This window comes from Capnocytophaga sp. G1920, assembly GCF_051417515.1.
This window is the reverse complement of the sequence record NZ_JBPRKH010000002.1, coordinates 1-56,984: the sequence shown is the minus strand read 5'-3', so window position 1 is coordinate 56,984 and position 56,984 is coordinate 1. Positions and strand designations below refer to the sequence as shown.

The window sequence follows — 56,984 nt, the reverse complement described above, 5'->3', positions numbered from 1 at the left end:
AATGTGAGGTCGTAATTGCGCTCCACTGGGGCTCAGGTCGCCCACTTTGATGTCGTCAGTACAGTCGTAGAGCGTATAGGGGTCATCTACTCCTCTCATTTTTAGCAGTTCGCCGTGTAAGTGAATAATGTGATGGCTACCCGCACGTTCGTGCAAGTCATCTACATTTTGAGTGATAATTACCACGTCGTACTCTTTTTCCAACTCGGCTAATAATAAGTGAGCGGGGTTAGGTTGCACATTTTTCACCTGTTTGCGCAAGCCGTTGTAGAAGTTCAATACAAGTTCAGGGTCTTTCTCAAAACCATAAGGTGTTGCCACTTGTTCTATATCGTGACCTTCCCACAAGCCATTGGCATCTCGGAAAGTTTTTACACCACTTTCAGCACTAATCCCTGCCCCTGTGAGGACTACTATTTTCTTCTTTTTCATATTGGTAATGTTAGTTATGGTCTTGTCAGAGAATTAATTTGCGCTTTCGTGCGCTTTGCACCTTGCCAAAGTTTCTAATTGCCTATCGTGCTACGACTTGCCTGTTGGGCTACGACTTTTAGCAAAGTAGAAGTCTACCAATTCCCTTCTTCTTATCTCTACTTTAGCATCAACTTAACTTCACTTTTCCTTCGTTCATTGTTCGTCTTTTGTTCGTCTTTTGTTCGTCTTTTGTTCGTCTTTCCTATAAGCTTTCTATAAGCTTCTCCCAAATTAACCATTAATCGTTAACCATTAATCATTAAATAAGGTTTCTATGCTAATTAACTCATCTACTAATAAATAAAAAAAGTCCCTTTCAACTGAAAGGGACTTTTTTACTGCAATTACTTTTTGTTTACTGCTTCAGATAATTCAGCCCCTGCTTTGAATTTTACAACTTTCTTAGCAGGCACTTTAATTACTGCACCAGTACGAGGGTTGCGAGCCTCTCTGGCTTCTTTTTTAGCAACTGACCAAGAACCGAATCCTACGACAGCTACTTTGTCACCTTTTTTTAGAGCCTTTTCAACACTTGAAAAGAACGCTTCAACAGCTTTTTTAGAGTCGGTTTTTGTAAGTCCAGACCCTGCTGCAATTGCATCAATTAATTCTGATTTGTTCATATGATAACTTATAAATACAGTTAATAAGGACAAAGGTAGTAATATATTTCATCATAGCAAGTATAAAACAAGAAAAAATGCGATTTTTAGTAAAAAATTAACATTTTAGGTGCTTTTTTAGCGCTTTTTTTTGGCTCGTTAAACCTTTTTTTCTACTTTTGCACTCTCAAAATAAAGTTAAGAAAGTTCTTACAAATTATGCTTACAAGACGACATATTAGGGCAAAAGTAATGCAATCAATTTATGCAATGCGTCAGAGCCAAAGTCAGGATTTAGACAAAGAATTGAAGTTCTTGCAAAACAGTGCTGATGAAATGCGACACCTATATTTATTAATATTATCACTTTTCATTGAACTGCATTCTTTGGCAACTCATCAACACAAAGTAGCTCAGAAAAAATATTTGGCTACTACTGAAGAAAGAACAGTACATCAAAAATTCTCTGAAAACCTTTTGCTCTTAGCCATCGTTCATAATACATTATTACAAGAAGCCATTGCTGATGCACGTATAAATCATTGGGAAATACACGAAGAGTATGTGCGTACTATATATAAAAGCATTATAGAAAGTGAGTTTTATAAGAAATACAGCAAACAAAAGAGCAGTTTTGAAGCTGATAAATCTTTTTTAATGACTATTTTTGAAGAAATTATAGCTCCCGATGAGACAATATATGAATATATTGAAGATTATAATCTCACTTGGGTAGATGATTATCCCATTGTAAATACCTATATAAGTAGGTTATTTAGAGAAGTGCTCCCCACCTCACCTGATAAATATTTTGTTCCTTCACTTTATAAAGATGAAGAAGAAAAAGATTTTCTTACAGGGTTACTAAAAAAAGTAGTGCTCAATGATAGTAAGTGGGAGAATGAAATTATTAGTAGAATGACAGGTTGGGAGAAAGATCGTGTGGCTGTAATAGATAGTATATTGTTAAAAATGGCTGTTTGTGAAATGCTTAGTTTCCCTAGTATTCCAGTGAAAGTAACACTTAATGAATATTTAGAACTTGCCAAGGAATATTCTACTACTAAAAGTAGTGCGTTTATTAATGGTGTAATGAAAAATGTACATAAAGAACTCGAAGAAAAACAACAAATTAAAAAGATAGGAAGAGGACTTTTATAATTGAAAACCAAAAGCTAAAAGTTCCTAATTACAATTTTCTAAAATAACTAAAAACTAATAATTAAATTAATAAATATGCAACAATTGATGAACAGTGGTTTACTACCTCTTATATTGATAATCCTAGTATTCTACTTTTTTATGATTCGTCCGCAAGTAAGACGACAAAAACAAGAAAAAAACTTTATTGAAGGAATGAAAAGAGGCGATAAAGTAATTACTAAAAGTGGTATGCACGGACGTATTGTAGAACTTACGGATAATACTTGTGTCTTAGAAACACTTTCAGGAAAAATCAAATTTGAACGTTCTGCTATTTCTATGGAACTGTCAGCTAAATTAAAAGACGATAAGAAAGAAATTCAAGACAAGAAAGAATCGTAGTCATAGAAAGAACCAAAAATGAGAGCGTATCTATTGCAATAGATACGCTCTCATTTTTATTGTGATATTTGCAAAATTCTAATTCGTAGAAAATAATTTTGCAAAGAAACTCTTGCGTTGCATCATAGTTTCTTCTTCGTGATGTTCTTCACTAAATATATCATCAGAAATTTCATAGTCTCCAATGTTAGTATCAGTGTGAGGCATATTAGGGATAGGATCAAAGTGAATTTCTCGCTTGCTTTCGTCCATAATATCCATAATATATTCAATATATGATTTGCCTTGTTTTTCTAAAAAGCCCTTAAAATAACGATTACTGAGCTCCATATCTCCTATTTTTTCAAGTTTAAGGAGCGTTTGATATAAAGGCTCAATATGCTCTGTAATTACATACTTAGGTACTGAATGCTGACGCGCCATAATAGTAACAACATCCCCAATAATATTCCTGCCGACTTCAAAATCGGTAATTACCCAATAATACTTACCCGATTTAGCTAAGTTTTTAATAATAGCGTGAAAGTTTCTCCCCGCCAAAATATTATCCCAAGTAATCTTGAATATGATCTTAGGCATATCGGGGTGACGAATAATGTTATGTGGTTTCCCTAATAATTCAACTGCAGAATAACCACAAACATCTATAAATGTTTGGTTTACGTCAGTAATAGTACCCAACTTATCAGTAGTACTGATAATAGTTTTGGTTTTATCCCACACTACTTCTTCATCAATAGGTATAGGTCTAGTAATTAGTTCTGACATAAGATTTCCTTTTATACTTAACGCTACAAAACTACAAAAGTTATCTGAAAGAACAAAATATTTTAGATAAAATCGTATTACTATTTTGTTTTAAATATAACAATTCTTTTTAACACGTTGATTTGTAGTAATTAACAGATATATTTCTACTCTTCTATATCTTCTTATTTTTAGTAGTTTTTGCACTTCTATACATTTAATTTGTATTATTTTAGCAATTCAAGTAATATAAAAGTATGACCGTATGTTAAAAAAATATCCTAAGAGACTGATTTTGCTATATTGTTGAAAACATTGTTAATAACTTATTTTGGATAGAGAGTGAAATTAGAATATAAAGCTGTTACTTTGCACCCCGAAAATAAAAAGTTATGAACGAAGAAAAAGACATTTGGTGGCTCAACGAAGAGTCTGAACAAATCCTCAATAGAGGTTATTTATTAAAAGGAGAAAGCGTAGAAGGTGCGATAGACCGCATTACAAGTGCTGCTGCACATAGACTTTATAAACCCGAATTACAGCCCGCTTTTAAAGAAATGATTACTAAAGGGTGGATTAGTTTCTCATCTCCTATTTGGGCAAATATGGGTACTGAAAGAGGTTTGCCTATTTCTTGTTTCAATGTGCACGTACCTGATAGCATCGAGGGGATTACTCATAAACTTGGAGAGGTGATTATGCAAACCAAAATAGGGGGAGGCACTTCTGGTTATTTTGGCGAATTGCGTAGTCGCGGTTCTGCAGTTACCGATAATGGTAAATCAAGTGGGGCGGTTAGTTTTATGAAGTTGTTCGATTCAGCTATGGACGTTGTATCACAAGGAGGAGTAAGGCGCGGTGCTTTTGCTGCTTATTTAGATATAGACCATCCCGATGCCGAAGAGTTTCTACAAATTAAAGATGTAGAATTTCCTATTCAGAATCTTTTCTTTGGTATTTGTGTACCTGATTATTGGATGCAAGAAATGATAGATGGTGATGTAGAAAAACGTCGCCTATGGGCTCGTGTCTTGGAGTCTCGCCAGCAAAAAGGGTTACCTTACATTATCTTTACGGATAATGCCAATCGTAATCGCCCTCAAGTGTATAAAGATAAAGATATGCTCATTCGTTCAAGTAACTTGTGCAGTGAGATTATGTTACCTTCTAGTGAAGATGAATCGTTTATTTGCTGTCTTTCTTCTATGAACTTAGAGCTCTTTGATGAGTGGAAAGATACCAAAGCAGTAAAGTTAGCGGTATTCTTTTTAGATGCGGTACTTTCAGAGTTTATAGAAAAAACAAAGGGTAATTACTATTTACAGGCAGCTCGCAATTTTGCTATTCGTCACCGTGCTTTAGGTTTGGGTGTGTTAGGATATCATTCTTACTTGCAACGTAATATGATACCTTTTGAGAGCTTTGAGGCAACTCAGTTCAATGCCCGCGCTTTTAGATACATTCGTGAAGAAGCTGATAAGGCAACTAAAGAGTTAGCTCATATTTATGGAGAACCAGAAATTTTAAAAGGATATGGTAGACGAAATACTACCACTATGGCAATCGCTCCTACCACTTCTAGCTCGGCTATTTTAGGACAGGTATCACCAGGTATCGAGCCTTATTCGAGTAATTACTATAAAGTAGGGCTTTCTAAAGGGAACTTTATGCGCAAAAATAAGTATCTCACTCAACTTTTGGAGGAAAAAGGTCTTAATAATGAAGAGGTATGGCGTTCTATTCGTTTGAATAATGGCTCTGTACAACACTTGCAAGAGTTATCTCAATTAGAGAAGAATGTGTTTAAAACTTTTAAAGAGATTTCACCGATGGAAATTATATCACAAGCGGCACAGCGTCAAGCGTACATTGACCAAACGCAGAGTTTGAACTTAAATATTCCTTCAGCAATGCCTATCCGAGATGTGAATAAAGTGCTTATTGAGGCTTGGAAATTAGGAGTTAAAAGTTTGTACTATCAGCGCAGTCAATCAGTAGCAAAAGAAATGATGATGAATTTTGTAAACTGTAGTAGTTGCGAAGCTTAATACATTTGATTATAAAGCCTTAGAGATTAAATAACATATTGTATAATATAAAATAAGTCCGATATTTATATCGGACTTATTTTGTTTTCCATATTATTCTTCTTTACGCGGTGCGTTCAAATTCTTTAAGTACATCTACTAATACTTGTACACTTTCTAAAGGCAAAGCGTTGTAGATAGAAGCGCGATAACCTCCCACACTGCGGTGTCCTTTTATTCCACTGATATTGGCTTCTTTACACAAAGCGTCAAAGCGTTCTTTGGTGCTTTCATCGGTGAGGTTGAACACTACATTCATTAGGGAGCGGTCTTCTTTGTTGGCATATCCTACTACTAACGAATTGCGGTCGATTTCTCCGTAAAGCAAATCGGCTTTAGCTCGGTTGCGTTTACCTAAGGCTTGTAATCCACCTTGTGCTTGTATCCATTCGAGTACTAATAGGTTTACATATACTGCAAAAGTAGAAGGTGTATTGAACATACTATCGTTTTTAATATGCAACTGATAGTCCATCATCGAAGGCAGTTTCCTACTTACCTTGCCCAATAAATCCTTCTTCACAATCACTAAGGTAGAGCCTGAAGCTCCTAAATTCTTCTGTGAACCCGCATAAATCAAACTAAACTGCTTGTAATCTAACGGACGTGAGAAAATATCAGAACTCATATCGGCTACCAAAGGGACGCTCGTTTGAGGTAAACTGTGGTACTCGGTACCGTAAATCGTATTATTGGTAGTGATGTGCAGATAATCGATATCAGTAGGGACAGTCACATTTTTTGGAATATACTTATACCCATCGGCTTTAGAGGAGGCTATCACTTCAGCATTACCAAAGAGAGCAGCTTCCTTTTGTGCTTTGTTAGCCCAAGTACCTGTATCTATATAAGCAGCTTTGGTTTCGAGGAGGTTGTATGGCACCATCAAAAATTGCATACTAGCTCCTCCTTGCAAGAAGAGTGTAGTGTACGAATCGTCCAATCCAGCGATTTCCAATGCCAATGCACGGGCGCGTTCTATCACACGTACAAACTCTGGACTGCGGTGAGATATTTCTACCACCGATAAGCCAGTGCCCTCAAAGTCAAGCAAGGCTTCTGAGGCTTTTTGGAATACCTCAGGAGCTAAGATAGAGGGACCTGCGCTAAAATTATGCTTTTTCATTTTCCTTATGCTCTGTTTTATATTTTACGATAAAATCTTCTACTTGGCGTTTCAAGATACGCCATAACTTATCTTGTGCGTATTCGCTCGCCCAAGCCACGTGAGGAGTGTAAATCACACGAGGGTGGTTGGCTATTTTTAGTAGAGGGTCGTTAGCCATTGGTGGTTCTTCTTCAAACACATCGGTAGCAAAGCCCATAATGCGGTTACTTTCAATGGCTTCGTATACTGCTTGAGGATCGACTACTGCCCCACGAGCCATATTGATAAGCAATGGTTTTTTACGCAATTTAGAGATGAATTCTTCATCTACTAAATGCTTAGTCTCAGGAGTAAGCGGACAGTTAAGCGAGATGATATCACTCTGTGCCAATACCTTGTCGAACTCAGTATAGTCTTTACTGCGTGGGGCTTTCCCTTGGCGTTCAGCCCACAGTACTTTCATTCCAAAGACTTCAGCTACTTTACTAATGGCTTTCCCTATGTTGCCTACTCCTATAATTCCTAAGGTTTTGCCGTGCAATTCAAACACCGGTGGCTCAGTAAGGCAAAAACGACCATCTTTTTCCCAAGTACCATCTTCTACACTTGTGTGATAGGTTTTTAGGGCACGCATAGCCGATAGTAACAACAAGAAGAAGTGTTCTGTAACACTTTCAGTAGAGTAACCCGCTACGTTTTTCACTTCTATACCCAAGGCTTTCGCAGCCTCTTTATCAATATTATCCATACCCGTAGCAGTAAGGTGAATGAGCTTAAGGTTAGGCAATTGCCTAAGGATACTCTCATCGAGTTTCACCTTGTTCACGATAGCTATATCAGCAGGTTTGAGACGTTGAACAATTTCATCGGGAGCTGTTTTTTGGAAGGCTACCCATTGGGCTATCCCTTTTGGGATATCTACATCTATGCGCTCAGAGAGCGTGTTGCGGTCTAAAAATACGGCTTTCATATAATATATTATTAATTCTTTTTTATCTACATAGTTAAGAGAGTAGGGGAGAGCCCTGCTCTTTTTGTTAGAGCGTATACCTTACATACTCTGCCCTCGCATACTTTATCCCTACGTAATGCGATGTAAAACAGAGTTTTTAATTAACCGTTAATCATTAATCATTAAATTCTGATACCAGCAGGAAGTATGTCTTTACACTCCTTATTACGTTTAAAAAAAGCAATAGCCACAGGGCAAACGGGCACTACTCTATATTTTTTCTCAGCTACTAAGGCTATTACCCCTTTAAAGAATTCATCAATGAGCGCTTCGTCCGTCGTTTCAGGTAGCAATGTTTTGGTAAAGAATATCTTACGCTCCTGAATAGCGTATTCTACAAAGGCAAGTTCACCGTTGATTTTGGCTTGGTATTGACGTGAAAATTCGCTGTCTATTACTTCCATTGTACTATGTTTTTAATTAGTAATATTCGTTATTTGACAAAAATGTTGTACTTTTGCTTCTGTCTAGATAAGAGATAAGAAGTAAGAAATGAGCGTTATACCTCATTCACATACCTAACTATCGTTAGTTTTTACTTTTTACCTATAACCTGTTACTCATTTAAAATTTGGTGCAAAGTTACTTATTTTTCGTAAAAAAGCAATATCAAATGAATATAAAAGATAATCTTTCTATTTATTTAATGCCTGGAATGGCTGCCAGCCCTAAGATTTTCGAGCGTTTGCAATTCCCCAACAATTTCCGTGTGCACTTACTCGACTGGATTACTCCCGAAAAAGAAGAAAGTCTAGCACACTATGCAGGACGTATTGCAGTAGCAATTACCGAGCCTTCTCCTGTGCTCTTAGGGGTGTCATTTGGAGGAATTATTGTACAAGAGATAGCCCAACAACTGAACGATTATCGAAAAATAGTCCTCATTTCCAGCGTAAAAACACAGTACGAACTGCCTAAAAAAATGCTTTTGGCACGTTATACAAACCTGCATAAGTTATTGCCCACTCGTACTATCAGCGATTTGGAGTTTTGGAAAAGATTTTCTTTTTCTGAACTGATGACCAAACGAATAGCTCTATACGAGAAATATATAGGAATGCGCTCTCCAGCCTATCTCGATTGGTCAATAGACCGCATAGTGAATTGGCAACAAAAAGAACCTTTACCCCACACAGTTCACATTCACGGAGATAAAGATCCTGTTTTTCCTATTCAGTATATAAAAAATGCTATTGTAGTAAAAAATGGTACTCATATTATGATTATCAATCGGTATAAATGGTTCAATGAAAACCTTTTAAATATATTGCAGTCAAATTAGAAAAGTACAAGATTAAAAGAGTCTTGCTATTTTTTCTGCAAACGAATCTAAACATAGATGTCTAATATTCAATATTCAAATAACTTTTCTTTGCCTTAGGTTCGTTATTCCTTCGTTCATCGTTCGTCTTTTGTTCGTTGTAGAGCCACTGTAGAGCCACTGTAGAGCCACTGTAGAGCCACTGTAGACCCACTGTAGAGCCACTCTAGAACCTCTTGTTGTTTGTCTTATAATTATTTATCTGTATAGCTTGTCCCGTCATTCGTCTCTCGTCATTAGTTTGATATTATTGGCATTACGGTATTAGCGAATCTATATTTTTTTCTTTTCTCTTTTCACTTTCCACTTTTTTTTATACCTTTGCCCCGTTTTTAGTGAAAATGGCAATATCTCTCATTCAAAAATACAATGTAGCTGGGCCTCGCTATACTAGCTATCCTACTGTTCCCTATTGGGATAGTAGTACTTTTTCTACTGAAAAATGGTTGGAGAGCTTACGAAAATCCTATGCTGAGAGCAATAGTACTGAAGGGATTAGCCTATACATTCATTTGCCTTTCTGTGAGAGTCTTTGTACTTTCTGTGGTTGTCATAAACGCATTACTAAGCGTCACGAAATGGAAGCTCCTTATATAGAGGCAATACTTAAAGAATGGCAGTTATACACTAATTTTTTGGAAGAACGCCCTCGTATTAAGGAAATACACTTAGGGGGAGGTACACCTACCTTTTTTGAACCTTTGCAGTTGCGCTGTTTGATAGAAGGTATTTTTGAACGTGCTGATAAAGCTGATGCTCACGAATTTAGTTTTGAAGGTCATCCTAATAATACCACTGAAACTCATCTACAAACGCTTTACGACTTAGGTTTTAGGCGTGTGAGTTATGGTGTACAAGATTATTCGCCTAAGGTACAAAAAGCCATTCACCGCATTCAACCTTTTGAGAATGTACAGCGTGTTACCCAGCAAGCCAGAGCTATCGGCTATACCTCTGTAAGCCACGATTTGGTCTTTGGTTTGCCGTTTCAAACCTTAGACGATGTACTCTTCACCATTGATAGGAGTAACACTCTTCGTCCCGACCGTATTGCTTTTTATAGCTATGCGCACGTACCTTGGATAAAAGGCAGTGGACAACGTGGTTTTAAAGATGAAGATGTGCCCACAGGCGAAGTAAAACGAGAGCTGTATGAAGTAGGAAAACAATACTTATTGAAAGCAGGATATGCCGAAATAGGAATGGATCACTTTGCTTTACCTACTGATAGTATGTATAAGGCTTTCAAAAATCATCAATTGCATCGTAACTTTATGGGCTATACAGCCTCCAAAACGCAAGTGATGATAGGCTTAGGAATGTCTTCTATCAGCGATAGTTGGTACGGTTTTGCCCAAAACGAGAAAGATTTAGATGCTTATTATGCACGTCTTGAGAAGAATGAAATACCCGTGTGTAAAGGGCATATTCTCAATAAAGAAGATTTAATTATTAGGCGTCATATTCTCAACTTGATGTGTCAGTTTAGTACTTCTTGGAACGACGAATCTCTTCAGTTTCCTGAAATAGCAGAAGTAATGGCACATCTACAAGAGATGCAAAACGATGGTTTACTGCATATAGCAGGTAATCATATAGAAGTCCCCGATGAGGGAAAACCTTTTATTAGAAATATCTGTATGGCTTTTGATTTGCACTTGCAACGCAAAATGCCTAATACCAAAATATTTAGTATGACTGTGTAAAGTTATACTTAACCATCATAGTGATTGAGTTTTTTAGTTAGTGATGAAAAGGGACAGTTGTGAAATTCGTCCCTTTTCTTTTTGTATTTCCGAAAAAAGTATTATTTTTGCCCCGAATTAAGTAACAAATTATTTTTATAAACTTAAAATGAATCATTATGGGATTTTTAAAAGAATTTAAAGAATTTGCCGTAAAAGGTAACGTAGTCGATTTAGCCATCGGGGTTATCATCGGGGCTGCTTTTGGTGCTATTGTATCATCATTAGTGTCTGATGTTATTACCCCTTTGTTATTAACACCTGCTTTGAAAGCTACGGGTGCTGAACACTTAGAAGGTTTGGTATGGAATGGAGTAGCTTATGGTAAGTTTCTTGCCGCTGTAATTAACTTCTTCTGTATTGCACTTGTATTGTTTATGCTTCTAAAAGGTATCAACAAGCTAAACAAACAGAAAAAAGAAGAAGAGGCTCCTGCTACACCAGCTGGTCCTACTCAAGAAGAGTTACTTACTGAGATTAGAGATTTATTGAAAAATAAATAAGAAGAATTTCGTGTAACCGCAACACTACACATTTCAACAATTGTTTAACTAAACCACGCTATATAAGGCGTGGTTTTCTATTTCAGAAGAATTATCTTATCCGTTAAGAGCGTTTACATTAATATAAGGGTTTTGTAGCTTATCTTTCAAGATGACTTCAATTCCCTTTTTTAAGGTTAGGGTAGAGGAGGGGCAACCACTACAAGCTCCTTGCAGTATTACCTCTACGTAATGCGTTTCTGGATTGTACGAAATAAACTGAATATTTCCTCCATCAGAGGCTACAGCAGGCTTTACAAACTCATCTATAATAGCTACAATTTGTTTTGATACCTCATCGTTAGTAACCATAGAGAGTAGGCGTTCTTGTATTGCTTGCTGATGTCGTTTAATTTCAGAAGAAGAAATAAGTATGTGTCCTTCTGAAAGATAATTCTTAATGAATTCTCGTATATTAGAAGTAACCATTGCCCACTCTTTGTTATCTTTTTTAGTAACTGAAATATAGTTATCATCAAAAAATACCTCCTCAATAAAAGGAAACTGAGTAAAAAGAGCTTTAGCCATAGGAGCCTCATCAGTTTCCTCTATATGCTTATATTCTATAATGGTAGGAACAAGACGTTTATTGGCTACAAACTTCATTACCGAAGGGTTAGGTGTTGTTTCAGCATATATAGAAATAACCTTCTTTTGTTCACCCTCAGTACTTACAATTTCTCTCCCTGACTGTAAATAAAATAACACTTGCTGTGCTACTTCTTCTTGTACGTCTTTCCATTCTATAATTGGAAATCGTTTCAATGCAATAAAATTACTCGAGATATATACTGTCTTTACAAAAGGAAGGTAAAACAGCTCTTTTGCTAAGGGTGAGTTTTTAGCTTCATCAATATTTTTATACTCGTAACTACCTTTTACTAAGGCTTTATTCGCCTCTAATTTAATAATATCAGGACTCGAAGTAGGCTGTACAGATAGAGTAATATCAGTCATTTATTTTTTAGATTTAAGAAGAAAAGTTAAGAGTCTTTTCTACCAAAGTCTGCAGGATTTTCGCCCCACGCTTTGGTTTCCCATTTGAGAATACGATTAGGGTAAGTGTTTTCTTGTAGCCATTTTTCAGCACGAGTTATTAGTTCAAATATTTTTGCATTATCAGCTGTCTTTCCAAGCTTAGTTTTACATACTTTTTGTTGTACCCAGCGCATTGCTATTTCACTATCCGAATAAATAGGCATCGTAAGATTGCGTTGTTTTAAGAATGCCAAAGCGTGTACTATAGCCAAAAACTCCCCTATGTTATTGGTGCCATCTTTCATAGGTGTGAGCCTAAAAATCTCGGCTTGTGTTTCAGTATCTACCCCCCGATATTCCATTATACCAGGGTTACCGCTACAAGCAGCATCTACCGCAATAGAAGGCAAAATAGGCTTCCCAATAAGTTTTAATGCGCCTGATGAAAGAGCAGGCTCTTCTATCTTTTTACCTTTATACGTTTCATAATTCCCTGCATAGGCTTTTTGTGCCATTTCTTCTGTAGGAAAACTTTTGTATTTAGCATTCGGAAAATTATTAACAGCCTTCTTACATTCAGCCCACGAGGTAAAGACCCCCGTTTGGTGTCCCTCCCATACTACATAATACTTCTTTGCCATCTCACAAAATAAATAGGATTGCCAAAAAGAATATAACAGCTACTATTGCTACAATAACAATATTGCTATTTTCTTTTTTAATAATAGTTTAAAAAACATCTCCTTCTTTTAGCTTCTCAGCATTTTCAGCCAATTGAAGTTCATCGATAAGACGTTGTACATCACCATTGATAACATTTTGCAAATCATAAAGGGTAAGACCTATGCGGTGGTCGGTTACGCGTCCTTGCGGATAGTTATAAGTGCGTATTTTAGCTGAGCGGTCACCACTGGAAACCATTGATTTCCTACGAGCAGAATCAGCTTCCATCTTCTTTGCTAGCTCCATTTCGTACAAACGTGAACGCAATACTTTAAGCGCCTTTTCAAGATTCTTGTGTTGCGATTTCTCATCTTGGCAACGTACTTCAATGCCTGTAGGAATATGTTGCAACTGAATAGCCGAATAGGTTGTATTCACCGACTGTCCTCCGGGTCCCGTAGAAGTAGTACGAATGATTTTCACATCAGCCATATCAAGTTCCACATCAAATTCTTCTGCTTCTGGCAATACAATTACAGTTGCTGCCGAAGTATGTACACGCCCTTGTGTCTCTGTTTGAGGCACTCGTTGTACACGATGTACTCCTGCTTCAAATTTTAAGGTACCATATACATTGTCACCCGTTACTTCAAAGATAATTTCTTTATACCCGCCAGCAGTTCCTTCATTAAAGTCCATTACTGAGGTACTCCAGCCTTTACTTTGGCAGTATTTGGTGTACATACGGTATAGGTCGCCTGCAAAGATTGAAGCCTCGTCACCACCTGTTCCTGCACGAATTTCCATTACCGCATTCTTAGCATCTTCGGGGTCTTTTGGGATGAGCATATATTTGATTTCTTCTTCTAACTGAGGTAAACGCTCTTTGCTTTCCTCTAATTGTAACTTTGCCATTTCCACCATTTCGGCATCACTGCCATCAGCAATAATTTCCTCAGCTTCTTGTAGGTTTCCAGTTACGTTTATAAACTCATCACGCTTATCCATCAGCTCTTTAAGGTCTTTATATTCCTTGTTGAGTTGGATATAGCGCTTTTGGTCTGCAATAATATCAGGTTGAATGATTAAGTCCGAAACTTCGTCGAAACGTTGTTTTACGATATTTAATTTGTCGAGCATTTTTTATCTTTAAATTCTATTTGGGGTGCAAAAGTAGTAATAATATTAGTAAAAAACAAAAATAAAAGGCTGTTCTTAAATGAACAGCCTTTTGAATATGGTTATCTAAATAATTACAATTTAGGAGCTCCAGCAAGGACGTCAGCACTTGCACCTTCAGCGAATTTTTTGTCTTTGAAGTTTTGTACAAATGATTCAGCCAATTCTCTCAGTTTAGCACTGAATTGTGCTTTGTCACTCCAAGTATTTTCTGGGTTCAAGATGCTTTGGTCTGATACACCTTCACAAGATTGAGGTACTTTGAAGCCAAAGATAGGTAATTCTTTGTACTCAACATTGTTAAGTTTGCCGGTAAGAGCCGCAGTGATAAGAGCACGAGTATCTTTCAAGCTACATCTTTTCATTTTTCCGTTGTAACCAGTGTTTACCAACCATACGTTTACGCCAGTTTCTTTGATTTTCTCAGCCAAACGTTTTCCGTATTCAGCTGGGTGAAGTGGCATAAAGGCAGCACCGAAACAAGCAGAGAAAGTTTTTTGAGGGGTAGTGATACCTACCTCAGTACCGGCTACTTTTGAAGTATAACCAGAAACGAATTGGTAAGCAGCTTGTTCAGGAGTCAATTTAGAGATTGGAGGCAATACACCATAAGCATCAAAAGTAAGGAAGAAGATGTTCTTAGGATTGTGTCCTATAGAACCTGGCTGGATATTTGCGATGTAGTAAATAGGATAAGAAACACGAGTGTTTTCAGTGATATCAGTGCGAGAGAAATCAACTACACCTTTATCATCCATAATTACGTTTTCAAGGATAGCACCTTTCTTAATAGCTCCAAAGATTTCAGGTTCTTTTTCAGCAGTAAGGTCTACTACTTTAGCATAGCAACCACCTTCAAAGTTGAATACCGTATTTTCAGGAGTCCAACCGTGTTCGTCGTCACCAATTAAATGACGGTTAGGGTCAGCTGAAAGAGTAGTTTTACCAGTACCTGATAAGCCGAAGAAGATAGCAGTATCACCACCTTTACCTACGTTAGCTGAACAGTGCATTGGCATAGTGTTGCGGAACACAGGCAATTCAAAGTTCATAGCTGAGAAGATACCTTTTTTAATTTCTCCGGTATAACCTGTACCACCAATCAAAGCAATTTTTTTGGTGAAGTTCAAGATAGCGAAGTTAGCTTGACGAGTACCATCTACAGCAGGGTCAGCTTCAAAACCAGGTGCATTTACTACCAACCAATCTTCTTTGAAAGAAGGAAGTTCGCTATCATCTATACGCAAGAACATATTGTAAGCAAAAAGGTTGCTCCAAGGAAGCTCAGTAATGGTACGAATGTTAGTACGGTATTTAGGATCTGCACAAACATAACCATCGTGAACGTAGATTTCTTTGTTAGATAAGTAAGCTACTACTTTTTCATATAGTTTGTCAAATTTTGCAGGTTCAAAAGGAATGTTAATACTTCCCCACCATACGCGATCTTTGGTGATATCATCTTTTACGATGAAACGGTCTTTAGGAGAACGCCCTGTAAATTTACCTGTTTTAATAGCAATAGCTCCTGAAGAAGCTTCAACGCCTAATTTTTTATCCAAAGTTTCTTGTTGTAGTTCGTCAGCAGTTAACTGATAACGAACATTAGCGTTCTTAATTCCGTATTTATCAACGGAAAGTGTTTTTGGTTTACTCATAATGTCTTAAATTTGATATTAATTTAACAATTCTTTTTTATCTAATAGCAATATAAAATTGCCTCAATTTTTGAGAGGTCTCTCAAAAACCGGTGCAAATGTACAAATTAATTTTGATACTGAAAAATATTTTTTAATGTTTTTTTGAAGTTATTTTTACGAGTATTTATAACAACTCTATATACTCCTTATTTACCTGTATTTTCAAGCTCTAATAAAAGATTTTTAGGTTTTATAATAACACTCTAAATCATCTTATCTTTACTTTATTTCCATTTATCCTTCGTTTATTCTTTATTTGCCTCTGTGGCTCGCACTATCATTTATTTGTTCCTTATTCGTCATCTATTCGTCTTTTCTCTATCTGCCCGTGCGACTCGCACCATCATTTATTCGTTCTTTATTCGTTCTTTATTCGTTCTTTATTCGTTCTTTATTCGTTCTTTATTCGTTCTTTATTCGTTCTTTATTCGTTTTTTCTCTATCTGCCCGTGCGGCTCGCACCGTCATTTGTTCGTCATTTGTTCGTCATTTGTTCGTCATTTGTTCGTCATTTGTTCGTCATTTGTTTATCTGCCTGTGCGGCTCGCACCTGTCCGTGTGACTCACACCGTTTTCACTAAAAAAAGTGTCTGAGAAATTATAGCTAACTCTCAGACACTTTATTTAATCTAACTTACTTATTTTATTATAGGTTAAATGTAAAAAACTTCTCATATTAATTCGCTACTTCACTAATAAATTTCAATCGGTAGATTCTTAGTTCATCATCTTCGTAATCACCAGCAAACTCTTTAGAGGCTAACGATATTTTGTCGCTTTCAGCTTCCATAAAGTATTCGTGAAGCTCTTCTTGTTGCTCTTCATCAAAGATTTCATTCACCCAATAATCGATATTTAGCTTGGTACCGCTGTATACTATTTGTTCCATTTCTTTGAGAAATTCGTCCATCTCCAACCCTTTGGCTTGGGCGATGTCGGGCAATGGCAATTTGCGGTCTATATTCTGAATGATAAACAATTTCAAAGCTGAGTTAGATCCGGTAGTTTTTACTATTAAATCCTCAGCGCGTACAATGTCATTCTCTTCTACGTAACGCTCAATGAGCTTTACAAACTCACTACCATATTTCTTAGCCTTGCCTTCCCCTATACCGTGTACATTAGTAAGTTCCTGAATAGTAATAGGGTATTTGAGAGCCATATCTTCTAGCGAAGGGTCTTGGAATACCACAAACGGAGGTACTCCTTTTTGTTTGGCTACTTTCTTACGCAAATCTTTGAGCATTTCAAGAAGTACAGGGTCGGCTGCTACGGCATTAGCACTGTTGATATCTTCGGGTTCTTCTTCATAACTGTGGTCTTCAGTCATCATAAATGAAGGTACATCTTTTAAAAACTCTTTTCCTTTGTCGGTGATAAACATCACTCCGTAAGTTTCTATATCTTTACGTATGAGTCCGTTTACCATTACCTGACGGAGGAGTGCCATCCAGTAAGCATCGTCTTTTTCCTTCCCAATGCCAAAGAACTCTTGTTCGTCAATACGGTGTGCTTTGATAATAGCACTCACTTTTCCAATAAGCGTATTTACAATCTCTTTAGCTTTAAATTTCTGTTTGGTAGCAATAATTACGTTTAGTAATTTCACCACATCGTCTTTGGCTTCTTTCTTTTCTTTAGGGAAACGCACATTATCGTCCATATTAGCACCTTCACCATTCACTTCGTCAAACTCTTCACCAAAGTAATGTAAGATAAATTTACGGCGCGAACTAGACGTTTCGGCATAGGCTACAATATCTTGCAAGAGTGCTTGTCCTATTTCTTGCTCAGCTATAGGTTTACCTATCATAAATTTTTCCAGCTTCTCTACATCTTTATAAGAATAGAAAGCCAAGCAATGCCCTTCACCACCATCACGACCGGCACGTCCGGTTTCTTGATAGTAACTTTCTATACTTTTAGGAATATCGTGGTGAATTACAAAGCGCACATCGGGTTTGTCAATACCCATACCAAAAGCAATAGTTGCAACTACCACATCTACTTCTTCCATCAAGAACATATCTTGGTGTTTGGCGCGTGTTTTGGCATCTAATCCTGCGTGATAAGGCACTGCCGAAATGCCGTTTACTTGCAAGGTTTGCGCGAGGTCTTCCACCTTTTTACGGCTAAGACAGTATATAATCCCTGATTTTTTACTGTTCTGTTTCACAAAACGAATGATATCGGCATCTACATTTTTAGTTTTAGGGCGTACCTCGTAATACAAGTTTGGGCGGTTGAACGACGACTTAAACACGTTAGCCTCCTGCATTCCTAAGTTCTTCAAAATGTCTTCTTGTACCTTAGGAGTAGCCGTAGCAGTAAGCGCTACAATAGGTATATTACTGCCCAAACGCTCGATAATGGTTCTAATATTGCGGTACTCAGGACGGAAATCGTGTCCCCATTCCGAGATACAGTGCGCCTCATCTACCGCTACAAAGGAAATAGGTACTGTTTTGAGAAAGTTAGCATATTCCTCTTTGATAAGCGACTCGGGGGCGACGTATAGCAACTTAGTCTTACCTGCACTGATGTCTTCCATTACCTCTCGAATTTCATTTTTAGTAAGCGAAGAGTTTAGCACGTGGGCAATACTATCAGTTGACGAAATACCACGCATAGCATCTACTTGGTTTTTCATCAAAGCGATAAGCGGAGAGATAACAATAGCAGTCCCCTCCAAGACTAAGGCAGGTAATTGGTAACACAATGATTTACCACCACCTGTAGGCATAATAACAAAGGTGTTCTCTTTATTAATTACGCTGGTAATAATTTCTTCTTGATGCCCTTTAAACGCTTCAAACCCAAAGTAGTGTTTCAGGGCATTGTGTAAATCATCTTTTGTCATTTCCATATTAAAAAATCTTCTGTTTTAGTGTTGAGTTTTTCTGTTATTACATTCAATTTACAAATATACGACATTTTTCTAAACCACAAAAATTTTTGATAAAAAAATATTGTCACACTTATAAATTTTCTTTTATAAAGCTACTAATGGGAAAAGCCTATATGGCTCCCAAAATGCGAGCTTTGTCAGAGCTTGACTTTTCCAAATATGAAATTTTCTCATTCGATAAACTTAATTCTACGTGTTTAAAACGGCATTTAGAGAGTTAGGGGAGAAGGCGAAAAGAAAAAATACATCCTTATATTTTTTACTTTTACAATATTATAAAGGGAGTAAAGAGGATAAAATTTGCATTGTATTTTTCACAATAAGAAACCGATACTCTTGAAAATATGATAATTGTTACTAACTTTTATTGCCCCCTATAGTGGTAATATCATATTATTTTTGTATTTTTGCACGCTGAAAAATCATTAAGAATAAAGATTATTGTTAAAGACTTTTTAAATCTCAAATTCTTACCTCTTAACTATAAAAATGTACGCACTATTCAAAAAAGAAATCCGTTATTTCTTCACTTCGCCCATTGGTTTTACTATCATTGGGCTCTTTATCGTGCTCAACGGCTTGTTCCTATGGGTCTTTAAAACAGATTACAACATTTTCAATGCTGGTTTCGCCGATATGTTGCCTTTTTTTAGGCTTTCGTCTTGGGTTTTTGTCTTTTTAGTACCCGCTCTTACGATGAGAAGCATCTCCGAGGAGAAAAAAAGCGGTATGTTAGCCCTTTTGTTCACCAAACCGGTCAGCACCCTGCAAATGGTGCTCGGCAAGTACTTGGGTATTCTCTTCTTACTCTTTGTAATCCTTTTGCCGTCAGCCCTGTACGTCTATATGGTATGGGTGTTGGGCAACCCCGTAGGCAACTTAGATATAGCTGGCACTGTAGGGTCTTACATTGCCTTGTTTTTGCTGGTAGCCACTTTTGCCTCAGTAGGCTTATGGGCGTCGTCTATAAGTAGTAACCAAATCATTTCCTTTGTGTTAGCGGCCTTTCTGTGCTTCTTTTTCTTCTTTGGTATCGACCAACTTATTGCCTTTGTAGCCCCCGAAGATTTTGGTGGGGTAGGCTTCCAAACGCATTTCGATGCTATCAGTAGGGGAGTGCTTGACACCCGAAATATCGTGTATTTCCTCTCTGTTATCTCATTTTTCATATATCTCACTACCTTATCACTCAAAGCCTACAAACGATGAAAAAACTCTTTCAAAACTCTATTAGCAAGGTAGTTATAGCCTTAGTTTGCCTCCTTGCAATTAATTATATAGCCAAACAATGGCACACGCGGATAGACCTCACTCAAGACAAACGTTATACGCTCTCTGAGGTGAGCAAGAAAACACTTGCTAAAATACAGAATCCTATCGTGATTGATGTATTGCTCAAAGGCAATATCCCTACCGAATTTAAGAAATTACAGACTGAAACAATTCAGTTATTAGACGAGTATGCTGTTGCCAATAACAACATTATCGTCAATTTTGTAAATCCATTAGAAGGGGAGGAGCACCCCGAAAGTGTGATTCAAGAACTGATAAATAATGGCTATCAGCCCCTGCAAATCACCCAAAATGAAGCGGGAAAATCTTCTATTGAGTATATTTTCCCTTGGGCAGTGATTAGCGATGGCAAGAAGAGTGAGCGCGTTCGTCTCTTTGTGAACAAACTCGGCTCTACCGACCAAGAGCAGGTACAGAACTCAGTACAGAAATTGGAATACAATTTTACCGATGCGCTCTATAAGTTTGCTTTAGATAAAAAGAAGAAAATCGCAGTGCTCAGAAGTAATGGTGCTTTAAAAGATATCTATATGGCCGACTTCCTCAAAACAGCGCGCGAATACTACTTTATAGCACCTTTCACCCTCGATTCAGTGGCTACTAACCCCGAGAAGACTCTACACGACCTCGAAAAATTCGATTTACTACTCGTACCTAAGCCTACTGAGCCTTTCACCGATGCCCAAAAGCAGGTCGTAGACCAGTATATAATGAATGGCGGTCGTGCTCTATGGCTGATTGACAATGTAGCGGTTTCCTTAGAAGATATGTACAAAACAGGTGGAATGACAATGGCAATGCCCGTCAATCTAAACCTTACTGATATGTTTTTCCAATATGGTTTCCGTATCAATTACACTTTGGTAAACGATTTGTACTTTTCTGAAATCATTGTAGCCACAGGCGATGGCTCTCAAACCCGTTATATGCCTATTCCTTGGGTGTATAATCCACTGGTGATTTCAGGCAATAATCACCTTATCAACAATCATTTAGATGCAGTGAGGTTTCAGTTTGCCAATAGCATCGATACGCTGAAAAACGGAGTGAAGAAAACAGTGCTTCTCGCCAGTTCACCTTTCTCAAAAGCCGATGGTACCCCTCGCGAAATCAATTTGCGCTTCGACCCCAATAACCAGAATAAAGAAGCCTACAAACACGGAAATATTCCCTTAGCAGTGCTTTTGGAAGGAGAGTTTAACTCAGTTTATAAAAATCGTATTCGCCCCATAAGCCTCAAAGAAAAATCCGATAGAAGCAAACCTACCAAAATGTTGGTAGTAGCCGATGGCGATATTATCAAAAACGATATAGATAGCAAAAATAATATTCCCTTAGAACTCGGTTTTGATAAATGGACAAGCAAATATTATGACAATAAATCCTTCTTGCAGAATGCTTTAAACTATCTTTTAGACGATACTGAGTTTTTGAGTTTGCGCAATAAGAAAGTTCAATTAGCTTTCTTAGACAAACAAAAAGTAGCTGAAAGTGTCAGCAGTTGGCAAATAAAAGTATTTGTGTATCCATTATTGCTTTTGATATTGGTAATGCTTTCAGTATTATATTTTTATAGGAAGAAGAACATAAGAAGAGAATAAAATGAAAAGAGTAGTAGTAGGACTTAGTGGGGGAGTAGATAGTAGCGTAGCTGCCTATTTGTTAAAAGAACAAGGCTATGAGGTAATAGGCCTTTTTATGAAGAATTGGCACGATGATTCAGTTACTATTTCCGACGAATGTCCTTGGTTAGAAGATAGTAACGATGCGCTTTTAGTAGCCGAAAAGCTCGGTATTCCATTCCAAACAGTGGATATGAGTGAACCCTACAAAGCCCGTATTGTCGATTATATGTTCAATGAATACGAACACGGCAGAACGCCCAATCCCGATGTGTTGTGTAATCGCGAAATCAAGTTTGATGTCTTTATGAAGCTCGCCCTTAGTTTAGGTGCCGATTACGTAGCAACGGGACACTATTGTCGCAAAGAAGAAATAGAGATAAATGGTGAAAAAATCTACCGATTACTATCCGGGAAAGATGAAAATAAAGATCAATCGTATTTCCTATGTCAGCTTTCACAAGACCAACTTAGTAAATCACTTTTCCCTATTGGAGAATTGCAGAAATCGGAAGTAAGAGCCATTGCCAAAGCTCAAGATTTGATAACCGCTGATAAAAAAGATTCTCAGGGACTTTGCTTTGTAGGAAAAGTACGTTTACCCGAGTTTCTACAACAAAAGCTACAACCCAAACAAGGCGATATTATTGAAATCTCCAATGATTGGAAAGGATATACTGACTTTGATATGCCACGTACTTTTGAAACTTATGAAGGTGAATTGGAGTATTTGTCACAACGTTTTGTGTATCAACCCGAAGACGGTAAAAAAGTAGGTATCCATCAGGGGGCTCATTATTTTACCAAAGGGCAACGCAAGGGCTTAAATGTGGGAGGAACCAAAGAACCTTTGTTCATCATAGAAACTGATATTGAGAAGAATATCATCTATACAGGACAAGGACACACACATCGCGGATTGTTCCGCAGTGCTTTGTTTATCGCAACCCCTGATGAACATTGGATTCGAGAAGATTTGGCATTAAAAGTATATGAATCGAAAGAGTTTATGGTACGTATACGCTATCGTCAGCCATTACAGAAAGCGGTTTTATATAAAGTCGAAAACGGTTTGTATATTCATTTTTCAGAACCCCAAAGTGCTATTACTGAGGGACAATTTGCTGCCTGGTACAGCGGAGATGAATTAGTGGGTAGCGGTGTTATTTCATAGAAAAAACACCTATTGTAAAATGGTTATAATGTATATTATGTCAAATAACAGATAGGGAAAAAGATATGAGAAAGGTACTTATCATCACTTATTATTGGGCGCCTGCTGGCGGACCTGGTGTACAACGTTGGTTAAAATTCGTGAAATATTTACGAGATTTTAATATAGAACCTATTGTATATATTCCTGAAAACCCAACTTATCCCATCATTGATAATGAAATAGGAAACGATTTGCCTACCGATATACAAATTATCAAACATCCTATATGGGAACCTTATGCTTGGGCTTCGTTATTCTCTAAAAAGAAAACCCAAAAAATTAGTTCAGGTATCATTCCGCGTAAAAAAGTTTCTATTTTAGATAAAGTATTACTTTGGATACGTGGTAACTTCTTCATTCCCGATGCTCGCAAATTCTGGGTAAAACCTTCTGTAAAGTATCTGAATAAGTTTATAAAAGAAAAACAGATAGAAACTATTATCACTACTTCGCCTCCCCACAGCATACACCTTATAGGTTATGAGTTAAAGAAACAAATTCCTCACCTCAAATGGATTAGCGATTTCCGCGACCCGTGGACAACTATTGGTTATTACAAAGATTTACACCTTACTAAATGGGCAGATAAACGTCAGCATTATTGGGAAAAAGAAGTGTTACAACAATCAGACTTGGTGATTACAACAAGTTTCAAGACGCAAAAAGACTTTCGGCAGCTTACCAATACTCCTATTGAGGTAATTACCAATGGTTATGATGAGGAAAAAACAACCACCTCTCCCCTATCTAATAAATTCCTTATTTCGCACATAGGTTCCTTATTATCAGATAGAAACCCCAAAATGCTGTGGAAAATATTAGCCGAATTAATACGCGAAGAACCTCATTTTGCCGAAGATTTCACACTTTGTTTTGCAGGCAAAGTAAGTGAAGAAATCGAAGAAGATATTCGCCATAACGGACTTACACCTTATTATATTAATAAAGGTTATATTAGCCATCAAGAAGCTATTAGTTTGCAAAAGCAATCGCAAGTATTGTTGCTCATCGAAATAGATTCCGAAGAAACACAAGGTATTATTCCGGGTAAACTGTTTGAATATATGATTTCGGGGCGACCTATTCTCGCCATAGGTCCTCATAACTGGGATGTTACACCTATTCTCACTGAAACACAAACAGGTACTTTTGTGGGATATACCGATGCCTCTCAGATGAAAGCCAAAATAGTAGAGTTCTATCATCAATTCCTACATAAAACACTTAAAACCAACCCCAAAGAAGTAGAACAATACAGCCGTAAAGCCCTTACTCAGCGGTTGGCTCAACTGATATGAAAAGTTTTCTTATTTATCACATTTTTTTCTATTAATGAAAGATTTTCTGCGATAAATAATCTTTTTCTTTTGTTTATTAAAAAATAATACATACCTTTGCAGAGAAATCTCAAAAGGTACTTTTTCTGCTTCTTATATAAAAGAAGAGAAAACTATCTGGGGAAAACAATTTTCTATATAGAGAATTAAAAAAACTATCTCAGTAAAACGTTTTCTCATATAGAAAACTAAATAAACTATCTCGGGAAAATGATTCCCTATGTTGGTAACTGAAAAAACTATCTCAGTAAAACGATTTCCTATATAGGAAACAAATAAAATAAGTAATTATCTCATAAAATTTAATTGACAATCTTATGGCAAAGAAAACTTACTCAACTAATTTAGTCGAATCACAAGTGATGATTGACGGGTTAAAAGGTCGTAATGACAAATTGCCTTTGGGTGTGAAAGCCGAAGACATTACTAAGCTCGAAGAGCTCCGAAAGAAGATGGAAACACTCAACAGCGAACAAGAAAAGCTCAAAGCCGATCTCAAAACTAAGACTCAAGAACTTAGTAAAACTATTACCGAAATAGAAAGTAAAGTATCTTTCATTAAAAAACTCATAAAAATTGATATTCCTCAAACACAATGGAAAGAATTTGGTATTGAGGACAAACGATAAAAAGAAATACCTTGTTAGGCAGTGCGTCCCAACAAGGTATTTTTTGTAATGATAAATAGTTAAGAACGAATTACTTTGTATATATAATAATTCGGAAACTATATATAATATCAAACTTATTGAATAGAATTAAATGATGAAAAAGTTATTTTTTTTACTTTGTTTACTGCCTTTTTCAGTAGTAGCACAAAAACTGTGGACATTAAGCGACTGTATTCAGTATGCCAAAGAAAATAACCTATCTATTAAACAATCGGAAATAGATTTGAAAGCCACAGATATTGATAAAATGCAAGGCAAAGCAGGTTTCTTGCCCTCGGTGAATGGCAATGCATCTTATAACTTAAATGAGGGGAAAAATATCAATCCTGTAACCAATCAGTTTGAAAATGCTTTCTTTCAATCGGCGTCAGGAGGAGTAAGCGTAGACCTTACTCTTTTTGCAGGACTACAAAATTGGCGCAAGTTACATCAGGCGGAACTTAATCGTATAGCTTCTCAATATCAGTTAGATAAAATGAAAGACGATATAGTACTGATGATTATCAATGCCTATGCTGAAGTGTTGAGCAATAAAGAACAAATCAAGAACTTGAAAGCACAGTTAGAAATTTCAAAGGAAAGTTTAACGCGTACCCGTGAACTTATTGGTGCAGGTTCTTTACCCAAAGGAGATATTTATGAAGCCGAAGCACAACTGCTCACACAAGAACAGCAAATAATAGCTACCGAAAACGCTCTCTTTATTGCCAAAATGGGTTTGGCACAATTACTTTTGTTAAAAAACTATCGAGATTTTGATATTGCAGATAGTGCTTTTGAGCAACCTTCTGCTGATATTCTCAATAAAACTCCTGAAGAGATTTATGAGCGTGCCAAAGAGGTAATGAACGATGTAAAATTAGCCGAAGCGAATATGCAAGTAGCTCAAAATAGTTTGCGTTTATCACAATCAGCTTATTCACCGCGTCTTTCTGCTCAATGGGGTTATAGTTCACGATGGAGTAAGAATCAATCGCAAGATTTTTGGCAACAACTTGATGCTAATAAAGGTATGTATGCAGGGTTATCGCTTAATATTCCTATTTTTAACGGATTTTCAACTTTAGGAACAGTAAAACGTCAGCGATTAAATTTTCTAAAAAGTCAATTCGCTAAAGAACAAGCAGAACTTACTTCTGAGAAGAACATTTATCAAGCCTATAACGATGCTTCGAATGCTAAAAAGCTATATGAAGCAAGTGAAAAGACGGTACAAGCAAAACAACAGGCGTTTAGTTATGCGCAAGAGCGTCATAATGTAGGTTTAATGAATACTTTTGATTTTAGTCAAGCTAAGTATCAGTATGAGAATGCTCAAAACGATTTTGTTAAAGCCAAATATCAATATATTTTTAAGCTAAAAGTATTAGAATATTATTTTAGTCATTAATACAAAGTCGATGTTTTTTTGTCCAACTTTGGTACTTTCGAACAAGCCTTATTATAGATTATTTTAGATAAAGTAGAACCTTTAGCTTTGTTGTCTACCCAAATACCTGACAATTGGAAAGGTGTAATCAAAGATGCTCGCAACGTTAAGTACAAAAGTCATAAAAAGTAAAATTACTAATTTATCTATATATGAAAAAATGCATACTATTCAGTGCTATAACCTTATTTGTTGTAGGGCTACAAGCACAAAACAAATTCAAAGTAACGCCTGATGAGGCACGCAATGGTTCGTATACTATTAGTCCTACTTTACCTAAGGACGGAATGGTAAAAGCAGGTACGGTTCTTACACTCAAAGCAACTCCTGCCACTGGCTATATTTTTGATAGTGGCTATTACTCTTTACCAGAACAGTGGGGGGCTATGTTTTATGAACAGTCTACACCTGAGTTCAAAGTGAAAGTAGACAAAGATATGAATGTAGGAGCTTGTTTTATACCTAAAAAAGCGGAAGCTAATCTGAAAGTAGTGCAAGATATCGTTTATGCTAAACCGGGAGTAAAACCGCTGAAATACGATGTATATAGTCCTAAAAGTAAGCAAAATCTACCTTGTATCGTAATTATTCACGGAGGTGGATGGAGCTCCAATACTGAATCGGTGATGAGAGGTTTGGCACGCGAACTAGCAAACAGTGGCAGATATGTGGTTTTCAACATTGATTATCGCTGGATAGACAAACTTGACGGAGATAGTACTCCTACTCAATTGCACCAAATTATAGAAGATGTGTATGGTGCTTTGTTACACATTTCTGAAAATGCTGCTAAATACGGAGGCGATAGCAGTAAGTTACTCCTTACGGGCGATAGTGCGGGAGGATATTTATCCGCTTCAGTAGCAAATTTTGTAGAACGTATAGGCGATAGAGGTTTTAATAAAACACAAAGTGTTTACGAGTTTATGCCTACCTATATGCCTAAAGGAAAAACTGTGGCACAAGTGCGCAATGAGTTGGCTAAAGCTATCAAAGCTGCTGCACCCAGCTATGGAGTATTTCGTCCTGAAATGCTCACTCATCGCTTTAAAGACTATCCTTATTTAAATGAAATTGCACCTATCAACAGTATTCCAGAGGCTTCTAAAAGAGCAGTACCCCAATTGTTGTTTAGAGGTTCAGAAGATGAACTTATAAAAGATGAAGAGGTTAAAGCTTACGAACGTGCCCTTTCCAAAGTCGGTCAGAGGGTGGAGTATATACAAGTAGGAGGTGCCAATCACGCTTTCTTCGATTGGAAACCTGATACTAAAACACAAGCAACTTTCAACAAATACGGCAAATACCACGCTCACGAAATGTTGTTGTTCTTTGATTCAGTGTTAGAAGGTCTTAACAAAACAGAAAATTGAAATTAGAAACAATAGCAAAATGTCCGAGAAGTTAACTCTATAACTTCTCGGACATTTTATTATCAAAGTATTAAGAAAACTTATTCTGTGTCTATAAAAACAATAAATGTAAAGGTTTGTAAGGCAATCCGAACCACTCGGAGATGTTGTGATGAGTAATGATTCCGTGATAAGAATAGAGTCCGTTTCTAAAGCCTTTGTCTATTTGTAAAAGGTTTTCTACACCTCCCTCCTCTCCTATTTTCAGTAAGTAAGGTAATAGGATATTGCTGAGCAAAGTTGAAGCTGTATGAGCATAACGGGAAGGTAAATTAGGCACTCCACAATGTACTACTTCGTATTTTGTAAAGGTAAGTTGTTCTAAAGTGGTAAGCTTACTGGTTTCTATACAGCCTCCTATGCCAATACTAGCATCTACTATCACAGCACCACGCTTCATTTGTTGTACCATTTCTTCGGTTACTACTATGGGCGAGCGACATTCTCCACTCATAGCCCCTATAAGCACGTGGCAATGTGTTAAGGCTTCTCGGAGTAACTGAGGTTGCAAAGTAGCGGTATATACTGAGGAGGGCAAATGTGTACGCAGTTTTCTCAAATCGGTGAGAGAAGGAGCAAATATCTTTACATTGGCACCCAATCCTAAGGCAGTTTTAGTAGCAGCTTCGGTGAGTTCATTTGCACCCAAAAGTATTACCTCAGTAGGCGGTATTCCAGTGATATTGCCGAGCAAGAGTCGGTTTTCTTCTGCAAGCAGCTCAGAGGCGGTGAGTACAGCTGCAATACCTGTGAGCTCATCAACCGACTGCTGTATGGGGTGATTTTCTGCTTCGTCTTTTATATATTCAAAAGCTAAGGCAGTGATTTGCTTTTGTGCAAGCGTCTCGAAGTAAGTTTTATCTTGTGTGTTAAGTTGTAAAGCCGACAACAATATGGATTGAGCATTAAAGTAAGCAAGTTCATCAGTAGTAGGTGGTTGAACTTTTAGCACAATAGGACACGCGAATATTTCTTGGGTATCGTATACTATTTCGGCACCTGCCTCACTATAGTCGGTATCGGAAAAATGAGCCTCCTCCCCTGCCCCAGCCTCTATTAGTATTTGATGTCCATTAGCTACTAATACCGCTACTTCATTGGGAGTTAAGCAAATGCGATGCTCCTGAAAGGTATGCTCTTTGGGAAGCCCTATTTTCAAAGATTTTTGTTCATTGCTTACCGCTAATCGTTCTTCTTGTGGTAATAGTTGAGATAAGGATTGCATCAGTCAGAGAATTTAGTTTCCAAATCACTTACATATTTCTTGAAAGCACGGTCGGTTTCTATTAGGTTTTCCACCGTTTTACAAGCGTGTAACACCGTAGCGTGGTCGCGTTGTCCTATTTGGCTTCCAATAGTAGAAAGCGAATTTTTGGTGTATTTCTTCGAGAAAAACATCGCCAACTGTCGTGCTTGAACCACATTGCGCTTTCTGGTTTTGGAATGCAAGGATTCTATATCTAAGCTAAAGTAATCAGCAATGATTTGCTGAATATGGTCAATCGTCAAATCGTTTCGATTATTCTTCACCGATTTATCGATAATGCTTTGTGCAAGTTCTATAGAGTACTCTTTACGGTTGAAAGCCGCTTGTGCAATCAGTGAATTGCTCACCCCTTCGAGTTCACGCACATTGGTACGAATATTTTCAGCTAAATAAGCGATGATATCCTCGCCTATTTCAGCGCCATCGTTATAGAATTTATTTTCTAATATTTTATAGCGCGTTTCATAGTCGGGCGTTTGGAGTTCGGCTGAAAGCCCCCATTTAAAGCGAGAGAGCAAGCGCTGTTCGATATCGAATAAATCAACTGGTGCTTTATCGGAAGTGAGGATTACCTGTTTTCCATTTTGGTGCAGGTGATTGAAGATGTGAAAGAAAGCATCTTGGGTTTTTACCTTCCCTGATAGGAACTGAATATCATCGACTATCAGCACATCGATGAGCTGATAAAAGTGAATAAAGTCGTTAAGTGTATTCTTATCTTTATCTTTGGCTGTGGAAGCACTGATAAACTGTTGGGTGAACTTTTCGGCAGAGACGTATAGTACCTTCTTTTTAGGGTATTTTTCTTTGATATCTACCCCTATTGCGTGTGCCAAGTGGGTTTTACCTAAGCCTACTCCACCGAAGATAAACAGCGGATTGAAAGCCGTACCCCCAGGTTTGTTGGCAACTGCCATACCTGCAGATCGGGCTAAACGATTAGAAGCCCCCTCCACAAAGTTGTCGAAGTTCTGATGTAAGTTCAGCTGAGGATCAACAGTTATTTCGCGAATACCAGGTATTACGAAAGGATTTTTAAGTCCAGGGTCTTTGGTTTCAGTAGCTAAAGTCAAAGTCTGTTTTGCTAATTCCGGCCGATTAGTACTAGGAAGTTGTTCTTTAGTAAGAGGAGTATCGACAATATATACGAGGCGAGAGTTTACACCTAAGGTAAAAGTCATAGCTGATTTGAGAAGAGAAATATAATTTTCTTCTAACCACTCGCAAAAGAATTTACTGGGCACTTTGATTTTTAGGGTGTTGCCCTCTAATTCTACAGGTACGATAGGAGCGAACCAAGTGTTAAATGGTTGCTCAGTGATATTGTCTTTTATGAATTCAAGACACCTACTCCAGACTTTTTCAGCTGCTTCTTTCATCTTTTTTAGTGCTACTTTTTAGCTAAAAATTTGATTATTAGATTTTTTTACTAATTTTGCCGGTGATAAAACTGTTGTTTTTTCAGTGAGCAAAGTTGTGAATAATTTTTGAATAAAAAAAATATTTAACATTTGTTTTTGTACTTTTATTTTATATGGGAGCACTGTTAATGTTTTGTTAATATTTATATCTATTTAAATATGAAAGAATTATATTTTGATTATGTATTGCGTACACGCTATGCAGAAACTGACCAAATGGGGGTAGTGTACTACGGAAATTATCCTCAGTATCTTGAACTGGGAAGAGTGGAGTGGCTAAGGTCTATTGGCTTTACCTATAAGGCGATGGAAGAAGAAGGAATAATGATGCCTGTGGTATCTCTACAAATTCAGTATAAAAAGCCTGCTTTGTATGACGAGCTCATCACCATTCGTACCAAGTTAAAAGAATTACCCTCTACAAAAATAGAGTTTAACTATGAAATTCTCAATGAAAAAGGAGAATTACTCTCTACGGCTAATACTGTATTGGTGTTTGTAGATGCGAGGACTTTCAGACCGGTGCGTTGCCCTGAGAAGGTGCTAAAGCTTATAAAAGCAAAAAGTGAAGAGTAGGGAGTGAAAAGTAAATAATTTGGTAATTTAACTTTGCCAAAGGTTGTAGCACAACAAGCTATTGAAACTTTGGCAAAGTTTATACCACAACTAAAAAACTATTGATAGCTTTTAATCAAATTCTTCACCAATAATATCACGTTTGGCATTGCGATATTAGCAGCGTTGAGTACTTCTTCGTGTGATACGTCGGGGGAGATGTCGGGACCACCTAAGTCGGTGATGACTGAAAGAGCACACACTTCCATATTCTGATGACGTGCTACAATTACTTCGGGTACGGTGCTCATACCTACAGCATCACCTCCTAAAATGCGCACCATACCATATTCGGCTGGGGTTTCAAAAGAAGGACCTTGCAAACCTACATACACTCCTTTTTGGAGCTTGATTTTATGTTTCTTAGCTATCTTTTCGAGCTCGGTTATCATAGCTTGGTTATAAGGTTTGCTCATATCGGGGAAGCGCGCACCAAATAGGTCTAAGTTCTTACCGCGTAGAGGGTGTTCAGGAAATAAATTGATATGGTCGCGAATAACCATTACATCACCTATTGAAAAGTTAGGGTTCACCCCTCCTGAAGCGTTAGAAACAATCAGACGTTTAATACCTAATTGCGCAAAAACGCGTATTGGGAAGGTTACTTCTTGCATTGTATATCCTTCGTAATAATGCACACGCCCTGCCATCATTAGCACATAGCGGTTTTCTATTTTACCGTAAATCAGTTTACCTTTGTGTCCTTCTACAGTAGATTTAGGGAAGTTAGGGATATTGTTGTATTTAATCTCAGAAATTACTTCTACTTCATCTTCTAACTTATTGAGTCCAGAACCTAAAATAATAGCAAATTCAGGAGTGTGCTCTGTGATGTACGACTGTATGATGCGAGCCGTTTCATTAATTTTATCGTAAACTTGTTGCATATCTTTATAATGTTTTATTTGTTACCTATATTGGTGTGAATAATACTAAAATGTTGACAACCTCTCCCTATACTCCTTCAAAAGAGGAATCGTAGCGATGCTTATCATATCTTTTAGCTATTGAAAATGGGTGACTCCAAACTTAGCAGCTTCAGCACGTGCTTTGGGTACTAAGGCAGTGAGGTTTTTGATACGAGAGGCATCAGAAGGGTGGGTGCTTAAAATAGTAGGTGTAGATTTACCATTATTCTTGGCACTCATACGCTTCCATAGCTCAGGAGCCTCAGCGGGGTCATAACCAGCAATTGCCATAATCTGGATACCTATTGCATCAGCTTCTGTTTCGTTGGAACGACTGAAAGGTAACATTACCCCTAAGTTAGACCCTAAGCCATAAGCGAGCATAAACTGGTCGGTATAAGCAGCGTATTTGCTAGTTTGCAAGGCTACCGAACCTGCAATAGCACCTATTTGTTGTAAGGTAGCAGCACTCATACGTTGTGCTCCGTGGTCGGCTAAAGCGTGAGCCACCTCGTGCCCCATTACCACTGCCAAACCTGTTTCGGATTGTGTAATAGGTAAAATTCCTGTATAGACCACAATCTTACCGCCTGGCATACACCAAGCGTTCACCTCAGGACTATCTACCAAGTTATATTCCCAACGATAATCATCTAAATAGCCTTTATAACCATTGGTATCAAGCCATAGTTTGGCAGCTTTGGCTATACGTTCGCCTACGCGTTTCACCATAGCGGCATCGTTTGTATTTTTCACTACCTTATTAGATTTTAAAAAGGTGGAATACTCACTAAAAGCCATCGGAAATACCTGACTATTAGGCATAAAGTTAAGAGTGCTCTTTCCTGTAAAAGGGTTTGTCTTACAAGAAAAGACAATTAAAAGGAATGCGATTAAAGTTAATTTCTTCATAAGATTTTATTTGAGGGCAAAGATACAAATAATAATCGGAAATACAATAGTAATACTTTATAAATTTTATTGTTAATGAAAAACAATAATATAATAGGTGAAAAGTATTCTTTTTACAGTGAGACTACGTGCCAGAAATCGAACAAATTGGTTTCAAAATTAAAAGAGAATTAAGGATATGCCTTGTGAAATGATTATTTTAAGACTTCAACTTTGCCAAAGTTTAAACTTTGGCAAAGTGTATACCGCAAAGGAAACTAGTAATTAGTATTGTAAATATATAGGACTCACATTAATATCAATAGGTGAAAAGTATTCTTTTTACAGTGAGACTACGTGCCAGAAATCGAACAAATTGGTTTTAAGATTAAAAGAAAATGAAGGTTGATTAATACAAGTACTATATGACTTTGGAGAAGCTGAGAAAAAAATGCTAAAATTTCTAAAATAGAGCATATTTTTTTAAAATAAGACAATAAAATTCTTTTTCATCTTTTAGTGAATTAAAAATAATAATTGTTTATATATCAGTTAGATATAAAATATACCTATCTTACCTTTTAGATGTAGCTTAACCGAAGGAAGAGCGAAGGTAAGACGAACCTAAGACGAAGGAAAGACGAAGGAAAGAGGTTACTAAGTTGAATCTCAATTAGTAGAAAGAGGTATTTACGTTATTGAGAAAAAAATCATAAAAACGTGATTTTGGCGAAAAAAATGCAATTTTTAGTGTGAGTAACTTTTGAGGAACGTTTATGAGAATTGAAAATAGAGAGATATAACTTTCGAGGAACTTCAACGGACTAATTGTCAGAAGAATGCGGTTGGCACAAGTTTTGTTGCTAAATAAAAAGTTGATAATATTTGGTGCTTTAAAAATAAAGTGCTACATTTGCGACTTCAAATTAGTACATAAAACAAAAAACTGCGTTAAAATTGCAAAACAATATGAGAAAACCATTATTAATGGCTGCTGCCTTACTGATTTCGGCAGTGGCGTTCGGACAAAAAAAAGAACTCAAAGAGATTGAAAAACAAATCCGTAAAGGAGATTTAACAACTGCCAAAAGCGGATTAAGTTCCATTAAAGGTTCTATTGAGGGTACTGAATTTGCACCTCAGTTCTATTTCTTGGAAGCACAAGTGAATGTGGAGGCTGCTAAGAAAAATGAAAATGTATTGCCTTCGTTGCAAGCGGCTTCTTCAGCTTTTGCCAAAGTAAGACAATTAGAAGGAGGTAAAGGCAAATACACAAACCAGTTGCAAACTTTGGCTGATGAGGCTATTAATATTGCAGCTAAGCAAGCACAAGACAATTACGAGCGTAAAAACTACAAGAATGCTTCGGTTGCTTTTGAACAAGTATACCGCCTCAGTCCGCGTGATACTGTATTTTTGTACAATGCGGCAGTAGTATCGGTTGAAAATAAAGATTATGACAACGCTGTGAAACTTTATAAAGAGTTGAAAGACTTAGGTTATGACGGTGCTGAAACACTTTATTTGGCTACTAATAAGCAAACTAAAAAAGAGGAAACTTTCCCTGATAAAAACCAGCGTGATTTGATGGTAAAAGCAGGTACTCACGAAAAAGCTAGAAATGAAAAAACGCCTTCAAAACGTGCTGATATCGTGAAGAATATTGCCTTTATTTACGTAGAGCAAAACAAGACTGATGAGGCGCTAAAAGCTTTTGCTGAAGCAAGAAAAGCTTATCCTAAAGATGCTAACATCATTCTTGCTGAAGCCAATGTTTACTTGCAATTAGACAATAAAGAAAAATTTAAACAACTAATGCAAGAAGCTGCACAGCTTGACCCTAATAATGCTGACCTTCACTACAATATTGGGGTTATCAATATGCAACAAGGTAACAATATAGAGGCTCGTAAAGCTTTTGAACAAGCACTTAAAATTAAGCCTAAATATGCTGATGCTACCTTGAACCTTTCGACTACTTACATTAATGAAGGTAATGCTTTGGTTGAGCAAATGAATTCATTAGGCAATTCGGCTGCTGATACTAAGAAATTCAATGAACTTAGAGACCAAAAAGAAGCTTTGTTTAAAAAAGCTGCTGAAGTATTAGAAAGCTACGTGAAAGCCAATGGCAACGATAAAAATATCTTGGAACAACTAAAGAGCATTTATGGAGCTTTGAGCGATAGTGCTAACTTCCAACGTGTTAAAAAACTATTGGGTGAATAATAATTTAGTATAAGATGTTCGTTAAAAGGTAACAGAGTTATGCTCTGTTACCTTTTACTTTTTATAAAGATAAAAATGCGTTATTTTATAGAACTTTCTTTCTTTGGTAAAAACTATTACGGTTGGCAATCCCAGCCCAAAGCTATTTCAGTGCAAGAAGTTTTACAGAAGGCTCTTTCTACTCTTTTGCGAACGCCTATAGAAGTTGTGGGAGCAGGTCGCACTGATAGTGGTGTGCACGCTTTGCAGATGTATGCTCACTTTGATGTGACAGAAGCGTTGCCCGCTACTCTAGTTCACAAGTTAAATGCTTTTCTTCCAAAAGATATAGCTGTTCATCATATATATGAAGTACAGCCTAATGCCCACGCCCGTTTTGACGCTTTGAAACGCACTTATCAGTACTATATTAGCACTCAGAAAGATGCTTTTGCTTACGATTATGCGATGGCATTTACTCTTCCGTTAAATCTAGCGCTTATGAATGAAGCGGCTCAAATACTTTTTTATTATACTGATTTTCAGTGTTTCTCTAAAACACATACCGATGTAAAGACATATAATTGCAAAATATACGAAGCGCATTGGGATAAGGTGGAGAACCAACTCATTTTTACTATTACCGCCGACCGTTTCTTGCGCAATATGGTACGGGCGATTGTAGGAACACTTATAGATGTAGGCTTACAGAAACTTTCGCTTACAGATTTTGAAGATATTATCATCAGTAAGAAACGCAGTAAAGCAGGAGCATCGGTTCCCGCTTGTGGGTTATATCTCACTCATATAGAATACCCCGAAAGTCTCTTTGTTGAAAAAAAGGATTAAATATTAGCATTATTCAGGAAGAATTACTACCTTTGCAAACTTTTAAAACAAAAACAGAAATGAAATATTTACAGAACAAATATTTAAAAATAGTTATAGCTGTGCTTATCATAGCGTGGGCGGTATATCAGTTCACACAGGGGAATATAGGTAATGGCATAGCGCTTATTTTGCTTTCTCTTATTCCTATTTTACTCTATTTTCGCAACGAATTTATACTTCTCACATTCTTACGTTTGCGCAAGCAAGACTTTGCAGGAATGGAAAAATGGCTCGGCAAAATAGCAGACCCTCAGACAGCTTTACTCCGTAAACAACAAGGCTATTACAACTATATGTACGGTATTATCTACTCGCAAAAGAACCTTACTCAAGCAGAAAAATACTTTCGTAAAGCTCTACAATTGGGACTTACGATGAGTTATGACGTAGCGATGGCAAAATTGAGTTTGGCAGGTATTATGATGCAAAAGCGGAAAAAACGCGAAGCACAGGAACTCCTCACTGAGGCTAAAAAGCTAGATAAACAAAACTTGATGAGCGACCAAATAAAGATGATGCAACAACAACTCAAGAAAATTTAAATCATAAAAAAGGCTGTCGTTTTAGACAGCCTTTTTTATGATTTGGTTCTAATATTTTATCCCTTTAAATACACTATTTTCTTAGTCTCGAAGAAAGGTTCATCGTAATAACTACTGATATCAGTGAGTTCTGCCTTAGGGAAAGGTGCTAACTCCTCAGTAAGGTCACCGCCTTTTAAGTAAAGAATACCATTAGGGAGGTCGTTTTTAGAAGTCTTCTTGAACTTTCCTTTTACCCAAGGCACAAAGTCCTTCATTTGAGTAACGGCACGACTTACCACAAAGTCGTAAGTATCTTTTAGTTCTTCGGCTCTTATCTGCATAGCCGTTACATTGGTGAGCCTTAAAACTTTTACTACTTCTTGTACTACTTTTATTTTCTTTCCGATAGAATCGACCAATGTAAACTGACAGTTAGGAAACATTATAGCCAAAGGTATGCCAGGAAAGCCTCCACCAGTACCGACATCTAATAGTACCGTGCCATCAACGAACTGAATGCGCTTAGCTATTGCCAAGCTATGCAACACGTGTCGTTCGTAGAAATCGTCTATATCTTTGCGCGAGATGACGTTTATTTGAGCATTCCACTTTTCGTACAGCGGTTTGAGCTCTGCAAATTGTTGTTGTTGCAACTCACTAAGTGAGGGAAAGTATTTGAGTATGATTTTCATAGTTGCTAAAAATGTATTACTTTTGCACCCGTTTTTATATATTATAATGAATTTACGAGCCTTATTATTGATTTTTTTGTGGGGAGGTTGCCTTTCGTTCTTTGCACAAGAGCGCGATACTACCTACATTCAACCTTATCTGCAAGAAATATGGCTCAGAGCATATACTCCTACCAAAATGCTCATACTTACGCAAGGGAAAGAGGTTTATTCACCCAACTATCCATTTAGTTTAGGAGTTGGAATAGGTTTGCGCAAGATATTAGGGCTTAACGTACTTTATGCACAGAACTTATTCCGACTAAAAAATGAAACAAATCTAAAAACTCGTAGTATTGATATACAAGCACATAAATACGGTAAACGCATACTTATAGATGCTTATTATCAAGACTATACAGGATTTTATATCGATAGAGGTAAAGGGAACTATACCCTCTTCCCTACCCTTTCTACCCAGCAAATAGGTGTAGAAAGCACTTACGTATGGCGTGCAGACAAGTTCTCGGCGCGAAGCTGCCTTTGAGCAAAGCGAACGCCAAGTGAAATCGGCGGGGAGTTTGCTTTTTGGCAGTGGTTTCTATTGGCATCGCATAGAGCCTGATGCTAAAACAGAGAATGTGAGTAGCGAGGCTTTTGAGAATTTCCAAATAGGTTTTCACGTGGGCTATGGCTATTCGTGGGTAGCTGGCAAACACTGGTTACTTACAGGGGCATTTATCGGTGGATTGAATTTTGGTAACCAAATGGACATACTGCAACAGCTGAATATTAAGGTTTATCCTACTTCTGTGACACGCTTTTCGTTTGTATATCTGAAAGATGATTGGACAGTAGCCTTATCGGGAATCTTTAATAACAAGTCAGTTTATCCTGCGGATAGCAAACCTATTCGCTTGATTACTCCCAGTGTACAACTATCGTTTACTAAGCATTTTTATCTCAAAAAGAAAAACTTTCTCACTCGATTGCCTTCCCTAAAAGTACGACCAACCCCTCAACGGAACGGGTAAAGATAAGATATTCATTACCACCTTCCACGATATGGTATTTCTTTTTAATTTCAGCTACCGATAACGGATAGTTTTTAGAGAGAATACAATATTTACTACCTTTCTTCAACTCTTTAGGATTGATAGGAGTTACCTGCAAAACACGTCCGGCAAAGGGCTTTTTTAGCTGCTTGGAAGTGTATAGATGAGTATTTACGTCCAACTTCTCTACCTCAAAATACTGCGTTATATAATTAAAAGCTCCTGATTTCAACAAAGCATTATTAGGAATATACAAGTATTGTTTAGGCACACTATATACCGCTTGAGAACTATGCAACACTTCTTCTGTAAATTGCAAAATAGGCTCTTCAGTCTCCAAATTCACACAATGTATTTGTACTTGTGTTTCTTTTTTAGGTTCTTGTACAACCAAAACCTCCTTTACTTCATTGCGCAAAGCTACCAAATGAATATGTGTTACCTTGGGTAGCGTATGCAACAGATAACTAATGTCTATCATAGGTGATAGTTTGGTAAGCACTTTATCTGCTTTTTGCAGTAGTACAGACTGTAACTCTAAGATATTAGGTGAGAGGTCTTCTAAGAGAAACTTCTTCTGTTTGAGTGCGTCTCTACGAGCAGGATCGAGATAAATAAGGTTGTAATGTGCTGTTGTTGCTTTCAAAAAAGCTTCTGCGCTTCCATTTATAAATGTAGCCTTGCGCCCTAATACCTGCCAATTATGTTCTACTTTGCTGAGAAGTTCCTTATTTTGTTCTACCAATGTAACTTCTTTAAACTTCTCTGAAAGAAAAAATGCATCAATACCAAACCCACAAGTCAGGTCTAAAAAACATTCTCCGTGTAAGCCTTGTGCCTTATACTGAGCGGTTGCCTCGGAGGAGGTTTGCTCTAAATTAAGTGTTGGAGGGAACAATATACCTTCCGCAGTAAGCAAAAAAGGGAGTTTTTTAGTTGCTGTACGTCTGCCTTCAATCTGTTGTACTAATTCTTTGTTAGAAATGCCATTGAACACAGTTTTTTTGAGGAGCAATGTTGTAGTTGCCCCCTCGTATTCCCTGATAAAGCGTTGTACATTCTCGTCTAACAAATTCATAGCGCGCAAAGATAGTGTATTTTTACAAAAATCAAAGCCATTTTTTGCGTTTGAAGTAGAAAATCATTGCTACTGAAATACCTATCATCACCAACCATACTAACGGATATGCCCACCATACTTCTAATTCAGGCATATACTTGAAATTCATACCGTATACCCCCACAATAAAAGTAAGCGGAATAAAAATAGTAGAAATAAGGGTGAGCAAGCGCATAATGTTGTTCATCTTGTTACTCATTGCCCCCATATAAGTATCCGTAAGTCCCCAAAGGATATCGCGGTAAGTGCTGAGTGTTTCCACAATTTGCACCGTGTGGTCGTGGAGGTCACGGAAATAATGCTTGGTATCGGTGTCGATAAGATGATGAGGGGTTTTCTCTATCTTGTTTACTACCTCACGCGAGGGCGTAATCGATTTTTGCAAAAAGATAGCACTCTTTCTCAACAACTGGATTTCGGAAATCATATCTTCACGAGGGTGAATAATAATATCATCTTCAATGGTTTCAATCTTATCGCTTACTTTATCCAAAATCACAAAATAGTTGTCTACAATAGCATCTAAGAGTCCGAATAGCAAATAGTCAGCGGGGCGTTTGCGCAGACTGCTATCGGCGTTTTGCAAACGTTTGCGTACGGGGTCAAACACGTCTTCGTCTTCACTTTCTTGAAAAGTGATGAGGTAGTTTTTACCCAATAATAATGCTAAGTGCTCTGAAATGAGTTGCTTATCTTTGCCGTAGTACAGCATTTTAATGATCACAAGAATATGTTCATCGAGGATTTCTACTTTCGGACGGTGTTCGGTATCGAGTACGTCTTCCAAAAATAGGTTATCTAAATGAGTATAAGCACCTAACTTTTTTACTTCCTCAATATTGTTTAAGCCGTTTACATTCACCCACGTGATACGGCTATCGATTATAAATTTAAGGGCTTCCTCAGCCGAAGAGACTTTCTTTACCTCACAAGAATGCTCGTTATAGGCAAAGACTTCTATATTGAGAGGCTTCTCTTTATTACCGAAATACACCAGACTACCGGCAGGCAAACCTACCTTTTTGGAGCGATTTGCCTTGCGTTTCCTCTTGGTAGTAGAGACTATATTTTTACTCATATATAATTATTATATTAAAATATTGTTTATTAATATTTTATTAAAACATTTTAAAGTTAAAGTATAAGTATTATAACAAAAACGAAAGCATTAGTAAGCGTAATAAATGCTTGTTACTTTTATTTAAATTGGTGGTTAATATACTGATTATTAGATTATTTTCACATTTATATACATAGTAAATAGATACTTTATAGAATATGTATTAAATAAAAGGTTTACATTTTTATTGTAAGTTACTTATATTCAGTAGTTATTAGCTTGTAAAACACCCAACCTTGTATTCTTTCTTCTTGTACTAAGGATAGTCCTACTGAGTTTAAAAATTGACTAAAATCTTCTGTTCTTTTTAGCTTAGGAAGGTAATAACTAATCTTTGCATATTCACAAGCAATGAGAAAAATGCCTTTGTCTGAAAGTATACGTTTGACTTCCAAAAAAGCCTCTTTGAGGTCTTGCCAATGGAAGTGTGTTTGAAAAGCAGTTATCAAATCAAAAGTTTTATCACCAAATGAGGTATGCCGAATGTCCTCTAACTGAAAGATAGCCTTTGTATGAAGCTTCTTTGCTTCCTTAATAGCGATTTTGGATATTTCAATTCCCCAAACTTCACTATGAGGAAAATATTCAGTGAGCAGGACAGTTGATTTGCCATTTCCTACTCCTATATCTAATATTTTTCGTGGAGCTTCTGACGGTTTATAAAGTCCTAATGCCCATTGTACCATTGGTATATAAACACGATTAAAAAGTTTCATCATTATTACACCTACAAAACCCGAAGGCTTTTTAGACTGCTGAATTAGGTAATAAAGCAGGAGTATTAAGATTGAAAAAGTAAGGGCTGTTAGAAAAATAATTTTCACTTGTTAATTGTGGTTTTAAGAGACTACCTTACCGAACTCCTCAGAGAATTTGGTAGGAGTAAACTCAATGACCTGGTAGGTTGCTATTTTGTGCTGATAAAAAGGGTCTTGGGCAATGATAGTTTCTACCTCTCCCCTACTACCTGCCTTGCACAAAATTATACCACCTACACGGGGTACTTGTGCTCCTGAAGCGACAAAATGTCCTGAAGCATAATGCTTATCTAAATAAGCGCGATGTGCTTCTAAATGTTTTTCAACCTCTGAAAGGTCTTTTTGATACGTTAAAATAATGATGTACATATTTTAGTTATTAGTCGTTAGTTTTTAATTGTTTTATGGAGTTGTATTGGCTACTTGTAATACTTTTCCATTGAATACCTTACTACCATTAAGGGCAAAATCGGCAATGTAGCGTGCCATTTGCTGTGGGGTGATATTAGCTTTATAATCAGGGAAGGCTTCAGTGAGCATTTCGGTCTGTACCGCACCTAAGGCTAAAGTATTGAAAACGATACCGCGCTCTTTGTATTCTTCGGCTAAGAGCTCCGATAAGGTAATAAGAGCACCTTTAGAGGAGCTATACGCTGCCAAACCGCTAAACTTCAAACTCCCTTGCACACCTCCCATACTGCTAATACTTACCACGTGCGAGCCATTCCTCATAAAAGGCAATACTTTCTGAGTGAGTTGCGCCACTCCGAACACATTCACCTTATACACTTCTAAAAAGTCAGTTTCAGTAAGTTGTTCAAAGGGTTTATTGATGAGTTTTCCTGCGTTATGAATGAGTATATCCACGCACTGCCATTGTTGCAAATAAGTGACTACCGTTTGTATGTCTTCTGTTTTTGTAATATCAAAAGGGAAACAATGCACATTAGGCAATTGCAGTGCCTCTATAGTAGCAGTATGCCGCGAAAGGGCTAAAATGTTATGCCCTTCCGCAGCCAACTGTTGTACCAGCGCAAAGCCTATACCTCTGCTGGTTCCTGTTATGATGATGTTTTTCATATTATCCTAAGAGATGTGTTTCTCCTACAACATACAAAACAAGGTATCCTATCACCATACTGATAAGCCCTACGATAAGCCCCATTTTTAGCATATCGTTCTGTTTTACTAAGCCTGTAGAGTACGCAATGGCATTCGGAGGCGTAGAAATAGGTAAGCACATCGCTGATGATGCTGCTAGAGCTATTCCAATAAGCACTGTAGAGGTACCCCCTATTGCGCTTAGGTTTTCTCCCATTCCTTGACAAATAGTTACCAAAATAGGAATTAACAAAGCTGCCGCAGCAGTATTGGAAATAAAGTTGCTGAGAAGATAACAAATAAGTCCTGAGGCAATCAATACTATTATAGGCGACCACGACCCAAATGGAATGGTATCAATAGCAAGTTCGGCTAAGCCCGATTCATTGATACCTAAACCTAAAGCGAAACCTCCTGCTACCATCCAGATAACACTCCAATTGATGGACTGTAGGTCTTTGGCGGTAATCACGCCTGTTGCTGCAAAAATACCCATAGGCACTAAGGCAACGGTATTGGCATCAATGCCTGTTAGTTCACTGGGGAGTAGCCATAAAAGAATGGTAACGATAAAAGTGCCACTTACTACCCACATACGCCAACCTTGGTGTACTTTTCCTAAAATATGTAAGTTAATTGTTTTTTGAGTAAAAGGGAAGAATTTTAATATAAGTCGCCACGAGATGAAGAGTAACAAAAGTACCAATGGGAACATAAACGACATCCATTCGCCGAAATCAACGCCCATATTCAGTCCTTTGGGGTCGTTGAGAGCTTGCAGAGCAATAGCGTTAGGAGGTGTACCGATAGGGGTAGCCATACCGCCCAAGTTAGCAGCAATCGGGATACTCATCGTGAGTGCGGTACGTCCTTTGCCACTTGCAGGCAATGCTGCAAAAACAGGTGTAAGGAAAGTGAGCATCATAGCTGCCGTAGCAGTATTGCTCACAAACATTGAGAAAATACCCGTAATGAGCAGGAAACCCAATAACACATTCTCGCTTTTATTCCCAAACGGACGTATCAAATTCTTGGCAAGCAAGACGTCTAACCCCGATTTGGTGGCGGCAATAGCCAAGAAAAAACCACCTAAAAAGAGTATAATTACAGGGTTGGCAAAGGTAGCCATAATCTCTTTACTGCTGAGTAGTTTTCCGAAAATCTCGTTCTCTTCTCCTTTAAAGAAGAACAGACTGTGGTTAGAAACCGTTAAACACATTAGAGTGATGATACCCAGCGAAGTAGCCCACGAAGAGATAGCCTCACTAATCCACATAAGAGTGGCAAACACAAAAATAGCGATAATTCGCTGATGTACGACCGTTAGTCCGCTAATATGAAACATTTGAGTAGGTAAATTCCACACTACAGCGGTTACAATCACTATACATATCAAAGCGATAAGGTGTTTTTTTTCAAAGTGATTGGTCATTACATTTTCTAATTCTTTAGACATAATATTTTGGTAAGTTTAAAAAGTTATTTGCTATTTAACAAACGAATGGCAAAAGTACAAAAAAAGAATAATTCATCAAAGAAAAACAATGGAAATTTCATAACAATTATACAAACATACTTAGCATAGAGTTTCACCGAACAATAAATGAAAGAAGAACGAACCTACAGTGGGTCTACAGTGGGTCTACAGTGGGTCTACAGTGGCTCTACAGTGGGTCTACAGTGGGTCTACAGTGGGTCTACAGTGGGTCTACAGTGGGTCTACAGTGGGTCTACAGTGGGTCTACAGTGGGTCTACAGTGGGTCTACAGTGGCTCTACAGTGGCTCTACAGTGGCTCTACAGTGGCTCTACAGTGGCTCTACAGTGGCTCTACTCTATATGAGAAGCGAATACAAAGACTAATTTACTAATTACTAAATCGGCGAATAAGCTTTATTAACTCGTCCGAAATTCCCAATTTAAGAAGAAAAAATAGACTGACTCCCCCTACGAGTAATGATTTTAAGCTGATATTTACAAGAGGGTGAAACGGAAAGTCCCAAAAGAAGAAACCTCCTATGGCTACGATACCAAAGAGGGTGGTCTGTAACGTTTCTTTATAAAAAGGCTGTAAGTTGTATTTGCGATACACAAAAACCGACTTGAGTAGGTTATATGAACTAAAAGCGATTAGGGTTGCTAATCCCGCCCCATTGATGCCGTAAAGCGGTATGAGCCACATATTCATTAAAACAGTGCCTATGACCAAAAAAACACCCAAAAACAGTACGGTACGATAGTAAGGTGAATTGAGCAATACCGCATTATTGAAGCCTACTAAGGCGTCCGATAGCTTTACTACTGATATTATGACAAGCACCGTGAGTCCTGTGCTGTAATCCTTATCGGGCAGAAGAACGTAACACTGCTGGGCATTCACGATGATAAGCACACAAATCACCATACTCACAAAATAAGTGTTCACAGTGCTGCGCTTATACAGGTCGGATAGCTCTTTTGGCTTGCTTTGATTCATAAATTGTGCCGTCAGTGGACTCACAATCTGGTACATACTCCTATACGGAATAGCAATCACCGTAGCTGTAAAAATGGCTACATTGTAAACCGCTATTTCGCCAATGGGCAAGTATTGGTTCAGCATAAACTTATCAATATCCATCAATACGGAAGCTACTGATCCCGATAAAATCACAAAAAGGCTGTACAAAAAGACTTCTTTCTTGTTCTTAGGCAATCCCCAAGCAAATTGCGGTCGGCGTACATAGAAAGCGAAAACGAACATCAAGAGCATACGCAAGGCATACACCCAAAATACACCCCATATCAGTTGGTGAAAGTCGATGAGCTGGAAATAAATGGCTAATAGCAGGAGCATCACCCCTACCCTATGGAATACCTCTTTAAGGAAATTGCCAAAGACAGTTTTTAGCTGTACACGCGTCCACGCATAAGCAATTTCAAAGTAAGCCATCGCTATGGAAGTGAGGAAGATGAGAAAAACGTAATCGCGTACTTCTTCGTTTTTAGCCGAAAGCCATTGCGCAATCTGTTCGTACCCAATTACTCCGACAAAGGTGGCAGGAACAATGATGAGCAAAGGCAAAAAGCAAAGCATTAGGTTGAATTGCGCTTGCTCTTTCTTATCTCGATAAGCGGTATAATAACGCACCAAGGTATTGTTCACCCCAAAGGCGATAAGAGGGGACAGAATGGTGGCAGTGGAAGTAACATAACTCACTAATCCGTACTGAGCTTTGGAGAGGAAGTAAGTAAACAAGAAAAGGGTGTTCAGTGCCCCTATGGCAAACCCTAAATAGGTAGCCACCACATTCTTAAACGATTGACGGAGCACTATTCCCATAAACTATTGTATTTTAAAGTTGAATTTGTGTTCAAAAAACGACTGCCACTCGGGTGCGTGTTGTAAGCCTAAGTGGTAATAATGAGTAGCTTCCTCTAAATCGTCTAATCCGTAATAAGCCAAAGCAATACGATAGTAATTCTCTAGCTCGTGTGGGTAGATTTGCACTATATCGGCAATGATAGATAAGGCTTCTCGGTATTTTTGAGAGAGCAATAGTAGGTCAATCCATTCGATGAGGGTAGTATAGGAATAATCGCCGTTTTGTACCGCTTTCCGATAGCCGTATTCTGCTTCTTTTAGGTTCTGAAAGTGATAATAATTCAGCTCGGCATAACGGCGCCAATAATAAGGCTCATTAGATTCAAAAGTAAGTACCTTTTTAATGTATTTTAGAGCCTTAGCGTGATTATGACGCAAGTAATGGAAGTCAGCTAAGGTAATCCACGCTTTGTCTAATTGAGGATCTTCGTGTATAGCCCTGAAATAATACTCTTCTGCCTTGGCATCATTACGCATTTTCTCATAACAACGCCCAATGTGCAGATAAGCTAAAGCCGAAGGGTCGTCTAACGTAAGAGTAATCTTATAGTTTTCGATAGCTTTTTCGTAATCTTCCATCATTTCGAGCACACGAGCTTTCTCGAAATAAGCCCCCGTGAAAGTATCGTCGCTGATGATAGCAAAATCAAAACAACGCAAGGCATTTTTATGGTCGGTAATGGATAGATACAGCTTACCGAGGTAATACCAAGCAACTTCACAATAAGGATTTTGGTCTAAGTAAGTGTTTAGAAAGTCGGTTGCCTCTTGCACTTCCCCCAACACCTCATAGCAGAACACCAACTGTTGGAGTGCGGTATAATCCTGAGGGTCTTCTTTCAAACATTTGGTAAAATACTTTTTGGCATTGGTATAATCCTCCGTATAGAGGTATTCCATTGCCATTAGGGCATAGATATTCGAAACGTCATCGGTAAGTGTGATGGCGTATTGTAGCAACTCAATAGCGCGATGATGTTTGTTCATTTTAGAGTACAAATTAGCCTGTTGCACGTGCACTTCAGCATTCATAGGTTCTATGAGCAACAGTTCATTGAGGAGTTCCGAAGCCTCTTCTAAGCGGTCTTCAAACACCAATTGTTCTGCATTTAGCAATTTAAGTGATGAAGCATCGGGGTGCTGAGACAAACCGATTTCCAAGGCACGTTTCGCTTTGCTAATGCGTCCGTATTCTAAGTAATATTCTACGATTTCTTCAAATTCATCAACGTCGAAAAAGAGAATGTTATTCTCTTTGAGCATCAATTCGAATTTGGTAACCGCGTAGTTTTCTTCTTCTGGTAACATCATTTTAGTTAAGAGGTTTTTTGGCAATCCTCTATTTTTAAGTTCGCTATTTTTTCTCTTTTACGCCTATAAAAATATCTACTTCGGAAGCATCTCCTTGCTGAGACTTCTCGGAGTAGCACTCATAGTCATATATATAAGTGCGATTGAGTGTGGCGTCGTTGTCCCAGATATGTTGCCACATCGCCCCTACTGCCTGAGGCATTGCGCCTTTGGCTACAAACTTTTGAAAGGTTTGTTCAGGGAATTCCCTGCCCTCTAAGCCGTCGGGAATCGTGCTGAGCGTGGTAACTTCCACCCCTATTATACAAGTGTAAGGCTCGGTATAGTCCTTTTGGTAATCAGTGTAGATGCCGTAAATGGCATCGCTTATCTTATTGGGTATTTTTGCCAAAAGTTGCTCGCTAAAAAAGCGTTGCCAAAGGTTTCCGATGTCTTGCATCGCCTGTCCGTTCTGATTCGTTGTGCGCACACTGATTCCTATGATTTTCATTTTCTTATATGATTAATTCTTTGTCGTTTTCCCTCGTTTAGTTTTTTCTATAATTATAGACATTTTGGATTTTTAGAATTTATCTTATAAAATCTTTACCTATTTCCTTTTTAACGGTATTAAAAATTTCAGGGTTATTCATTTCTTGCCAATTGTATTTTAAATACTTAGTTCGGTCAAAGTTATTGTTTTTCCTCATATAAATCCAAATGAAATCTTTATCACATATAACTATTCTATTGGCATTTAATCTAAGAGCATACGATTGTGCTTGCTGAAAAGTTTCTTCTAGCTCTGCATTAGATTTGATATAAAACTTTGTTTCTAATATCATTTTGCCTCTCTCATAACCTTTTTTGGTTTCAGCAAAGAACACATAATCAGGAAAATTGCGCTCTCCTCGTCCCATTCTTACAGGAAGCTGTCGAACCCAATCTTTTTCTGAATAATTGAGGTCGTTCAAAAAAGGTTCTACTATTTTGAGTTCTACTTCTCGTTCGTTTTTGCAATCTTTATTAGGAGCAAAATTGGCAGATGAGAGTTTAGGTAACTGAGAAATATCCTCTCCTTTTTGTTCTAGTATTTCTAAAATACGTGTATAATCTTCATTATGAAGTCTTGTACCATTCACTCCTTGAAAGTTCTTACGAACAATTGGAAGTTCTTTCAAGTGTTCATCTGTTTTTATCTCAGTAAGAGTAATAGGTTTAATATGTTGGATATGTCCTATATGTGTTTCTCCATAATACCAGAAAAAAGGGTCACGAATACCATCGGTGACTGCTCTACAAACAAATTCTATACTACTTTTGGGCGAAAGACAATACATAAGGATAATATCACCTTTTACTGCATCTTCATTCCCTGACCAAAAGGCAGTAGTATCAGCTTTTGCTTCACTTAGAAATTTGTAATCTCCATTTTTTACTCCACCTCCTGTTATCCAAATATTAGTAGGTTCAGGTAAAACCTCTTCTTTCTCTTTCCCGATAAATTTAGGAGCAAAATCATAAAGAAAAGCACATAGTTCAAATATGGTAAGATTATTTTGTTTTCTAAATTCATTCCAAAGTTTACAAAATTCTAAGTAGTATAAAGCTCTTTCTCTTTTGTCTTTTCTTAGAGGAACTTTTGGCAATTCTACATTAAAGGTATCTGCTATTTTCTGTAGTTTAGCAAAATTTAATTGAAAGAAGTAGGGGATATAAAAATCTTCATCCTCATCTTTATAGTTGAAAAGACTTAATGATAAAGGTTCTATGTAAGAAATAATAAAATCATAACTTTCTGGGGGAAATATGAGAAAAGCTTCCTCTTCTTCTTCATCAAATCCTTCTAATCCATTGTCTAAAAAATATAAATATAAATCTTTAATTTTTACATTTGGAGGAAAAACAGAAAAACTAACAAAGGTATCTATAATATCAATACAGCACTCCAAATCTTTATTTTTTTCCTCTACAAATTTTAAAAGAATATCATCTAGAAATCCTTCCTCAAAAAGCTTAATCACTTCTTGCCCTTCTTTGCTCTCTTTATAGTTGTTCCAAATGAATTGATTTAGTTCCATATGGTTTTATTTTTTGGTTTTTACCTCAAAACACTCTGGCAAAGCTCATTTTTATCACCTTTTTGTACAATAACCTTTGCCAAAGTGCTGTGATTAACCATTAATCATTAACAATTAATCATTGTTTATACATTTTTTCCCTCAATTCCTGAATATTCTTGTCGTCCATATACTCATCAAAGGTCATATAGCGGTCGATAATGCCACTAGGGGTAAGCTCGATGATACGATTGGCGACGGTTTGCGAAAATTCGTGGTCGTGGGTGGTGAAAAGCACGGTGTCTTTGAAGTTTTTCAGCGAGTTGTTGAAGGCGGTGATGCTCTCCAAATCCAAGTGGTTAGTAGGTTCGTTGAGCATAAGCACATTGGCGCGCAACATCATCATACGGCTGAGCATACAGCGCACTTTCTCGCCTCCTGAGAGCACTTTGCAGTTTTTGAGAGCTTCCTCGCCACTGAAAAGCATCTTGCCCAAGAACCCGCGCACGTATACTTCCTCGCGCTCTTCCTCTGTTTTCGCCCATTGGCGCAACCAATCCACCAAAGAAAGGTCTTGAGTGAAGAAATCGGAGCTATCCACCGGCAGGTAAGACTGCGAGGTGGTAATTCCCCACGCAAAGGTACCCGCATCGGGCTTGAGGTTGCCGTTGAGAATCTCATAAAAGGCAGTGGTAGCACGTGAATCCTTAGAAATCACGGCTACTTTGTCGTCTTTGGCAAGGTTGATGTCTACATTTTGGAACAATACCTGTCCGTCGATAGAAGCAGCGAGGTTTTCCACGTGTAGGATTTGGTCGCCAGCCTCGCGGTCGCGTTCGAAAATGATGGCAGGGTAACGACGAGAGGACGGTTTGATTTCCTCGATATTGAGTTTCTCCAACATCTTCTTACGAGAGGTTGCCTGCTTTGATTTTGCCACGTTGGCACTAAAGCGCGCGATAAATTCTTGCAACTCTTTGGCTTTCTCTTCTGCTTTTTTGTTCTGCTGGGCACGCTGACGGGCTGCCAACTGACTACTTTCGTACCAGAAAGTATAGTTACCCGAAAAATGGTTGATTTTTCCGAAGTCAATATCCGAGATATGGGTACAAACGGCATCAAGGAAGTGGCGGTCGTGAGAAACGACAATCACCGTATTGTCATAGTTTGCCAAAAAGTTCTCCAGCCAGCTGATAGTCTCGAAGTCGAGGTCGTTCGTAGGCTCGTCCATTATGAGTACATCGGGGTTGCCAAAGAGGGCTTGTGCCAAAAGTACCCGCACCTTGAGCTTGCCGTCCATTTCGGACATCATAGTGTAGTGCATATCTTCGGTAATGCCTAAATTGGAAAGCAGTGCAGCGGCATCACTCTCGGCATTCCATCCGTTCATTTCATCAAACTGTATTTGTAGCTCACCAATGCGTTCGGCGTGCTCATCGGAATAGTCGGCATAGAGGTCGTCCATCTCTTTTTTGACTTTGGAGAGGACTTTGTTGCCCATAATCACCGTGTCGAGCACAGTATAGTCGTCATAAGCGTAGTGGTCTTGTTCGAGCACCGACATACGCTTGCCCGGTTCGAGGATCACACGTCCCGAAGTAGGTTCTTGCTTGCCAGAAAGGATTTTTAGGAAGGTAGATTTGCCTGCTCCATTGGCACCGATGATGCCGTAGCAGTTGCCTTGTGTAAAGGTTACGTTTACCTCATCGAAGAGGACGCGCTTGCCGAATTGTACGGATAAATTGGATACTGATAACATTGTTAATGATTAATGTTTAATGATAAATGACTATTTGTTTTTGTAATGACCATAAGCAGTCGCTAAGACCACTAACTTTTTTTCTTCAAAGATTTCATAAACAAGCCTATGCTTGTCATTGATACGCCGAGAATATACAAGGCGTTCTCCCTTACCTTTGAGACGCTCCACCTTGCCCGTTCCTGTTGTCGGGTGTTGCTTTATTTCTTCGATAAGGTTAAGTATTCTCTCAACAATTTTTTTCTGTCCTGAACTTATATGCTTTGCCATATCTTCAGAAAAAACCTCTGTTTCTTCCAAAGAATACGTTTCTAATTCTTCCATTATTACAAATATTTAGCTCTAAGTTCTTCTATAGTAACTTTAGTTCTTTTGCTTTTCATAGAGCGGTCTATTTTTGCAAAGAACTCTTTCTCCGCCATTTCTGTATCATCTTTTTTTTCTTCTTTGATGATTCTAATGTCTGTGGCTTTAAACTTTTTCAATATTTCCTCTATAATAGGAAAATCTATTGCTTTTACATTTGTTTGAAAAGTTATTGTTTCCATAAAATAATGTTTTAACGTTTTATTAAATATCTACGGTAAAGATAACATTGAGCTCTTTGTCTAAAGCGTTTTTATAGAACTCTAAAAGTCCTTCGCTCCAGTCTAAAAGAAATGTAAGATTATCCTCATCTTTTGGGAGGGTATATTCCTCTTCGGGGATTTTATCAAAATTGTTTTTAATAGTTTCTTGTAGGTTATTGGTTTCCAGATAAGCTACAATATCTTTGATAACTTCGGGCTTTTTGAGCGAAATAACATAGTCATTGTGGTCTAAAATCAGTTCCCCACCGAAAACAACATTGTATGGTACTTTGTTTTCTTCATTCCACGTGCCTTTCCCAAGACAAAACTGAACTCCTTCCCACGCTTTGTTAATCTCAAAGCCTTCAGAAGTATTAAATAGTTCTTCTTCTATTTCTTCAAGCATATAGTCGTACATCTCGTCTATATCTTGCGCTTTTAATTGTTCTAACGCTTCATCAGTAATAGCGTAAAGCATTCCTAATCGTGCCATAATGTATTGTTTTAAAGTGCAAAAGTACGGAATATTTGTGAGATATGAAAATAATAGCAATTGTATAGAGAAGTTATTTCTGAGCTGTTACAATAACCGCCATTGAAGTTTTAGGATTGAAAGGTTCTTTTTTGAAGTTGCCGTATAGTTTAAGGTCTTTAAAACCTATTTGAGAGAGCCATTGGGTGAGTTCTTGGGAAAGAATAGGCTGTAAAAGCTCTTCATTGGCAATAGTTTTGTCCAAAACTGTCCTAAATATTACCTTGTTATTGCTATTTAAGTGATAAGAACGCTCAAACTTTACTTTTTCGTTCTCTATTAGAGGCAGGTTACCGAGAAAATTACCTTCTTTCTGGGCAAAATACTTCTCAAAGTTTACCATTTGCAAGATGAGTTTGCCTCCTTGCGTGAGTTGGTTATAAGCTTTTTTAAGAAAAGTCTGCACTTCGTCTTTATTATCCAAATGTGGGAGCGTGTTCCCAATGTTGATAATGGTATCGAACATAGGTAAAGTATCGATAGCAAGCATATTAAGCTCTTGCACTTCAACACCCTTGGCAGTAGCCTGAGCAATAAGTGCTTTACTGAGGTCGATAGCCGTAACATCATAGCCCTGTGCGCGCAGATAGGCGGTAAGGTTGCCCGTACCTGCCCCTACATCAAGAACTGTCTTGCCGTACACTTCGGCATCGAAAAAGACTTTATGTGCAGGCGATAGCGGAAAGATAGCATCGTATTTCTCAGCGATACTATTGTAGAATTGTGACATATTTTTTAATGATAAATGATTAATTGTTAATGATTAATGGAACAGAAACACTTAATTTGTAAATATTTCTGTACTGATGTATCTCCTTTTTATTTGCGATGTTTAAATCGGTATTTTGTTCGAATGAGGGGTAGATGATAAGGCAATCTATCAACCTATTGTCGTCTATTTTTAGGGCTTTATAAACCCTTTCTAAACGCGCATAAGCACTCACCTGACGAATGTCGTCTATCACTCTACTATCTTCATAAACAGTTTTGTATTTGGCATCAATCACCATTTTGTATTCTGGAGTGTTGAGCAAGAAATCTAATTCGGTATAATCAGCTGTAAAATGATAGTGCACCTCTCCCCTACTGCCGAACTGTTCTTGTAGTTTTTTGTATACATATAACTCAAAAAGTTTTGGCATATCTATCCAAAAAGGCGGAATAGCTATTTTTTGTTGGGTTGTTTCGGTGATATTATACGAAAAACGCTTCAAAATCTGCTTTCCGATGCGAATAGCTTCCTCATATTCTTTAAAAAAAGAATTGGTAGTGATTTTTTTGAGGTTTTCTACATCGAGTTCTTCTGAAATCAACTCAAAATGCGGACTACAATACGTAATAAGTTCTCGAATAGACTCGTCATTACCTGCAAAATAATTAGAGTGTGTATTCTTAAAGCTGATGATAAACTGCAAAACTTTCTTCAAAAAGCGATTTTCGAGGCTATCCATTCCAAACTCTTGATACCTACATACGTGGGCTGTGAGTTTGTTCTTAAAAACATTTTGTTTGAGGTGTTTATCTAACTGTATCTTGCCTTTGATGCGGTTATTAAGATTCTCCTCCACCGTGTAGTAGGATTTTTTAAGTCCTTTGCGCACAATACGCTTCAGTAGCAATAGAAATTGCACTATTAGAAAAGGCGTGAGCGTGTCTTTTTGCTGTTCGATGGCAATTAGTGGTTCGTCCCAATAGATTTTGATAAGATTTTGTGTATGTTTGGGGTCGAGCGCCGTAATGTTGAGAAGCATTTTTAGATAGTCGATTTCTGCCCATTCTTCCTCTTGGGTAGGTAAGCCTTCAACAATCTGTTTTTTGTTCATTTTAGGCTCTATATATACGAATTTGTGATGTTTTACCAACCACAAAGCTCCCACGTAATAGCCTGCCTGCAAACACACTTCTTCCTCATTTGTACAACTGATTTCAAAAGGATATATAGAATTTCCCCATTTATCTTTCTTCAATACATACGGACAAATCTTAGGTATTGCTTCAAAGTAAATGCTTCCCTCTTCTTTTTTGATACTATAGGGTTGATGTTCAAGAAGGGTTATTTTCATAGACTAATGTTTTAATTTCTTGCATTTGTTCTTCAATTCTTATATTATCTATGAGTATTCCATCTTTTATGTATTCCAATAGAATAGGCTTGATTTCGTATTCCCAACGAATAGACATAGGCACATCTTTTCCATCGCTGTATTTTTTCTGAATAAAATACGACTGTCCAAGCCACACATCTTCTGGTTTAAATTCGGGTGATAAGGTTTTGGCACGTTTTAATTCAGTATCTGTATTGTTAATATATTCATCATAGTTCTCAATAAAGAGCTTACTTACTGCTTTAAACAAGTTTTTATCAAAATTCTCTTCTAACTCCTTAGGCAACACATTCACAAAGGCAAAACGCCGACGAATGGCATAATCTATATGTCCTACCGAGCGGTCAGCCGTATTCATTGTACCGATGATGTAGAGATTAGGCGGTAACGTGAAACTATTGTCACCATCGATAGCATACATACTCTCCACGGATTCCCCACGATATTCCAAGGCATAGATGAGTTCCCCCAATACTGTTGAAAGGTTCGCACGGTTGATTTCGTCAATTACAAGAAAATAAGATTTCTTCCTTTTGAAATCATTAGCCCATTTTATGAAATAGTCAGTTATAAATTTCCAGCCCCATTTGTGATAGTTTTTATAAAAACTATCGAATTTATCATCTAAATTTCTTTGACAAAATTCTTCAATAGGAATACCTGCTAAATTATGATTGCGTCCACTTAAATATCGCAATTCGTTATTTTGTATAAAATTATATTTAAGTTCTTTCCCTTCATCAAAATGAACTTCTCGCCCCTCTTTCTTTTCTTTTTCAAGAAAATCTCTAAAATTTTCCCATTTAATAGGTTCTTGGAATGCTTTTAAGGCTTTCTCTGCAAACTCAGCTAACACTTTATTTTCAGCTGTATAGACAATGCCCCCACCTGTTTCATTGGGTTGCGCTACAATGCCCCTTACAAAATCTTCATAAGAGTAACTGGGGTGAAACTGAATCAGTTTAAACTGCTCATTACCCTCTAAACTATCATTGTCATTCAAACCTAATAGCTGTTTGGCAATACGCTTGGCTTCACGGGTTTTACCTGTACCTGGAGGACCTTGTAAAATGATTTGGTGCTTGTAATGTAGTAGGTCGATAATCGTAGGCTTAATCGCTTGATTTGTCATATTACTTTCTATTGTTTCAAATTCTACTTTGTATTTCTTTTCAAAAACATATTCCCTGAAATAACTATTATCATAACTTTTAGGATAAGTTTCCTTATCAAGTGCTATCTCTTCTTTGACAGCATTTTTGATATCAGGGTAATATGTTTCAATATGTTGTGGGGTTCCCTGATAATAAAGAAAAGCATTGTTAGGTCTTTCAAACTCTTCCCTTCTCAATTTTGGGATATCTACTTCCCTTCCTGTAATAAAAAGAAATTCTTTGGGACTTACACTTAAACAAATCCTCTTCCCTATGTGATAACGAAGTGATTTTTCATCTAATCTAACACTGAATACTTGATTTTCGGTATCTTCTAATGCTAAATCCTCTATAATATTTCCTAATTTGTAAAAGAAAACAGATGCCCAATGCTTAGGAATCTTATCCAATACGTTTCTAAATGCTTTTTCTGAAGAAGTTGTCATATTCTGGTGCACAATATCCTGAGCCAATAGCAAAGGTTCATCAAAACCTTGTGGAATAAAGTTGCTCGTGAGTTGTTTTAACTCAGGATTGTTAAAATAAGTCGTGATTTCGGTAAGTAACTCAATAAAATGCTCGTATTTGCGTTCTTTTCGAGAAACTTCTCCTAAATACTCACATAACTTAGTATAAATATCCCTTTTATAAAAAGTATACTCATTAGGGAATTTCAGCGTCAGTAAAAAAGAAAGAGTGCGCTCATCAATTTTTGTACTAAAATTTGTATTGCTTTTTTCTTTTAAGTCATCAATAACATTTTCAGTGAAAGTCCTGCATATTCCCAATTTGGTATAGAAATCATCAGCCCCATAAACAATACCCAACAATTCCTTTAATTTCGTTGGATAGTTTTCTCCTAACGCTTCCAATATACCAAAAGGACGGTAATCTACTAAATTGTCCTTTTTCCGAAAAGCCTCTTTAAACATTTCGTAAAAATCACGGGCATTAATATCCCAATGCTGCTCAAAATGTTCTATTGCCTGCCATTTGTACACTTCATCGGGATTAGAAGGCTTTTCTTGTAAGAAACGAATGTAATTGCTTATGAGTGCTTGTATTTTCTCATTCATAGTATTTCGGTTTTTGCGCAACAAAATTACTCAATTTTCTGTATAAACAAAAAGAGCTACCCGATTTTTCATTCAGATAGCCCTTTTAAAAAGTTCTTATTTAGTAGTTAAAAAATCATATAAATCCAATTCTCGAAAAGCCTTATGAAGCAAACGACTCTTATCGTTAAAAGCCTCTTCCATTGATATCATTGTCTCTGAGCGCGACACGCCTTGAATGTCGTCTATCATATAAATAACTTCCTTAGCGTGCTTCACCCCCTTTGTCCTAATTTTACAAAACAGATTGTATTTCCCCGAAGTAATGTGTGCCTCTGTTACAAACGGGATAGCCTCTAATTGTTCCAAAACATACTCAGCTTGATGATTGCGCTCCAAAAAGATACCCACATAAGCAATAAAAGTATATCCCATTCTCTCGTAATCTACTGAAATGGCAGAACTTTTTATAATTTCCAATTCTTCCATTTTTCTTATCCGTACATTCACTGTCCCCGACGATATATCAAGTGCCTTAGCAACATCTATATAGGGTTTTCGTGCATCTTCTATAAGAATATCCAATATCTTAAGATCCATTTCATCTAATCTATATTTTGCCATCTACATTAAGTTTATGAGTTCTTTTTTTTAAAAGCGCAAAGTAACAATGTTTTTTTGTATATTCCAAATTGCAACATACTTTTTAAGTTGAAGTCTACCTATAACCTTTTTTTTATCTCTGCCTTACCTTCAACTCTCCTTCTACTTAGGTTCGTTGTTCCTTCGTTCATCGTTCGTCTTTTGTTCGTTGTAGAGCTACTGTAGACCCACTATAGACCCACTATAGACCCACTGTAGACCCACTGTAGACCCACTGTAGACCCACTGTAGACCCACTGTAGACCCACTGTAGACCCACTGTAGACCCACTGTAGACCCACTGTAGACCCACT

56 protein-coding genes (1 of these 56 running past the window's edge) are annotated in these 56,984 nt (G+C 37.4%); 20 read left to right on the top strand and 36 right to left on the bottom strand.

The genetic code is table 11. The features are described from left to right. The 3 genes from ACSQ7D_RS02165 to ACSQ7D_RS02155 all read right to left on the bottom strand — a co-directional run. Window positions 1–432, bottom strand: partial view of an SIR2 family NAD-dependent protein deacylase gene (locus ACSQ7D_RS02165; protein WP_437135212.1) — the 5' portion only. It extends 258 nt beyond the left edge of the window; 432 of the gene's 690 nt are visible here — the first part of the coding sequence; it begins with the start codon at window positions 430–432; its stop codon lies off the left edge, out of view. A gap of 158 nt (window positions 433–590) precedes the next feature. Next, complete coding sequence (locus ACSQ7D_RS02160; protein ID WP_437135211.1) at window positions 591–713, bottom strand: hypothetical protein; 123 nt, start codon at window positions 711–713, stop codon at window positions 591–593. A gap of 105 nt (window positions 714–818) precedes the next feature. Beyond that, complete coding sequence (locus ACSQ7D_RS02155; RefSeq protein ID WP_255346883.1) at window positions 819–1,109, bottom strand: HU family DNA-binding protein; 291 nt, start codon at window positions 1,107–1,109, stop codon at window positions 819–821. Window positions 1,110–1,295: 186 nt separating this feature from the next. On the opposite strand from ACSQ7D_RS02155, the gene ACSQ7D_RS02150 reads away from it, so the two are divergent. Next, entirely contained in the window at window positions 1,296–2,237 is a 942-nt protein-coding gene (locus ACSQ7D_RS02150; protein WP_437135210.1) for a transcription antitermination protein NusB, read from the top strand. Window positions 2,238–2,312: 75 nt separating this feature from the next. Further along, window positions 2,313–2,621 (top strand): preprotein translocase subunit YajC, encoded by a 309-nt coding sequence (gene yajC / locus ACSQ7D_RS02145; RefSeq protein ID WP_437135209.1) that lies wholly within the window; start codon window positions 2,313–2,315, stop codon window positions 2,619–2,621. 78 nt (window positions 2,622–2,699) lie between these two features. Here yajC and ACSQ7D_RS02140 read toward each other — a convergent pair whose 3' ends face one another. Beyond that, window positions 2,700–3,389 (bottom strand): PAS domain-containing protein, encoded by a 690-nt coding sequence (locus ACSQ7D_RS02140; RefSeq protein WP_437135208.1) that lies wholly within the window; start codon window positions 3,387–3,389, stop codon window positions 2,700–2,702. 371 nt (window positions 3,390–3,760) lie between these two features. Between ACSQ7D_RS02140 and ACSQ7D_RS02135 the strand changes: the two genes are divergently transcribed. Continuing rightward, on the top strand, window positions 3,761–5,416 hold the full coding sequence (locus ACSQ7D_RS02135; protein WP_002672050.1) for a ribonucleoside-diphosphate reductase subunit alpha: 1,656 nt from the start codon (window positions 3,761–3,763) through the stop codon (window positions 5,414–5,416). Window positions 5,417–5,519: 103 nt separating this feature from the next. Here the strand turns inward: ACSQ7D_RS02135 and serC are convergent, their stop codons facing one another. The 3 genes from serC to ACSQ7D_RS02120 all read right to left on the bottom strand — a co-directional run bounded on the left by serC (window position 5,520) and on the right by ACSQ7D_RS02120 (window position 7,979). Beyond that, the gene (gene serC, locus ACSQ7D_RS02130; protein ID WP_437135207.1) at window positions 5,520–6,581 is read right to left on the bottom strand and encodes a 3-phosphoserine/phosphohydroxythreonine transaminase; all 1,062 of its coding nucleotides are present in this window, start codon (window positions 6,579–6,581) and stop codon (window positions 5,520–5,522) included. Next, the gene (locus ACSQ7D_RS02125) at window positions 6,568–7,533 is read right to left on the bottom strand and encodes a D-2-hydroxyacid dehydrogenase (protein ID WP_437135206.1); all 966 of its coding nucleotides are present in this window, start codon (window positions 7,531–7,533) and stop codon (window positions 6,568–6,570) included. Before ACSQ7D_RS02125 ends, serC begins: the two co-directional genes overlap by 14 nt. Before the next feature lie 164 nt (window positions 7,534–7,697). Further along, window positions 7,698–7,979, bottom strand: a complete 282-nt coding sequence (locus ACSQ7D_RS02120; RefSeq protein WP_002672042.1) for a GNAT family N-acetyltransferase — start codon at window positions 7,977–7,979, stop codon at window positions 7,698–7,700. 209 nt (window positions 7,980–8,188) lie between these two features. Between ACSQ7D_RS02120 and ACSQ7D_RS02115 the strand changes: the two genes are divergently transcribed. Continuing rightward, window positions 8,189–8,857, top strand: a complete 669-nt coding sequence (locus ACSQ7D_RS02115) for an alpha/beta fold hydrolase (protein WP_128090614.1) — start codon at window positions 8,189–8,191, stop codon at window positions 8,855–8,857. 61 nt (window positions 8,858–8,918) lie between these two features. Here ACSQ7D_RS02115 and ACSQ7D_RS02110 read toward each other — a convergent pair whose 3' ends face one another. Beyond that, entirely contained in the window at window positions 8,919–9,050 is a 132-nt protein-coding gene (locus ACSQ7D_RS02110) for a hypothetical protein (protein ID WP_437135205.1), read from the bottom strand. 187 nt (window positions 9,051–9,237) lie between these two features. Here ACSQ7D_RS02110 and hemN point away from each other — a divergent pair, with 187 nt between their 5' ends. Beyond that, the gene (hemN, locus tag ACSQ7D_RS02105; protein ID WP_437135204.1) at window positions 9,238–10,602 is read left to right on the top strand and encodes an oxygen-independent coproporphyrinogen III oxidase; all 1,365 of its coding nucleotides are present in this window, start codon (window positions 9,238–9,240) and stop codon (window positions 10,600–10,602) included. Window positions 10,603–10,760: 158 nt separating this feature from the next. Then, on the top strand, window positions 10,761–11,144 hold the full coding sequence (gene mscL / locus ACSQ7D_RS02100; protein ID WP_009417159.1) for a large conductance mechanosensitive channel protein MscL: 384 nt from the start codon (window positions 10,761–10,763) through the stop codon (window positions 11,142–11,144). Between the two features lie 96 nt (window positions 11,145–11,240). Here mscL and ACSQ7D_RS02095 read toward each other — a convergent pair whose 3' ends face one another. The 5 genes from ACSQ7D_RS02095 to recQ form a co-directional block, all read right to left on the bottom strand. Next, entirely contained in the window at window positions 11,241–12,140 is a 900-nt protein-coding gene (locus tag ACSQ7D_RS02095) for a NifU family protein (protein ID WP_437135203.1), read from the bottom strand. Window positions 12,141–12,166: 26 nt separating this feature from the next. Further along, window positions 12,167–12,802: a ribonuclease H1 domain-containing protein gene (locus ACSQ7D_RS02090; protein ID WP_437135202.1), complete on the bottom strand. Its 636-nt coding sequence runs from the start codon at window positions 12,800–12,802 to the stop codon at window positions 12,167–12,169. 88 nt (window positions 12,803–12,890) lie between these two features. Beyond that, on the bottom strand, window positions 12,891–13,964 hold the full coding sequence (gene prfA / locus ACSQ7D_RS02085; RefSeq protein WP_308765860.1) for a peptide chain release factor 1: 1,074 nt from the start codon (window positions 13,962–13,964) through the stop codon (window positions 12,891–12,893). 113 nt (window positions 13,965–14,077) lie between these two features. Continuing rightward, window positions 14,078–15,661: a phosphoenolpyruvate carboxykinase (ATP) gene (gene pckA / locus ACSQ7D_RS02080; RefSeq protein WP_437135201.1), complete on the bottom strand. Its 1,584-nt coding sequence runs from the start codon at window positions 15,659–15,661 to the stop codon at window positions 14,078–14,080. Window positions 15,662–16,379: 718 nt separating this feature from the next. Further along, complete coding sequence (recQ, locus tag ACSQ7D_RS02075) at window positions 16,380–18,569, bottom strand: DNA helicase RecQ (protein ID WP_009419726.1); 2,190 nt, start codon at window positions 18,567–18,569, stop codon at window positions 16,380–16,382. Window positions 18,570–19,100: 531 nt separating this feature from the next. On the opposite strand from recQ, the gene gldF reads away from it, so the two are divergent. The 7 genes from gldF (at window position 19,101) to ACSQ7D_RS02040 (ending at window position 27,552) form a co-directional block, all read left to right on the top strand. After that, on the top strand, window positions 19,101–19,820 hold the full coding sequence (gldF, locus tag ACSQ7D_RS02070) for a gliding motility-associated ABC transporter permease subunit GldF (protein WP_278589925.1): 720 nt from the start codon (window positions 19,101–19,103) through the stop codon (window positions 19,818–19,820). Further along, the gene (gene gldG, locus ACSQ7D_RS02065; RefSeq protein ID WP_437135200.1) at window positions 19,817–21,505 is read left to right on the top strand and encodes a gliding motility-associated ABC transporter substrate-binding protein GldG; all 1,689 of its coding nucleotides are present in this window, start codon (window positions 19,817–19,819) and stop codon (window positions 21,503–21,505) included. The genes gldF and gldG overlap by 4 nt, the downstream gene beginning before the upstream one ends. 1 nt (window position 21,506) lies before the next feature. Further along, complete coding sequence (mnmA, locus tag ACSQ7D_RS02060; RefSeq protein ID WP_437135199.1) at window positions 21,507–22,700, top strand: tRNA 2-thiouridine(34) synthase MnmA; 1,194 nt, start codon at window positions 21,507–21,509, stop codon at window positions 22,698–22,700. Window positions 22,701–22,765: 65 nt separating this feature from the next. Continuing rightward, entirely contained in the window at window positions 22,766–24,040 is a 1,275-nt protein-coding gene (locus tag ACSQ7D_RS02055) for a glycosyltransferase family 4 protein (RefSeq protein WP_437135198.1), read from the top strand. 356 nt (window positions 24,041–24,396) lie between these two features. Next, on the top strand, window positions 24,397–24,708 hold the full coding sequence (locus ACSQ7D_RS02050) for a hypothetical protein (protein ID WP_002672015.1): 312 nt from the start codon (window positions 24,397–24,399) through the stop codon (window positions 24,706–24,708). A gap of 133 nt (window positions 24,709–24,841) precedes the next feature. Next, a complete protein-coding gene (locus tag ACSQ7D_RS02045) occupies window positions 24,842–26,140 on the top strand; it encodes a TolC family protein (RefSeq protein ID WP_437135197.1) in 1,299 nt (432 codons plus the stop codon). Between the two features lie 191 nt (window positions 26,141–26,331). Beyond that, window positions 26,332–27,552 carry an alpha/beta hydrolase gene (locus tag ACSQ7D_RS02040; protein ID WP_437135196.1) on the top strand — a complete coding sequence of 407 codons (1,221 nt, stop codon included), beginning with the start codon at window positions 26,332–26,334 and terminating at the stop codon, window positions 27,550–27,552. 91 nt (window positions 27,553–27,643) lie between these two features. Here the strand turns inward: ACSQ7D_RS02040 and ACSQ7D_RS02035 are convergent, their stop codons facing one another. Both ACSQ7D_RS02035 and dnaA read right to left on the bottom strand, forming a co-directional pair. Continuing rightward, the gene (locus tag ACSQ7D_RS02035) at window positions 27,644–28,816 is read right to left on the bottom strand and encodes an alanine dehydrogenase (RefSeq protein WP_437135195.1); all 1,173 of its coding nucleotides are present in this window, start codon (window positions 28,814–28,816) and stop codon (window positions 27,644–27,646) included. Then, entirely contained in the window at window positions 28,816–30,237 is a 1,422-nt protein-coding gene (gene dnaA / locus ACSQ7D_RS02030) for a chromosomal replication initiator protein DnaA (protein ID WP_437135194.1), read from the bottom strand. The genes ACSQ7D_RS02035 and dnaA overlap by 1 nt, the downstream gene beginning before the upstream one ends. A gap of 201 nt (window positions 30,238–30,438) precedes the next feature. Between dnaA and ACSQ7D_RS02025 the strand changes: the two genes are divergently transcribed. After that, the gene (locus ACSQ7D_RS02025; RefSeq protein WP_048747655.1) at window positions 30,439–30,855 is read left to right on the top strand and encodes an acyl-CoA thioesterase; all 417 of its coding nucleotides are present in this window, start codon (window positions 30,439–30,441) and stop codon (window positions 30,853–30,855) included. Between the two features lie 98 nt (window positions 30,856–30,953). Here the strand turns inward: ACSQ7D_RS02025 and ACSQ7D_RS02020 are convergent, their stop codons facing one another. Then, window positions 30,954–31,781, bottom strand: a complete 828-nt coding sequence (locus ACSQ7D_RS02020) for a purine-nucleoside phosphorylase (protein WP_106095404.1) — start codon at window positions 31,779–31,781, stop codon at window positions 30,954–30,956. A 117-nt stretch (window positions 31,782–31,898) separates the two neighbouring features. After that, window positions 31,899–32,714, bottom strand: coding sequence for a M48 family metallopeptidase (locus ACSQ7D_RS02015; protein WP_015782949.1), 816 nt, complete (start codon window positions 32,712–32,714; stop codon window positions 31,899–31,901). A 948-nt stretch (window positions 32,715–33,662) separates the two neighbouring features. Here ACSQ7D_RS02015 and ACSQ7D_RS02010 point away from each other — a divergent pair. Genes ACSQ7D_RS02010 through ACSQ7D_RS02000 form a run of 3 tightly spaced genes read left to right on the top strand, consistent with a single transcriptional unit; the run spans window position 33,663 to window position 36,334 of the window. Further along, the gene (locus ACSQ7D_RS02010) at window positions 33,663–34,922 is read left to right on the top strand and encodes a tetratricopeptide repeat protein (RefSeq protein ID WP_016479570.1); all 1,260 of its coding nucleotides are present in this window, start codon (window positions 33,663–33,665) and stop codon (window positions 34,920–34,922) included. A 39-nt stretch (window positions 34,923–34,961) separates the two neighbouring features. Then, entirely contained in the window at window positions 34,962–35,750 is a 789-nt protein-coding gene (gene truA, locus ACSQ7D_RS02005) for a tRNA pseudouridine(38-40) synthase TruA (RefSeq protein ID WP_437135193.1), read from the top strand. 59 nt (window positions 35,751–35,809) lie between these two features. Then, a complete protein-coding gene (locus tag ACSQ7D_RS02000) occupies window positions 35,810–36,334 on the top strand; it encodes a membrane protein (protein ID WP_009421613.1) in 525 nt (174 codons plus the stop codon). 56 nt (window positions 36,335–36,390) lie between these two features. On the opposite strand, the gene rsmG is transcribed toward ACSQ7D_RS02000, so the two are convergent. Beyond that, entirely contained in the window at window positions 36,391–37,008 is a 618-nt protein-coding gene (gene rsmG / locus ACSQ7D_RS01995; protein ID WP_264860524.1) for a 16S rRNA (guanine(527)-N(7))-methyltransferase RsmG, read from the bottom strand. A 46-nt stretch (window positions 37,009–37,054) separates the two neighbouring features. Between rsmG and ACSQ7D_RS01990 the strand changes: the two genes are divergently transcribed. Continuing rightward, the gene (locus ACSQ7D_RS01990; RefSeq protein ID WP_437135192.1) at window positions 37,055–37,534 is read left to right on the top strand and encodes a DUF4421 family protein; all 480 of its coding nucleotides are present in this window, start codon (window positions 37,055–37,057) and stop codon (window positions 37,532–37,534) included. Next, window positions 37,500–38,021 (top strand): DUF4421 family protein, encoded by a 522-nt coding sequence (locus ACSQ7D_RS01985; RefSeq protein WP_437135191.1) that lies wholly within the window; start codon window positions 37,500–37,502, stop codon window positions 38,019–38,021. Before ACSQ7D_RS01990 ends, ACSQ7D_RS01985 begins: the two co-directional genes overlap by 35 nt. Here ACSQ7D_RS01985 and ACSQ7D_RS01980 read toward each other — a convergent pair. The 6 genes from ACSQ7D_RS01980 to ACSQ7D_RS01955 form a co-directional block, all read right to left on the bottom strand. Next, window positions 37,969–39,120, bottom strand: coding sequence for a class I SAM-dependent methyltransferase (locus ACSQ7D_RS01980; RefSeq protein WP_437135298.1), 1,152 nt, complete (start codon window positions 39,118–39,120; stop codon window positions 37,969–37,971). The two genes, ACSQ7D_RS01985 and ACSQ7D_RS01980, sit on opposite strands and share 53 nt — an antisense overlap. 31 nt (window positions 39,121–39,151) lie before the next feature. Continuing rightward, the gene (gene corA, locus ACSQ7D_RS01975) at window positions 39,152–40,240 is read right to left on the bottom strand and encodes a magnesium/cobalt transporter CorA (protein WP_437135190.1); all 1,089 of its coding nucleotides are present in this window, start codon (window positions 40,238–40,240) and stop codon (window positions 39,152–39,154) included. Window positions 40,241–40,476: 236 nt separating this feature from the next. After that, window positions 40,477–41,001, bottom strand: coding sequence for a class I SAM-dependent methyltransferase (locus ACSQ7D_RS01970; protein WP_255493648.1), 525 nt, complete (start codon window positions 40,999–41,001; stop codon window positions 40,477–40,479). A 120-nt stretch (window positions 41,002–41,121) separates the two neighbouring features. Next, window positions 41,122–41,409: a YciI family protein gene (locus ACSQ7D_RS01965; RefSeq protein WP_015782942.1), complete on the bottom strand. Its 288-nt coding sequence runs from the start codon at window positions 41,407–41,409 to the stop codon at window positions 41,122–41,124. Window positions 41,410–41,442: 33 nt separating this feature from the next. Next, window positions 41,443–42,120, bottom strand: coding sequence for an SDR family NAD(P)-dependent oxidoreductase (locus ACSQ7D_RS01960; RefSeq protein ID WP_437135189.1), 678 nt, complete (start codon window positions 42,118–42,120; stop codon window positions 41,443–41,445). A gap of 1 nt (window position 42,121) precedes the next feature. After that, window positions 42,122–43,597, bottom strand: a complete 1,476-nt coding sequence (locus ACSQ7D_RS01955) for an SLC13 family permease (protein WP_437135188.1) — start codon at window positions 43,595–43,597, stop codon at window positions 42,122–42,124. A 147-nt stretch (window positions 43,598–43,744) separates the two neighbouring features. Here ACSQ7D_RS01955 and ACSQ7D_RS01950 point away from each other — a divergent pair, with 147 nt between their 5' ends. Then, the gene (locus tag ACSQ7D_RS01950; protein WP_437135187.1) at window positions 43,745–44,011 is read left to right on the top strand and encodes a hypothetical protein; all 267 of its coding nucleotides are present in this window, start codon (window positions 43,745–43,747) and stop codon (window positions 44,009–44,011) included. Here the strand turns inward: ACSQ7D_RS01950 and ACSQ7D_RS01945 are convergent. The 12 genes from ACSQ7D_RS01945 to ACSQ7D_RS01890 form a co-directional block, all read right to left on the bottom strand. Beyond that, complete coding sequence (locus ACSQ7D_RS01945) at window positions 44,008–45,462, bottom strand: lipopolysaccharide biosynthesis protein (RefSeq protein ID WP_437135186.1); 1,455 nt, start codon at window positions 45,460–45,462, stop codon at window positions 44,008–44,010. The two genes, ACSQ7D_RS01950 and ACSQ7D_RS01945, sit on opposite strands and share 4 nt — an antisense overlap. 3 nt (window positions 45,463–45,465) lie before the next feature. Beyond that, the gene (locus ACSQ7D_RS01940) at window positions 45,466–46,815 is read right to left on the bottom strand and encodes a tetratricopeptide repeat protein (RefSeq protein ID WP_437135185.1); all 1,350 of its coding nucleotides are present in this window, start codon (window positions 46,813–46,815) and stop codon (window positions 45,466–45,468) included. Window positions 46,816–46,858: 43 nt separating this feature from the next. Next, the gene (locus ACSQ7D_RS01935; RefSeq protein ID WP_437135184.1) at window positions 46,859–47,305 is read right to left on the bottom strand and encodes a GyrI-like domain-containing protein; all 447 of its coding nucleotides are present in this window, start codon (window positions 47,303–47,305) and stop codon (window positions 46,859–46,861) included. A gap of 79 nt (window positions 47,306–47,384) precedes the next feature. After that, entirely contained in the window at window positions 47,385–48,875 is a 1,491-nt protein-coding gene (locus ACSQ7D_RS01930; protein ID WP_437135183.1) for a restriction endonuclease subunit R, read from the bottom strand. 118 nt (window positions 48,876–48,993) lie between these two features. Next, complete coding sequence (locus ACSQ7D_RS01925) at window positions 48,994–50,613, bottom strand: ABC-F family ATP-binding cassette domain-containing protein (RefSeq protein ID WP_437135182.1); 1,620 nt, start codon at window positions 50,611–50,613, stop codon at window positions 48,994–48,996. Between the two features lie 30 nt (window positions 50,614–50,643). Then, window positions 50,644–50,937, bottom strand: coding sequence for a Txe/YoeB family addiction module toxin (locus tag ACSQ7D_RS01920; protein ID WP_002671928.1), 294 nt, complete (start codon window positions 50,935–50,937; stop codon window positions 50,644–50,646). 2 nt (window positions 50,938–50,939) lie between these two features. Next, window positions 50,940–51,161 (bottom strand): hypothetical protein, encoded by a 222-nt coding sequence (locus ACSQ7D_RS01915; RefSeq protein ID WP_009750482.1) that lies wholly within the window; start codon window positions 51,159–51,161, stop codon window positions 50,940–50,942. Between the two features lie 22 nt (window positions 51,162–51,183). Then, complete coding sequence (locus ACSQ7D_RS01910; RefSeq protein ID WP_009422092.1) at window positions 51,184–51,675, bottom strand: YfbM family protein; 492 nt, start codon at window positions 51,673–51,675, stop codon at window positions 51,184–51,186. 73 nt (window positions 51,676–51,748) lie between these two features. Further along, window positions 51,749–52,444, bottom strand: a complete 696-nt coding sequence (locus ACSQ7D_RS01905) for a class I SAM-dependent methyltransferase (protein WP_437135181.1) — start codon at window positions 52,442–52,444, stop codon at window positions 51,749–51,751. Window positions 52,445–52,463: 19 nt separating this feature from the next. Continuing rightward, window positions 52,464–53,777 (bottom strand): 5-methylcytosine restriction system specificity protein McrC, encoded by a 1,314-nt coding sequence (locus tag ACSQ7D_RS01900; RefSeq protein ID WP_437135180.1) that lies wholly within the window; start codon window positions 53,775–53,777, stop codon window positions 52,464–52,466. Then, entirely contained in the window at window positions 53,758–56,049 is a 2,292-nt protein-coding gene (locus ACSQ7D_RS01895; protein WP_437135179.1) for an McrB family protein, read from the bottom strand. Before ACSQ7D_RS01895 ends, ACSQ7D_RS01900 begins: the two co-directional genes overlap by 20 nt. 96 nt (window positions 56,050–56,145) lie before the next feature. Beyond that, window positions 56,146–56,652, bottom strand: coding sequence for an Lrp/AsnC family transcriptional regulator (locus tag ACSQ7D_RS01890; protein WP_015782926.1), 507 nt, complete (start codon window positions 56,650–56,652; stop codon window positions 56,146–56,148). Window positions 56,653–56,984 lie beyond the last annotated feature (332 nt).

What these genes read in the sequence shown, in the direction of transcription:
- ACSQ7D_RS02160 (WP_437135211.1), bottom strand. Translation starts at nt 713, where the DNA reads ATGGTTAATTTGGGAGAAGCTTATAGAAAGCTTATAGGAAAGACGAAC.
- ACSQ7D_RS02150 (WP_437135210.1), top strand. Translation starts at nt 1,296, where the DNA reads ATGCTTACAAGACGACATATTAGGGCAAAAGTAATGCAATCAATTTAT.
- yajC (WP_437135209.1), top strand. Translation starts at nt 2,313, where the DNA reads ATGCAACAATTGATGAACAGTGGTTTACTACCTCTTATATTGATAATC.
- ACSQ7D_RS02140 (WP_437135208.1), bottom strand. Translation starts at nt 3,389, where the DNA reads ATGTCAGAACTAATTACTAGACCTATACCTATTGATGAAGAAGTAGTG.
- ACSQ7D_RS02135 (WP_002672050.1), top strand. Translation starts at nt 3,761, where the DNA reads ATGAACGAAGAAAAAGACATTTGGTGGCTCAACGAAGAGTCTGAACAA.
- serC (WP_437135207.1), bottom strand. Translation starts at nt 6,581, where the DNA reads ATGAAAAAGCATAATTTTAGCGCAGGTCCCTCTATCTTAGCTCCTGAG.
- ACSQ7D_RS02125 (WP_437135206.1), bottom strand. Translation starts at nt 7,533, where the DNA reads ATGAAAGCCGTATTTTTAGACCGCAACACGCTCTCTGAGCGCATAGAT.
- ACSQ7D_RS02120 (WP_002672042.1), bottom strand. Translation starts at nt 7,979, where the DNA reads ATGGAAGTAATAGACAGCGAATTTTCACGTCAATACCAAGCCAAAATC.
- ACSQ7D_RS02115 (WP_128090614.1), top strand. Translation starts at nt 8,189, where the DNA reads ATGAATATAAAAGATAATCTTTCTATTTATTTAATGCCTGGAATGGCT.
- hemN (WP_437135204.1), top strand. Translation starts at nt 9,238, where the DNA reads ATGGCAATATCTCTCATTCAAAAATACAATGTAGCTGGGCCTCGCTAT.
- mscL (WP_009417159.1), top strand. Translation starts at nt 10,761, where the DNA reads ATGGGATTTTTAAAAGAATTTAAAGAATTTGCCGTAAAAGGTAACGTA.
- ACSQ7D_RS02095 (WP_437135203.1), bottom strand. Translation starts at nt 12,140, where the DNA reads ATGACTGATATTACTCTATCTGTACAGCCTACTTCGAGTCCTGATATT.
- ACSQ7D_RS02090 (WP_437135202.1), bottom strand. Translation starts at nt 12,802, where the DNA reads ATGGCAAAGAAGTATTATGTAGTATGGGAGGGACACCAAACGGGGGTC.
- prfA (WP_308765860.1), bottom strand. Translation starts at nt 13,964, where the DNA reads ATGCTCGACAAATTAAATATCGTAAAACAACGTTTCGACGAAGTTTCG.
- pckA (WP_437135201.1), bottom strand. Translation starts at nt 15,661, where the DNA reads ATGAGTAAACCAAAAACACTTTCCGTTGATAAATACGGAATTAAGAAC.
- recQ (WP_009419726.1), bottom strand. Translation starts at nt 18,569, where the DNA reads ATGGAAATGACAAAAGATGATTTACACAATGCCCTGAAACACTACTTT.
- gldF (WP_278589925.1), top strand. Translation starts at nt 19,101, where the DNA reads ATGTACGCACTATTCAAAAAAGAAATCCGTTATTTCTTCACTTCGCCC.
- gldG (WP_437135200.1), top strand. Translation starts at nt 19,817, where the DNA reads ATGAAAAAACTCTTTCAAAACTCTATTAGCAAGGTAGTTATAGCCTTA.
- mnmA (WP_437135199.1), top strand. Translation starts at nt 21,507, where the DNA reads ATGAAAAGAGTAGTAGTAGGACTTAGTGGGGGAGTAGATAGTAGCGTA.
- ACSQ7D_RS02055 (WP_437135198.1), top strand. Translation starts at nt 22,766, where the DNA reads ATGAGAAAGGTACTTATCATCACTTATTATTGGGCGCCTGCTGGCGGA.
- ACSQ7D_RS02050 (WP_002672015.1), top strand. Translation starts at nt 24,397, where the DNA reads ATGGCAAAGAAAACTTACTCAACTAATTTAGTCGAATCACAAGTGATG.
- ACSQ7D_RS02045 (WP_437135197.1), top strand. Translation starts at nt 24,842, where the DNA reads ATGATGAAAAAGTTATTTTTTTTACTTTGTTTACTGCCTTTTTCAGTA.
- ACSQ7D_RS02040 (WP_437135196.1), top strand. Translation starts at nt 26,332, where the DNA reads ATGAAAAAATGCATACTATTCAGTGCTATAACCTTATTTGTTGTAGGG.
- ACSQ7D_RS02035 (WP_437135195.1), bottom strand. Translation starts at nt 28,816, where the DNA reads ATGCAATCCTTATCTCAACTATTACCACAAGAAGAACGATTAGCGGTA.
- dnaA (WP_437135194.1), bottom strand. Translation starts at nt 30,237, where the DNA reads ATGAAAGAAGCAGCTGAAAAAGTCTGGAGTAGGTGTCTTGAATTCATA.
- ACSQ7D_RS02025 (WP_048747655.1), top strand. Translation starts at nt 30,439, where the DNA reads ATGAAAGAATTATATTTTGATTATGTATTGCGTACACGCTATGCAGAA.
- ACSQ7D_RS02020 (WP_106095404.1), bottom strand. Translation starts at nt 31,781, where the DNA reads ATGCAACAAGTTTACGATAAAATTAATGAAACGGCTCGCATCATACAG.
- ACSQ7D_RS02015 (WP_015782949.1), bottom strand. Translation starts at nt 32,714, where the DNA reads ATGAAGAAATTAACTTTAATCGCATTCCTTTTAATTGTCTTTTCTTGT.
- ACSQ7D_RS02010 (WP_016479570.1), top strand. Translation starts at nt 33,663, where the DNA reads ATGAGAAAACCATTATTAATGGCTGCTGCCTTACTGATTTCGGCAGTG.
- truA (WP_437135193.1), top strand. Translation starts at nt 34,962, where the DNA reads ATGCTCTGTTACCTTTTACTTTTTATAAAGATAAAAATGCGTTATTTT.
- ACSQ7D_RS02000 (WP_009421613.1), top strand. Translation starts at nt 35,810, where the DNA reads ATGAAATATTTACAGAACAAATATTTAAAAATAGTTATAGCTGTGCTT.
- rsmG (WP_264860524.1), bottom strand. Translation starts at nt 37,008, where the DNA reads ATGAAAATCATACTCAAATACTTTCCCTCACTTAGTGAGTTGCAACAA.
- ACSQ7D_RS01990 (WP_437135192.1), top strand. Translation starts at nt 37,055, where the DNA reads ATGAATTTACGAGCCTTATTATTGATTTTTTTGTGGGGAGGTTGCCTT.
- ACSQ7D_RS01980 (WP_437135298.1), bottom strand. Translation starts at nt 39,120, where the DNA reads ATGAATTTGTTAGACGAGAATGTACAACGCTTTATCAGGGAATACGAG.
- corA (WP_437135190.1), bottom strand. Translation starts at nt 40,240, where the DNA reads ATGAGTAAAAATATAGTCTCTACTACCAAGAGGAAACGCAAGGCAAAT.
- ACSQ7D_RS01970 (WP_255493648.1), bottom strand. Translation starts at nt 41,001, where the DNA reads ATGATGAAACTTTTTAATCGTGTTTATATACCAATGGTACAATGGGCA.
- ACSQ7D_RS01965 (WP_015782942.1), bottom strand. Translation starts at nt 41,409, where the DNA reads ATGTACATCATTATTTTAACGTATCAAAAAGACCTTTCAGAGGTTGAA.
- ACSQ7D_RS01960 (WP_437135189.1), bottom strand. Translation starts at nt 42,120, where the DNA reads ATGAAAAACATCATCATAACAGGAACCAGCAGAGGTATAGGCTTTGCG.
- ACSQ7D_RS01955 (WP_437135188.1), bottom strand. Translation starts at nt 43,597, where the DNA reads ATGTCTAAAGAATTAGAAAATGTAATGACCAATCACTTTGAAAAAAAA.
- ACSQ7D_RS01950 (WP_437135187.1), top strand. Translation starts at nt 43,745, where the DNA reads ATGAAAGAAGAACGAACCTACAGTGGGTCTACAGTGGGTCTACAGTGG.
- ACSQ7D_RS01945 (WP_437135186.1), bottom strand. Translation starts at nt 45,462, where the DNA reads ATGGGAATAGTGCTCCGTCAATCGTTTAAGAATGTGGTGGCTACCTAT.
- ACSQ7D_RS01940 (WP_437135185.1), bottom strand. Translation starts at nt 46,815, where the DNA reads ATGATGTTACCAGAAGAAGAAAACTACGCGGTTACCAAATTCGAATTG.
- ACSQ7D_RS01935 (WP_437135184.1), bottom strand. Translation starts at nt 47,305, where the DNA reads ATGAAAATCATAGGAATCAGTGTGCGCACAACGAATCAGAACGGACAG.
- ACSQ7D_RS01930 (WP_437135183.1), bottom strand. Translation starts at nt 48,875, where the DNA reads ATGGAACTAAATCAATTCATTTGGAACAACTATAAAGAGAGCAAAGAA.
- ACSQ7D_RS01925 (WP_437135182.1), bottom strand. Translation starts at nt 50,613, where the DNA reads ATGTTATCAGTATCCAATTTATCCGTACAATTCGGCAAGCGCGTCCTC.
- ACSQ7D_RS01920 (WP_002671928.1), bottom strand. Translation starts at nt 50,937, where the DNA reads ATGGAAGAATTAGAAACGTATTCTTTGGAAGAAACAGAGGTTTTTTCT.
- ACSQ7D_RS01915 (WP_009750482.1), bottom strand. Translation starts at nt 51,161, where the DNA reads ATGGAAACAATAACTTTTCAAACAAATGTAAAAGCAATAGATTTTCCT.
- ACSQ7D_RS01910 (WP_009422092.1), bottom strand. Translation starts at nt 51,675, where the DNA reads ATGGCACGATTAGGAATGCTTTACGCTATTACTGATGAAGCGTTAGAA.
- ACSQ7D_RS01905 (WP_437135181.1), bottom strand. Translation starts at nt 52,444, where the DNA reads ATGTCACAATTCTACAATAGTATCGCTGAGAAATACGATGCTATCTTT.
- ACSQ7D_RS01900 (WP_437135180.1), bottom strand. Translation starts at nt 53,777, where the DNA reads ATGAAAATAACCCTTCTTGAACATCAACCCTATAGTATCAAAAAAGAA.
- ACSQ7D_RS01895 (WP_437135179.1), bottom strand. Translation starts at nt 56,049, where the DNA reads ATGAATGAGAAAATACAAGCACTCATAAGCAATTACATTCGTTTCTTA.
- ACSQ7D_RS01890 (WP_015782926.1), bottom strand. Translation starts at nt 56,652, where the DNA reads ATGGCAAAATATAGATTAGATGAAATGGATCTTAAGATATTGGATATT.